Raw genomic sequence first — 56870 nt, forward strand, 5'->3', positions numbered from 1 at the left:
TGGGCGATCTCGATAACCGCAGCAGCCTGCAGTTCATCGATCCGAAAGGACACGTACTCACCCAGGCGCAGAATGATGCGCTGGTGGCGGTCCTGCAGGGCGCACTGAACAAATAAATGCAATAAAGGCCGGAGATTCTCCGGCCTTTTTGTTTTGGTTTTGGCATAATAGCGCCCGGCGAGGTAAACGATTGCGTCAGGCAGTCATCGCGCGGTGAAACACCGCTGAACACGGGTTCTTTCATGTTTGGAGTTAACAAGATGCAAAAGCGAGCTGAGTTGTATCGCGGTAAAGCGAAAACCGTATACAGCACCGACAATCCGGATCTGCTGGTACTTGAATTCCGCAACGATACGTCAGCAGGAGACGGTGCACGAATCGAGCAGTTTGATCGTAAAGGCATGGTGAACAACAAGTTCAACCATTTCATCATGACCAAACTGCAGGAAGCGGGCATTCCGACCCAGATGGAAGCGCTGCTTTCTGATAACGAAGCGCTGGTGAAAAAGCTGGAGATGGTGCCGGTAGAGTGCGTGGTGCGCAACCGGGCGGCCGGATCGCTGGTGAAACGTCTGGGCGTGGAAGAGGGCATGCTGCTCAATCCACCGCTGTTTGATCTCTTCCTGAAAGATGACGCCAAACACGACCCGATGGTCAACGAATCGTACTGCGAAACCTTTGGCTGGGTGAGCAAGGCTAACCTGGCGCGCATGCAGGAGCTGACCTTCAAAGCCAACGAAGTGCTGAGCAAACTGTTTGATGATGCCGGCCTGATTCTGGTGGACTTCAAGCTGGAGTTTGGCCTGTTCAAAGGTGAAGTGACGCTGGGCGACGAATTCTCGCCAGACGGCGCGCGTCTGTGGGACAAAGAGACCATGGACAAGATGGACAAAGACCGTTTCCGTCAGAGCCTCGGCGGCCTGATCGAAGCGTACGAAGAAGTGGCACACCGTCTGGGTGTCAAACTGGACTAAGCTTCTGCCGGTGTGCGTCACGGTATAACAGACGCAAACCTTACAGCGCATGAAGGTCGCCCTTGCTGGCGGCCTTTTTTATCGTCTGTTTACGGCCTTCACGCTGCACCCTGCGCGCAATCTCGCTCCGCTGGCATCGCATTGCTGGTACTAACCTCTGCCGCCAACTAAAATCATGCAAAAGTCATTGATAACAGGAGCAGGCCATGCGCTGGCAAGGGCGTCGTGAAAGCGACAATGTGGAAGATCGTCGCGGCGATTCGCCGGGTTTTAGTTCTGGCGGACGCCAGATTCGTCTGCCGCGCGGCAAGGGCGGCATTATTCTGCTGATTGTGGTCGCGGTCGCTGGCTATTATGGCTACGACCTCACCGCCCTGCTGGAAGGCGGCGCGCCGGTGTCGCAACAGCAGCAGCGTCAGGTCAATTCGGCGCAGGATAACGAGGCGGCCAAATTCACCTCGGTGATCCTCGCCACCACTGAAGATACCTGGGGCAAACTGTTCCAGCAGATGGGCAAACAATACGCGCCGCCAAAGCTGGTGATGTATCGCGGTGCGACGCGCACTAACTGCGGCACCGGCCAGTCGGCAATGGGGCCGTTCTACTGCCCGGCCGATCAGACGGTATATATCGATCTCTCCTTCTATGACGACATGAAAACCAAACTCGGAGCCGGGGGGGATTTTGCCCAGGGTTATGTCATCGCTCACGAAGTAGGGCATCACGTGCAGAAACTGCTGGGTATCGAACCCAAAGTGCGGCAGATGCAGCAGGGCGCTACGCAGGCGCAGGTGAACCAGCTGTCGGTGAAGATGGAGCTGCAGGCGGACTGCTTTGCTGGCGTCTGGGGTCACTATATGCAGCAGGAGAACATTCTTGAGGTGGGCGATTTGCAGGAAGCGCTGAACGCCGCCGAGGCGATTGGCGACGATCGTCTGCAGCAGCAAAGTCAGGGGCGCGTAGTGCCGGACAGCTTCACTCACGGCACCTCACAGCAGCGCTACACCTGGTTCAAACGCGGTTTTGATAGCGGCAATCCGGGCCAGTGCAACACCTTCGCCAGTAACTGATGTTGCACGCTGAACTGACGGCGGCGATGCAGCAAGCCGGTATCCGCCGTCTGTGCGTGATTGCCGGTGAGGCCGGCTGGGCGCGCCAGGAGGCGGCCACATGGCAGGCCGCGCTGCCCGGTGACTGGTTAACGGTCAGCGACAGCGATGACTTCCCGCAGCGCGTCGCGCCTGCGGCGCTGCGTACCCTGCTGGGCCGGGAATTCCGGCATGCCATTTTCGATGCGCGCCACGGCTTTCACGCGGAAGCGTTCGCCGCGCTGGCCGGGACGCTGCGGGCTGGCAGCTGGCTGCTGTTACTGACGCCTGACTGGAACGCCTGGCCGGCGCAGCCCGATCGCGACAGCCTGCGCTGGGCCGATGTCGACCAGCCCATCGCCACGCCGCATTTCATCCACCACCTGCAACAGCATATCCTGCAGGATGCGCAGGTGATGCTGCTGCGTCAGCATCAGACGCCGCGCCTGCCGCCGCCGCAGCCCTTCGCGCCGTGGCAGTGTCGCGCCCCCGAGCAGCAGGCGCAGATTGTCCGTCAGCTGTGCGCCATGCCGCCCGGTGTCGCGGTGATCATCGCCCCGCGCGGTCGCGGCAAATCGGCGCTGGCGGGGATGCTGGCGCGCCAGACGCAAAGCGCGCTGGTGACGGCGCCGGCCAAAGCCGCGACGGAGGTGCTGGCGCAGTTCGCCGCTGAGCAGTTTAGATTTATGGCCCCGGATGCGATTCTCGCTCAGCCGCAGGAGGCTCAGCCGCTGGCAGAATGGCTGATTGTGGATGAGGCCGCGGCCATCCCCGCGCCGCTGTTACAGCAGCTGGTGCAGCGTTTTCCACGCGTTCTGCTGACCACCACGGTGCAGGGCTACGAAGGTACCGGGCGCGGTTTCATGCTGCGCTTTTGCGCCACGCTGCCGCAGGTGCGCTATTTCCAGCTGGATGAGCCGCTGCGCTGGTCGGCGCAGGATCCGCTGGAGCAGTGGCTGAGTGCGGCGCTGCTGTTTGCTGAGGCCGAAGCCTGCGACGCACCCGCGCAGACAGCGATTTTTGCCGCTACGCCCACGCAGCACGCCGACGCCTTACAGGCCGGCTATCGTCTGCTGGCGAGCGCCCACTATCGCACCTCGCCGCTCGATCTGCGACGTATGCTGGATGCGCCCGGCATGCATTTCTGGCTGGCCGGGCAGCCGCAGCAGGTCACCGGCGCGCTGTGGCTGGTGGAAGAGGGCGGACTGGATGCTGCGCTGGCGCAGGCGGTATGGGCCGGCTTACGTCGTCCGCGCGGCAATCTGGTGGCGCAGTCATTAGCGGCACATGCCGGTTTTACTGAAGCGGCGACGTTACGTTCGCTGCGCATCAGCCGCATCGCCGTGCAGGCCGCGCAGCGCCAGCGCGGCATCGGTCGCGCGCTGGTGGCGACGGCGCGGCAGCAGGCACAGGGCGCGGATTATCTGTCGGTGAGCTTTGGCTACACCGCAGCGCTGTGGCAGTTCTGGCACTCCTGCGGCTTTACGCTGGTGCGTATCGGTTCACAGCGCGAAGCCAGCAGCGGTTGCTATGCGGCGATGGCGATTTGTGCGCTGACGCCAGCCGGTGAAGCCCTGCAGCAGCGCGCCGCGCAGCGTCTGGCGCGCGACTGGCCGTGGCTGCAAAAGCTGATCGCGGTGCCGCTGACCCTGTCGCCCACCGACCATCAATCTCTCAGCGCCGACGACTGGCCGCTGCTGGCCGCGTTTGCCTGGGCGCAGCGGCCCTATGAAGCCAGCTATCCGGCGCTGCAGCGGCTGGCTGGTGTCGCATCGCCACCGTTGCTGTGTGCCATACTGCAACAAAAACAAACGCTGAGTGAAGCGGCACGGCTGGCCGGTGTGAGCGGGCGTAAAGCGCTGATGCTCAGGCTGCGCGCGGAGGCGGCTGACGCACTCACCACGCTGGATGCCGCCGCCGCGCAGCACTGGCAGCAGCGCCTCGGCACATTGCAATAAATCCATTATCTCGTTCAAATTTTCCCAATATCACTTTGCCGTCAGCGGCGTATAGTGATTTGAGGAGGACGTTATGGCACTACGATATGTAATTGTTCAGCAACCGGATAACGCCGCGCAGCTGTTTTTGCTGTATCACGGCGTGAACGACAACCCCGATTCGATGGCGCAGATTGGCAGCTGGTTCGCGCAGGCGTTTCCGCAGGCGCAGGTGGTGTCGGTGGGCGCACCTTATCCGGCCAGCGCGCCGCAGGGCCGCCAGTGGTATGCCGAGATACCGGAACACGACCGCTCGCAGCAGCAGGGCGTCGATGCGGTAATGCCGTCGTTTGTTGAGTCGGTGCGTCACTGGCAGCAGCAGAGCGGCGTGCGGCCGGAAGCCACCGCGCTGGTCGGTTTTTCGCAGGGCGGCACCATGGTGCTGGAAGGCGTAAAAGCCCAGCCGGATCTGGCGGGACGCGTGGTGGCCTTTAGCGGGCGCTACGTCACGCTGCCGGAGCAGGCCAGCACGCGCAACACCATCCACCTGATTCACGGCGATTATGACGAGCAGGTGCCGATGCAGCATGCGGAAGCGGCGATGCAGCGCTTAACTGCGCTGGGCGGCGATGTGACGCTGGATATCGTTGACGATCTGCCGCACGCAATTGATGAACGCAGCATGCAGCTGGCGCTGAATCACCTGCGCTATACCGTGCCGCGCCGCTATTTCGATGAGGCGCTGAGCGGGGCGAAGCCGGGCGACGACGATGTGGTGATGATGGTGTGAGACCGCGCGCCATAAAACAAAGGTCGCCGTGCAGGGCGACCTTGTACGCTAAACGATCGGCGGCGACTACTTCTTCTTCGGCCAGTCGTCGTCATCGTCCCACTTATCGTTGAAATCGCGATGCGGTGGCAGATCCGGTTTGTTATCCATATATTTTTTATGATCGATGCGCTTCAGGTCTTTATAGACGTTCATCAGCACGCCCACCATCAGCAGAATCACAATCACCCACCAGTACTCTTTTAACCATTCCATGAGGTTTCTCCTTCAAGGTGCCATCAGGCGATCAGCTGTTCCATAATGCGCTGATACATCCGGCTCAGCAGCTGCAAATCCGAGGCTTTCACGCACTCATTGATCTTATGAATAGTGGCATTCACCGGGCCGAGCTCCACCACCTGTGCGCCCATGCGGGCAATAAAGCGCCCGTCAGAGGTGCCGCCGGTGGTTAACAGCTGCGGCTTGATCTCATTATAGTGCGCCACGGCGTTGACGACCGCATCCACCAGCTTGCCGCGTGAAGTCAGGAATGGCTGACCGGACACATTCCACTCCAGCGTATAGCGCAGCTGGTGGCGATCAAGCAGCGCCGCCACGCGATCTTTGATCATCTGATCGGTCAGTTCGGTGCTGAAGCGGAAGTTAAACTGCACGAAAAACTCGCCGGGAATCACATTGTTACTGCCGGTTCCCGCCTGCACGTTGGCGATCTGCATGCTGGTGGGCGGGAAGAACTCGTTGCCCTGATCCCACTCGGTCGCCACCAGCTCGTTGAGCGCCGGCATCGCGCGATGCACCGGGTTATCAGCCAGATGCGGATACGCCACGTGGCCCTGCACGCCGTGAATGGTCAGATTGGCAGTCATCGAGCCGCGACGGCCATTCTTTACCACGTCGCCAACCACTTCGGTGCTCGACGGTTCGCCGACGAGGCAGTAATCCATGCGTTCATTGCGCGCCATCAGGCGCTCAACCACCTTTACCGTACCGTTGACGGCGCTGGCTTCTTCATCGGAAGTGATGAGAAATGCCAGCCGGCCAGCATGATTGGGATGGGCAGCAACGAAGCGCTCGGCCGCCACCACCATCGCCGCCAGCGAGCCTTTCATGTCTGCAGCGCCACGGCCAAACAGCATGCCGTCGCGAATCGAAGGTTCAAACGGCGGGCTGATCCAGCGATTGGCATCGCCTGGCGGCACCACATCGGTGTGTCCGGCAAAGGCCAGCGTTTCGCCCTGGCCGCGCGTGGCCCAGAAGTTAAGCGTATCGCCAATGTGCATCGGCTCGACGTGGAAACCAATCGCCTCCAGGCGCGCAATTAACATGGCCTGGCAACCGGCGTCATCCGGACTAAGCGAGGGGCGACGAATAAGCTGCTGAGCCAGCTCAATGACCGGACAGAACATGTTATGACTTCTCCTGGATAAAGGCGTGATAAACGGGTTCTTTGAAACCCACCAGCAATGTACCGTCTGGCGCCGCCAGCACCGGACGTTTGATCAGCGCCGGGTGCGCCAGCATCAGCGCTTTGGCGCTGGCCGCATCGCGGATGGCATCGCGTTCCGCTTCCGGCAACTGACGCCAGGTGGTGCCGCGCGTGTTCAGCAGCACGTCATACCCCAGCTGGTCGATAAAGGATTGCAGCAGCGCCGCATCCAGCCCGTCAGCGCGATAATCATGAAAATGAAAGTCGATGCCGGAAGTGCTCAAATAGTTGCGTACTTTTTTAATGGTGTCGCAATTCTTGATGCCATAGAGCTTATACATAGTTTATCGATACTCTTGAATGCGTAAATGCTACCTGGGCTGCCGTATCAGTTCTGAGGTTCAAAGCCGTGATGGCCTATCCCGCAGGAGGCACGATCACTGACCTGGTGTCAGAACATGGGACATTTCATGGGGAAGGATTGTAACAATACCGGGTTGATCGATGATAGCGGGAAATCTGCATCTGATGGCCGTTGCCTACATGTTACGTCCAGTTTGGCAATGCCGCTCTCTAAAGTCGCTGCAGAGCTTATAGATTGTATTGCACTAATCTGTAAAAGCCTTGACCGCTTTAGCAGGCAGAACCCATTCAAGGTAATGAAGTACCTTTCATTGCTTGCCGAGCATATTATTGAATTGCACAATGTTGAAAAGAGTCTAGTTATAAGCCCCAAGAATAAAATGTCTTTAACGCTTGCAACGATTATCACTAGCAGAGCGAATGGATTGAGTACCGCAACATTTAAGTAAGTACCAGTACTTCAAGTAAGAAGGAAATAAGAAGTATTAAGTACAGCTAGATGAGAAAACTTTCAGTATCAGTAGTAAGCAATTCAACAAGGCTATCAGGGGTATAGCGGAATACCAGAAACTACCGGAAGAATAGAAGGTACTTTATACATTCCTACGAGCCTATAGTACTGAGTGCTTGGAGGATTACCATTTTAATACCATCTATAAGGGTAATTATTTTTTCATGGTAAAAAAGGTTAATATGAATCAGATTACGAAGAAGTACTATGCACAGTACCTTTCAGATAATGCTCTAATGGATAGTATTGATGCTAAGCTGGCATTTAAGAAGTTTGTCATTAAATAAAACCTTTAATGGTAGACAGTTATGAAGTATTGAATGGTACCGGAAAAACTCAGTACTTTATTGATGGCCTTGAAGTACCGAATTTTGAAGAGATTGAAGCCACTCACGATGATCGTAAACGGCTTGTGGTACTAAAAGTGATGCTTGAATCAGTGGTGTAGCGGTACCCAAGTACGCTTAGGTACTACTTGCTCAACGCAGGGTAACTAACACAGGTATACCCAGAATTGAAAAGCACCATTGTGTTACCTTTGAGAGGTACAAATGGGAATGAAACATAATCCGAATTACCCATTGAAACATTAAAATGTAGATTTCTATCTTTAAGTTCTAGCTTCGTCGCTTGAGCAGGAAATGTACCTTCGCCCTTGAACGTCACTAAGAATGATATTGGGAAGAAATGTATAGTACTGCAATAGCAGTTGTGCCCATTATTATGGAACAGAATGTGACGTGCAGTTATTTGTGCTCTTTTAGGATAGAACCAATAGTATAGATCATGGGTATCTTCAAAATTTTCTGTTTCGCCTAAAACATACTTGCGAAGTGGGGTAAAGAATAGGGTGTCAACTAAGGGTTCTTTGCACTCTTCAACTGATGATGCAGCAATCAAGTGACCAATCATTGCCCTTGTGAATTCAACAGAGTTGAATGGGACTTTAATATAATTTGAAAGAGTATTTGCATGAGTTACGTATAGTTTTAATTGGTCAGTGAAATTTTTAGTAACCTCAGATATGTAACGATCTCTTGAACCCAGTACTTTATTGTTACATTGCTTGCATATCGTTTTAAATACAGTTCCAGATACTGCATCTATAGGCCTGACATTATCGTTCCCCCACCATTCAATAATAGTTTTTTGAAGCATGGGTGTTAATGTAATGGCACTTTGAGGTGGGACATGATCTTTGCTAAGCTTACCAAATTGGCCGCAAATCAAACAGTATCCTTCTTCAATTCGAACATGCCTGATTCTTTCACTAATTTTTGGCAACATCTTGGCCTCACTTAATTCATTGAAAATAGTTCGTTGAATTTGTTATTTTCAAAATCTTTATAGCAGGAATCTAATTTTTCACTAGCTTCGTGAAAGCGAGATGAAAAGTTTTCAAATATTTCCTTTTGCTGTTCATAATCATCTTCATGTTCGATTTTATCTTTAATACATAACTTAGCACATTTTGCAATAGCACTAAATCTCGCATAATAATCAAGTGATTGTAATGTTTTTTTGATTAATTCTTTTTTAGAAATGATAATATTCCATCTTGCTAATAAATCAAGTTCATGTGACAATACTTGAACTTCCTTATGCTTTTCTAAAAATTCAAAGCTTAAAATGGAGTAGGCATCTTCTTTTTCTCTATTGGCTAAAGCATGACCATCTTCAATGGCATTTAAATACCCATCAATAAAATTTTTTTTGCATGAAATATTTTCTTGCTTGAATGTATTCAGAATCAATTTTAAGAGTTAGTTTTCTGCTTTGTCAAAACCAATACTGTAAGTTCTTTGCTGTGCCCATTTTTGTGCATTTAATGCAGCATATATAGCAGCACTTGTCATAGCTATATTACAAGCAGCACTTATCCAATCCGAAAGATTGCCAATATCTTTTTTATAAGCACCTCCAATCACTAACCACAACGAAAGTACTTAAAGTATCCATATAGCAACCTCTTTTGCTACCTTCCAAACCTTACCAATCATGGTCTTATCCCTCAACCTCAAAATTATTTAAATATCACAAAAACATTTAATTTAATATATTTACGATAAATACCTCATGATACATATGAGGATTTACCATGTTAAGAATCGAATATAACAATAATGAAGGGAAGTACTATTTCCAGTACGTCACAGATGAAGTACGGATCAGTAGTACTGATACTAACTCATTCACGGTTGAGGATAAGGATTATCGAACAGTGCAGATACACCACATCTGGAGCTACCTGAACCCTAGTAAGGATGCGTTGTTTGCACTATCCCTTCTCACGTAACATACAGACTAAGTACTTAATGCATAACAGGTACTGAAAGCTTGTGGAGGAATTAATGAAGATTGATACATTCGAAGTAGGGCGTTTTGAGATTCGAAACACAGTGGAAGGGATTGAGTACTACATTGATGGTAAGCAAGTCCAGTATCCCGAACTTGCTTGTGACTCACCAGAACGCATCATGCTAGATGTACTGAAAGATATCTATTATAGAGAATCCTACGACCGCGATCTAATTTTGCAACTGTACAATTATCATTTTATGGCTTTAGTTTTAGCTTTCAAATAGGAAAAGAAAATAACACACAATAATATTACTAAGCCTAAAGAGGTGAAATACCAAAAGCCATTCCCATCAACTATCTTAATAATGGATATGCAAATTGCCAAGCCCCATAAACATAAAATTAAAGTATAGGCGACCTCATTCAATCTACTTATGGATTGTGGTTTTTTAGACGGGATGTGAAATTTATGAATGTTACCGGAAAACAAAAATTCGAGTCTGTTAATGTGTTCTTCCCAATTTCTCTGCCAGTAGCGCCCACTTTTGGATATGAGAGACATCACTATAGTAAGGAGAAAGCCCAATATACTCACGAAAACAGATACATATAATACATTGACTGATGTTTCAGCGTTTTTTGTATTGAAGTAAGAACTAAATATAATACCCAAGAATGTGACTAAAGCTGCAGTGATTGTCCAAAAGTAGGTTGCACGCTTCCAGAATAGTTCGATCTCAAACTTTCTAATATCATGAGCTTTATCATAGGCCTCCTTAAGTCTCTTTAGGTCTTGCTCAGATAGCGTATATTGTCTTTTGACTTGTGGCCCAAGTAACGCTGATAAGTATTCTCGATTCCTTGAAAGGAAGTTAGCTTCTAAATTAGATTTTTCAGGGGGTATGATAACATCAATCCAGAATCGTAAATTTGTCATCTTTAAATATGGCCTGTTATGAAGTAGTTGAAAATTACATTAATTTTTTCATTTGCATGAAGGGAAGTATAATATATGCCTTCTCGCCATGAACCGTAATTATTCGGTTGTACTGCAAACTCGGGGGTTCATGGCGAGTACATCAAATTTGATTGACAGAATCGAAACCTGACAGTACTGAGTAGGTGATTGAAAAGTTATCAGCTTTGACTACTTTGATACAGGCACCTTTATAGGTCAAGATATCACTACCTTTAGAATCAACGGGGAAATCAGTAGTAAAAGCTTGCCTGGCCATATCGTTAGCGAATTCACGATAGGTGAATTTCAACACATCGCCCGCATTACCATTGTACTCGATTGTTAAAACCAACGAATTTTCCTGTAAAAAAATTGCCTCAGGTAAGCGAGTTATTGATATCTCTTTTGAGGAGTACGTATAACCATACTGCCAATTGGAAGTGAAATCAATAGGTTCTCCGACGTTCAAAGAATATCGGGAGTGTTCGCAGTCCGGACTTTATCATGTATGTCGGTTGTAAATATTACCCCGATCCTAACTAGAAGATGATATAACCAATCTTATCACAACCGCAGGATGAACTTGCTGGATAGCAGTTGCAAAGATTAACCCTTTTGCAAATGTTAGGATATTCGGAATAATGTTTTTTAAGAATTCCCTTTACATCTCTTACTGAATAAATATCTGTATCCAAGAAAAAGCCAACACACCAAAAAGAACGCATTTTTGAATCCGCTTTCTTTATGTAAGATTGTTTGATAGAGCCAAGTTTAGTTGCATCACTTTCCATCTTATAATAGAGATTTAGTGCGGTGTCATAACATTTAAGCTCAACATAAATGTAGTGATCATCTCTAGAGTTTCTTTTTCTTATCAATAAATCAACAAAGATGTTGTACTTCCCTAGAAGGTATCTTTGATCTGATATTGCTCTTACTTCTCTTTTGGCTTCGCAATTGCATAAATTTTCAAAGTGATATTCAAGTTCAAGTTGAAGCCACTTCTCCCAGTCTTTCGTTTTTCTTGATAAGACCAAGTTTAGCTTGTTACGGGTGTTTTCTAACTCTAGAAAGCTTTTTATAGAGCTATTCAATAAATTGAAATCTGATCTAAAGTCCATTTTAACCACCATAAATAATAAAAATGTAATTTTATTATAATGATAAATATTAATCAATTGGCAAGACAATATGACTATGATGAAACCACCATAATGCAAATTTGGATTCCAAAAGGTCTGGATATGACTCTTTCAGAGAAAGTAATTAGGGTGTGGGTCATACAAAACATTCTAAAGCCCTTAAGAGATACCGATCTCAACGAACAGATCCAACGTGAACGCTTACGCCGCATGGTGGCAGAAGCAAGCCAAGCAGAACTTGAACTTGCCAAGGAACTAGAACAGGTAGTTGATGTGGTTATGATGCAAATAAACCTTGGGATAACCTAATTATACTCGACCAAAAGAATACAGACCTACAGAACGAGATGCAACCTGAACTGACGATGAATGAGCAGTTGAATAGTCAGTTAGGTACTTCATATGAGCAGTACTTGAAATGTAAGCAGGCTATTACTGAGAAGTACAATCAGAAGGCATCAGCCATTGAAACCGAGAATGCTCAGTCTCAGATGACCATACTGAGTTATTCCGCTGGATCATTGGGTACTATTCTTGACGGTAATGAAAATCCAGGAAGCACTAGCTTGTGCACTAACTACTCCATTCCCGGCTAACATTGCCAACTATGCTCAAATCCTTTCTTTAGGTGCATCCACTATCACTACTGCAAAAGGTGCTGCATCAGGACAGGCACACAGCGGTAAGGATGACAGTATTTGGATTTTACAGGCGGGTAAACGAGTACTAAGTAAGAACAACAACCGTGATCTTACAAACTACCTTAACAACCAAAACGGGAAGTCTTGTACTTCAGATTCTTAACCTGTGATACATGCACCCCTAACTATTCATGGTGCACCACAAATGAGTGATGCGCAGATGAATGCAATGTTGAAGAAGCCCTCTAAAAGTTTTCTACAGTCGGTACGTTCTGCACAGAAGAGAAGTAGTTAAAAAGTCAACATGAACTTTTGGCTCTATTGGATCTAGAAATAAAGTCATATGCGTTCATTCTTCTTAAAAAACTTTTTAAGGAACTCCATAAGCATATTAAAAACAGGAATGATAAATATTTACCAATGCCTTGTAGTTTAATTAACTTATCAACTGCATCCATTTCCTTTTTCTTTTCAAATGCTTCGCAAATTGAAGTGACAGAAGGTTTTGTAATCCCTGATAAATTAGAGTACTTATCTCTTTTGTAAGAGGGATTAGTACAGTCAGTTTTACTAATCATGAATTTGTTAAAAACAGGTTTAGCACGAGAATGGTTGATAAGAAACCATGGGTCGTTTTCGTTTAATTTTACTATGGCGTTCTGAGTAAACCCTAAAAATCCAAAAGAAAGTGTAAGCAAAAACAGAAAAATAGCTAAAAATGCTAATGCAAAGCTTTCCCAAATTACAGGCTTCACAGGTTTTAGCGTTTCTAAATCAAACCATCCTTTAATTGATGATATTTTTCTCGTGTCGCACTTTTCCACTTTCACCCATTCAATAAAATTTTCAATTTGCTCAGTATTCTTTGCATTGAAATTATATAGTGAATTGAATTTGTCTAAGTCATGGCGATCTTTGTGAAAAGCATCCAGTTTAGGATTAGAGAATCCTTTTGAACCAACAAATAAAGACCAAACCTTGTCAAGAATGATATATAGGGATTGAGACTTAAAATAAAAATAAGCCCATATCAGAACTATCGCGGCGAGGGTTATTAGGATCTTAATCGATATTTCAAATTTATCAATATATTGAATGAAAGCGTCCATGTAATTAATGCACTATATAAAATAACAAGGATGTTAATAATGACATTATTCACAAAGAACATCAAGATTGGTGACTTCACATTGTTATCACAAGAACCACGCGATAGCAGCCGCAGTTGGTCGGGGTCACAAATACAGAGAAGTACTGTAATCCAGTACTATGAAATCCAATTTACACTGAACTGAATCGCCACGGGTAATCTAGACACTTCTGAGCCGTTGATTATACTGGTTTTCATATTCTGTCGGTGACATCTGATCGCCACAACCATGCCTACGCTTACTGTTATAAAACAGATATAATCAAAAATATCGCTGCGGGCTTCTTCCCGCGTTCTGTAGATCTCTTTCTTTATCCGTTCACGCTTCAGCAACTGGAAAAAACTTTTGGCAACTGCATTATCGTGACAGTTACCGCGACGGTTCATGCTGCCCTGCAGGCCATGTGATTTCAGAAACTACTGCCACTCATGGCTTGTGTACTGACTGCCCTGATCAGAGTGAACCAGCACCTGTTTTTGGGGATTACGCCGCCATACAGCCATCAGCAATGCGTTCAGGACAATGTCCATTGTCATCCGGGATTGCATTGACCAGCCGATAATTTTGCGTGAGAGCAGATTAACAACCACGGCAAGATACAGCCAGCCTTCGTAGGTCCTAATGTAGGTGATGTCTGGGTAGTGCGGGATTTGTTTATAGCGATGCTCAGTACTATGACCGAAGGGAGAGTACCAAGTATAAAAAGTTTTCAGAACAGACGGGTTATGTACTTAAAGCGGGATGAGGTATTAATACTTCGATTTACCGGGATCAATGGCATGGTACTAATGTTGTGTGTGAGATAGTTACTATTCAATATCAATAGGTTAAACACAAAGGTGAAAGTGTCGGAAAAATTAGTGTTAAGTTCCAGGTATTTTAATTCCGTACATCACCCACTGCGCTGTCATCGCGTATTCCCGTCCTGTGTTAAATAAAGCGCGAGTTTACCATAGCGCGCCGTGGGCTGTGAGGTCAGACGCGCGGCAGCGCTGTTTTTCATCTCGCCGTGCCGCCAATAAACGACGCTAATCAGGGCCAGTAAACGCTTTCACTTACCTGCGAAATTGTCGCCTGCGGCATCATTAGCGATCTAAGAATTATCTTAGACGGCAAAAACGGGCCTGGCCGATTAAGTCCGCGCTTTTATGAGTCGCATTAACAGGTTGCTGAAATGTGCGTCAGTCCGCAGTTTCGGCAAATTCAAGCTTTCTGCGGTAGTTGCCGATAGTGATGAGAGGTGGAAACGTATTCACCTGTAGAAAAAAACGGCGTAAAATCGCCACTACAAGAAGAGAGGGTATTATGGTTGAACACGAACTGGGGAACTGGAAAGAATTTATCGAAGCGATGTTACGTAAGTAATTCGTGAAGAGAAAAGCAGGGCACTTCCCAACTTGCTGTTATTCTTACCGCACACATCAATAAAGCCGCCATTCATCATGGCGGCTTTTTATTTGCCCGGAGTTAGCCTCAGTCGTGCGGCTTTGCCCGCAGCGGGAAGCGGCGGCGCACCAGCACAAAGAACAGCGGCACAAAGAAGATCGCCAGCACCGTGGCGGAGATCATGCCGCCCATCACGCCAGTACCGACCGCATGCTGGCTGCCGGAACCGGCACCGCTGCTGATCGCCATCGGCAGCACGCCGAAAATAAAGGCCAGCGACGTCATCAGAATCGGCCGCAGGCGCTGCCGCGATGCCTCCAGCGTCGACTCCAGCAGTTCACGCCCTTTGCTGTTGATCTCATTGGCGAACTCGACGATCAGGATCGCATTCTTCGCCGACAGGCCAATCACCGTCAGCAGGCCGACCTGAAAGTAGACGTCATTCTCCAGTCCGCGCAGCCAGGTGGCGACCAGCGCGCCCACCACGCCCAGCGGCACCACCAGCATCACCGAGAACGGAATCGACCAGCTCTCGTACAGCGCCGCGAGGCACAGGAACACTACCAGCAGCGAAATCGCATACAGCGCCGGCGCCTGCGAGCCGGAGAGACGTTCCTGATAGGAGGCACCAGTCCACTGGAAGCCAACGCCGAGCGGCAGCTGCGCCACCAGCTTCTCCATCTCATCCATCGCCGTGCCGCTGCTGACGCCGTTAGCCGCCTCGCCGACAATCTCCAGCGACGAATAGCCGTTATAGCGTTCAAGACGCGGTGAACCGGTCTCCCAGTGGCTGGTGGCGAAGGCGGAGAACGGCACCATGCCGCCGCTGTTGTTGCGCACATACCATTTGTTGATGTCGCCCGGCAGCATGCGGAATTCCGGTGCCGCCTGGACGTAGACTTTCTTCACGCGGCCGCGGTCGAGAAAATCATTCACGTAGGTTGAGCCCCAGGCGGTGGTCAGGGTGTCGTTGATGGTATCCAGCGACACGCCGAGCGCCTGCGCTTTGCGCTGGTCGACATCAATCTGCAGTTGCGGGCTGTCGTCGAGCCCGTTGTGGCGCACGCGCGACAGCGCCGGATTGTTGTCGGCCAGCGCCAGCAGCCGATCGCGCATCGCCATCAGCTCGGTGTGCCCGATGCCGCCGTGATCCTGCAACTCCATATCAAAGCCGGAGGAGCTGCCCATGCCGGTGATCGCCGGTGGACTGCTGGCGATGACGCGTGCCTCTTTGATCTTTTTAAAGGCTGCGGTGGCGCGATCGATGATGGCAAACGAGGTGCGATCGCGACCTGGCCGCTGCTCCCAGTCCTTCAGGCGCACAAACAGGCGCGCCACGTTTTGCCCGTTGCCGCCCGGACCGGCACCGATGGTGGAGAACACCGACAGCACATTGTCCTTTTCGGCAGTCAGGTAATAATCCTCAACCTTTGCCACCACCTGCGAGGTTTGCTGCAGCGTCGAGCCCGGCGGCAGTTGTACCTGAGTAAGAAATACGCCGCGATCTTCCAGCGGCAGGAAGGAGGTAGGCAGACGAATAAACAGGAATGCCATCACGCCGATAATCGCCAGGTAGAGCAGCAGCCAGCGGCCGCTCTTCAGCAGAATGCGCGCCACGCCGCGCTCGTAGCGTTCGGCGCTGGCATTGAAGTGACGGTTAAACCAGCCGAAAAAGCCGCGCCGGCCATGGTGCTGGCCCTGCGCCAGCGGTTTGAGCAGCGTGGAGCACAGCGCGGGCGTCAGAATCATCGCCACCAGCACCGACAGCACCATCGCCGAGACAATGGTGATGGAGAACTGGCGATAGATAGCGCCCACGGTGCCGCCAAAGAACGCCATCGGCACAAACACTGCGGACAGCACCAGCGCGATACCCACCAGCGCACCCTGAATCTGCCCCATCGATTTACGCGTGGCGGCACGCGGCGATAATCCCTCTTCGCTCATGATGCGCTCGACGTTCTCCACCACCACGATGGCATCATCCACCAGCAGCCCGATGGCCAGCACCATGGCGAACATGGTCAGGGTGTTAATACTGAAGCCGCAGGCGTACAGCACCGCAAAGGTACCGAGCAGCACCACCGGCACAGCAATGGTGGGAATGAGCGTGGCGCGGAAGTTTTGCAGGAACAGATACATCACCAGAAACACCAGCAGGATCGCTTCCAGCAGCGTTTTCACCACGTCCTTAATTGAGGCTTTGACGAACGGCGTGGTTTCAAACGCCACTTTGGCTTCCAGTCCGTGCGGGAAGTATTGCGCCAGTTCAGCAACACGGGCGCGCACCAGCTTGTCGGTGTTCATCTCGTTAGCGCCGGAGGCCAGCTTGATGCCGAGACCGGAGGCCGGCTGGCCGTTATAGCGGCTCAGAAAATCATACTTTTCGGCACCCATGGCGATGGTGGCCACGTCGCCGAGCGTTACCACTGAACCGTCGATGTTGGTTTTCAGCGTAATGGCGCGAAACTGCGCGGGCGTCTGTAGCATCGACTGGGCGTTAACCGTGGCGTTCAGCGCCTGTTTGTCCACCGATGGCAACCCGCCGACCTGGCCGACCGCCACCTGAGTGTTCTGCGATTCGATGGCGCTGACCACATCGTCGGTGGTTAGCGCGTAGTTAATCAGCTTGTTGGGATCGAGCCAGATGCGCATGGCGTATTGCGAGCCGTAGGCATCGACCTGGCCGACGCCGTCGATGCGGCTGAGCGGATCCTGAATGTTACTGGCAACGTAATCGGCAATATCCTGTTTATCCATGCTGCCGTCGGTGGAGACAAAGGCGATCATCAGAATGTTGCTGTCGCCGGTTTTGTTTACCGTGACGCCCTGCGACTGCACCGCCGCCGGCAGCTTGCGCAGCGCGCTCTGCAGCTGATTCTGTACCTGTTGCCGCGCTTCATCCGGGTTAGTGCCGGCGGTAAAGGTGAGGGTGATCTGCGCCTGGCCGGTATTGCTGCTGTTCGAGGACATGTACATCAGGTTATCGATCCCCGTCATATTCTGCTCGATAACTTGGGTGACGGTATTTTCCAGCGTCTGCGCCGATGCGCCGGGATAGTTGGCGGTGATGCGCACGTTAGGCGGCGCGAGATCCGGATACTGTTCCACCGGCAGCGAGATAATGGCCAGCGTGCCACACAGGCACAGCAAAATAGCCAGCACCCAGGCAAAAATGGGGCGGTCGATAAAAAAGTTCGACATGAAACCGACACTCCTCAGCTGCGTACTTTGTACTTGTTATTAGTAAAAGCGTGCCGCAGGCTGCGCTTCACGCTGGCGGAGTGCAAGGGCGATCCTGAAAACTCCGGCTGCTGCTTACTGTACGCGGGGCAAATTAGGGAATCGTGGATAAATTATGGAGAAAGTGTAAAAGTCGCAGCAGCTTTATGTGCGCAATCACACATTGCGACTCTCCAGCCACAGCACCGTTGCCGCAACGCGGGAACGGACGTCGAGCTTACGCAGCAGGTTGCGGATGTGCACCTTTACCGTTTCTTCGGAAATGTGCAGCGTGGCGGCAATCTCTTTGTTGGATAAGCCGCGCGCCACTTCCTGCAACACATCCAGTTCGCGCTCGGTCAGCTGTCTGAACGGATTGGCGCTGGGCTGGCGGGTCGCCAGATATTCTGCCACCACCTCGCTGAACACGTTCTCGCCCTGTGCGCCGCGCATTACCTGCGCCAGCAGCAGTTCCGGTTCGCTGTCTTTGAGCAGATAGCCATCGGCGCCGGCATCCACCATGGCGTAAATATCGCTGCGCGCGTCGGACACCGTCAGCACCAGAATGCGTGCCGCGACGCCCTCGTGGCGCAGCGCTTTCAGCGTATCCAGCCCGGACATGCCCTTCATATTCAGATCGAGCAGAATCACATCCGGTGCCAGACGGCGCGCTTCGGCCAGCGCTTCGGTACCGTTATTCGCCTCAGCCACCACTTCCAGACGCGGTTCCAGCGCCAGCAACTGGCGGATACCGCGACGCATCAGCGGATGATCGTCCACGATCATAATAGACAGGGAAGGGTGAGCCATAGGTTCTCCAGAGTTTCAATCCAATTGCTAAGTGTAACGCGTTAAGCCAGCCGGTGCGCGGGGCGGGCGGGAAAACGCAGCGTGACGCAGGTGCCCTGCGCCTGCGGGGTAATCAGTAAGCTGCCGGCGAGACGCGCCGCGCGCTCGGCCATGATGGTCAGCCCGTAGTGGCCCGGCGGCTCTTCCACGCTGTTGATACCGCAGCCGTCATCTTCGATGGTCAGCAGGTGCTCATCATCAGCGACACGCTGATAGCGAATCTGAATCTGTTGCGCCTGCGCGTGACGAATTGCATTGAGCAGCGCCTCGCGCGCAATCTGCAGCACGTGCACCTGCTGCTGGGCATCCAGCGTTTGCAGGCCAGGCTGATAGTCAAAGGTAATCGCCGCCTGCGACTGCTCCTGCAGCGGGGCGATCATCGCCTGCATCGCCTGCACTAAATCGGCCTGTTCAATGCTCAGGCGGAAGGTGGTGAGCAGTTCGCGCAGCTGCTGATAGGCCTCGGCCAGCGCGCGATCGAAATCGGCGATGATCGCCTGTGCCTGCGGCTGGCTGCTATCAACTGTGCGCCGCAGCAGCGTCAGCTGGATACGCAGAAAAGAGAGCGACTGCGCCAGCGAATCGTGCAGCTCGCGCGCAATGGTGGCGCGCTCTTCAATCAGCAGCATTTGCTGATACTGCTTCTGCGTCTGCCAGATCCACAGTGCACGCGCCAGCATGTTGGCCAGGCTGTGCATCAGCTCATCGGCCGGCGGCGCGCGGCGGGTTTGCCAGCACAGTTCGCCGAGGCGCTGCTCCTCCTGCTGCAGCGGCAGCCGCTGCCAGCTGAGATCGTCGGCGGGCACGCCGGCCTGGAAGGCGATATCCTCGCTGGCGATTTGCAGCACCTCCAGCGCTTCCCGCCGCTGCACCAGCCGCAGCAGGCCCTGGAACAGCTCGGGATTGAGCGGGCTGCCGGTGAGAATCTGCGAGCTTTCATACAGCAGCGACAGCGTGCGGTTGGCCTGGGTTAAATCTTCAGTTTTATTGCGCACCGCGCACTCCAGCAGGCGATAGTGCGAATGCAGCCGCTCCGCCATGGTGGTAAACGCCTGCGCCAGCACGCCCAGCTCGTTGGGCTGATGCACGGAAAGCGGCGGAAAACTGAAGTTGGCCTGCTCGACGTATTGACTGGCGGTGACCAGAGAATCGAGCGGACGCACCACGTTGCGGCGAATAAAGCCAATGCTCCACAGCGCCAGCGCGACAATCGCCAGAAAGCCGAACAGGCTGCTGGCGGCCACCAGATGCATTTTCAGCTCGGCATAGTGCTGCACCGCCAGCACGAAGCGGTCAATCTCACTGACGTAGCTCGCCACGCGCTGCTGGTACACCTGCGCCCGCGCCGGCTGCAGCGTCTCCTGCAGTACCGGCCAGCTGTCGCGCAGATAGCGGTAGCGGCTGCTGACTTCAATCGGCACCCACGGACGCTCCAGATGTTGCAGCGCCGGTGACTCCAGCGTCTGCTGATATTGCTGCATATGGTGCGCCAGCTGCTGCGGATCGCGCGTGCTGTCCCACGCCAGCCGGTAGATTTGCATGCGCAGCGAGCCGGCGACATTCACCGCTTCGGCATCGCGCAAACTGCTGGAGAGCGTCATCAGCGCCAGGCCGGTGGTTAACAGCGACAGCAGCACAATCGCGCTGAGTGCGCGGGCAATGGTGCGGGTAACGGGACGTTTCACTATCACAATAATAACCCTTACAAGAGCGGGGGATTATAAGTCAGCCGCAGCGCGGGTGCGAGCGCGAAATTGACACATCTGGTTACTTTTACCAGAGAAACTCACCACGTTTTACGTTTCCCTGGATTAACCGCGTTTGGCTGGCGAAATATTGAACGCTTTTACCGCTCGCGCAGCCTGGTTTGCACTGGCTCGCCGATACTTTGACGCGTAAACCTTTTCCCGCACGACAACAGGAGCACCTCATGAAGACACGTTATGCCGTAATGACTGCTGCACTGCTTGCCAGCGCATCGTTTACTACCTTTGCCGCCTCGCCGTTGAGCGAGGCACAAACCCAGGACCTGCAAAGCAGCGGCACCGTATCGGTGAGCGGCGTGCGCGGTTCGCTGGATGACGCCACCCGTCAGCTGTCGCAGAAAGCGGAAGAGATGGGCGCCAGCCACTATCGCGTCATTGGCATGCAGAATCCAGGCGATTCCAGCATGTGGAGCGGCAGCGCCGAGATTTACCGTTAATGCCCTTCATTATTCCCCTCTGGTAGTTTTTTCCTGTAGCCACCGATTACCGGCCACCCCACTGGCCGGTTTTTTTGTGCGTCGCGACGGATTATTACAAATCAACCCGTGCAGTCAGCCAGTATATTTTGCTTCGTTCATGCAGAACGGGTAGGATTCATCGCCGTAATTTCCCGGCTCGCCGCGCGGCATCGTTCCGCCGCTCAGGGGCCGGTTTTACCCCATTTCGCACTGCCCGGCGCAATCGATTGGTTACGCGGTGATTGATGGACAGGAAAAACAGGAAAGCTATGAAATCTACTAAAAAAACGCCAGCCGAACAGCGTGCTGCGAGAAGGCGCTGGCTTAACTCTCACGATACGGGTTACCACAAAGCGATGGGTAACCGTCAGGTACAAATGATCGCCATTGGCGGCGCTATCGGTACCGGTCTGTTCCTCGGTGCCGGCGCGCGTCTGCAGATGGCCGGTCCGGCACTGGCACTGGTGTATCTGGTGTGCGGTATCTTCTCCTTCTTTATTCTCCGTGCGTTGGGCGAGCTGGTGTTGCATCGCCCTTCCAGCGGCAGCTTTGTTTCGTACGCGCGTGAATTCCTCGGGGAAAAAGCGTCCTACGTCGCGGGCTGGATGTATTTCGTTAACTGGGCGATGACCGGTATCGTCGATATCACCGCGGTGGCGCTTTACATGCATTACTGGGGCGCGTTTGGTGATGTGCCGCAGTGGGTATTTGCGCTGGGCGCGCTGGCGATTGTCGGCACCATGAACATGATCGGCGTGAAGTGGTTCGCCGAGATGGAGTTCTGGTTCGCGCTGGTGAAAGTGCTGGCCATCGTGGTGTTCCTGATTGTCGGCGTGGTGTTCCTCGGCAGCGGTAAACCGCTGGACGGCAACACCACCGGCTTCCACCTGATCACCGACAACGGCGGGCTGTTCCCGCACGGTCTGCTGCCGGCGCTGGTGCTGGTACAGGGCGTGGTGTTTGCCTTCGCCTCGATTGAGCTGGTGGGCACGGCGGCGGGCGAGTGTAAAGACCCGAAAACCATGCTGCCGAAAGCCATTAACAGCGTGATCTGGCGTATCGGCCTGTTCTATGTGGGTTCCGTGGTGCTGCTGGTACTGCTGCTGCCGTGGAACGCCTATCAGGCCGGACAAAGCCCGTTCGTCACCTTCTTCTCCAAACTGGGCGTGCCCTACATTGGCAGCGTGATGAACATCGTGGTGCTGAGCGCGGCGCTGTCGAGCCTGAACTCGGGCCTGTACTCTACCGGACGTATTCTGCGTTCAATGTCGATGGGCGGCTCGGCGCCGCAGTTCATGTCGAAGATGAGTAAGCAGCAGGTGCCGTACGCCGGTATCCTGGTGACCATCGGCGTGTACGTGATCGGCGTGGTGCTCAACTACTACGTTCCGTCGCAGGTGTTTGAGATCGTCCTGAACGTGGCGTCGCTGGGGATTATCTCCTCGTGGGCGTTCATCGTGGTGTGCCAGATGCGTCTGCGCAAAGCCATCAAAGAGGGCAAAGCGGAAGATGTCAGCTTCAAGCTGCCGTGGGCGCCGGTTACCTCGTGGCTGACGCTGCTGTTCCTGGTGAGCGTGCTGGTGCTGATGGCGTTTGACTACCCGAACGGCACTTACACCATTGCTTCAATTCCGCTGATTGCCGTGCTGCTGGTGCTCGGCTGGTTTGGCGTGCGTAAGCGCGTGCAGGCGGAGGCGATGAAAGAGCACGAGCATCATCATGACGATCAGGATGATGCGGCGCCTAAACTGGCGGAAGACAACGCGCATTAATCGCAGTAATTCTCACCTGCGGGGGCCAGTCGGCCCCCGTTTTTATTTCAATTCTCCTTCTCTTGATCCCGCATCGGGAATTACACCTTTCGGGTGATATAGCCCTTCATAACCTCAGGTTATTTTACGCACCATCTCTACATCCCCGCATTGAGGTGAGCCGATGGCGCTGTCGCGACGTGAACTCTTTACCGGGCAGCGCGTCATGCCTGCCGGCGGTATTGCGTTGCCGTGGTGGCGGGGAGAGAGCGGCTGTGACGGCTGTGGACGCTGCGTACAAGCCTGCGAGAGCGGCATTATCCGCATCGCCGCTGGCGAAGCGCCGCAGCTCGACTTTCTGCAGGGCGAATGCACCTTTTGCGCCGCCTGTGCCGACGTCTGCCCGCAGCCGCTGTTTCAGCCGCGCGACACTGAACCTTTTAGTCGGCGCATCCGCATCGACAGCCGCTGTATCGCTTTTCTTGGCGTTAACTGTCGCAGCTGCCAGGAGAGTTGTGAGCAGCAGGCGATCCGTTTTCGCCTGATGCCCAACGGCATCGGCCAGCCGGAAATCCTTCCGCAACACTGCACTGGCTGTGGCGCCTGTATCGCGCCGTGTCCGGTCTCAGCCACAGGACTGCATCATGACGAATAACGACAGCTGGCACGTATGTGGCCTGGTGATTCAGGCACGTCCGACCGCGATCGCGGCGGTGCGGCAGGCGCTACTGAACTTTGCCGATAGCGACATTGCGGCGGAAGATGCCGCACGCGGCACGCTGGCGCTAACGCTGGGCGCGGCCGACAGCGCCACGCTGCTGAGCAACATTGAAGCCACCCGCAACATCCCGGATGTGCTGGCGGTATCGCTGGTTTATCACCAGCAAGACGAAATTGAAGAACCCTGTAAGGAAGCATCATGAACCTGAGTCGTCGTGATTTTATGAAGGCCAATGCGGCGGCTGCTGCTGCAACGGCTGCCGGTCTCACCATTCCGACCGTGACCAAAGCGGCCACCAGCCTGGCTGAGCCGATTCGCTGGGAAAAAGCGCCGTGCCGGTTTTGCGGCACCGGCTGTGGCGTGCTGGTCGGCACGCAGAATGGCCGCGTGGTCGCCTCGCAGGGCGATCCGCAGGCGGAGGTTAATCGCGGTCTGAACTGCATCAAAGGCTACTTCCTGCCGAAGATCATGTACGGCAAAGATCGTCTGACCCAGCCGCTGCTGCGCATGACCGACGGCAAATTTGATAAGAACGGCGAGTTTACCCCGGTAAGCTGGGATCAGGCGTTCGACATCATGGAAGCGAAGTTTAAGGCGGCGCTGAAAGCCAACGGCCCGGAATCGGTCGGCATGTTTGGCTCCGGCCAGTGGACCGTATGGGAAGGTTACGCTGCATCAAAGCTGATGAAAGCCGGCTTCCGCACCAACAACCTCGATCCGAACGCGCGCCACTGCATGGCGTCTGCGGTGGTGGGCTTTATGCGCACCTTCGGCATGGACGAACCAATGGGCTGCTACGATGATATCGAGCAGGCCGATGCGTTTGTGCTGTGGGGATCGAACATGGCCGAGATGCACCCGATTCTCTGGTCACGCCTGACCGCGCGTCGTCTCAGCAATGACAACGTCAAAGTGGCGGTGCTGTCGACCTATCGCCACCGCAGCTTCGAGCTGGCCGATAACGCCATCGTCTTCACGCCGCAGAGCGATCTGGCGATCCTCAACTTCATCGCTAACTACATCATTCAGAACAACAAAGTCGATAAAACCTTCCTGCAGAATCACGTCACGCTGCGTAAAGGCGTGACGGATATCGGCTACGGTTTGCGCCCGACCAATCCGCTGCAGGCGGCGGCGAAAAATCCGGACAATGGCGAGTCGACGCCGATCAGCTTCGATGAATATGCGAAATTTGTCGCGGAATACACGGTGGAAAAAGCCAGCGCCATGAGCGGCGTAGAGCAGGATCAGCTGATCGCGCTGGCGGAGCTGTACGCCGATCCGAACGTGAAGGTGGTCTCTTACTGGACCATGGGCTTCAACCAGCATACGCGCGGCGTGTGGGCGAACAACCTGTGCTACAACATCCACCTGCTGACCGGCAAAATTTCCCGTCCGGGCACCGGACCGTTCTCGCTAACCGGCCAGCCATCGGCCTGTGGCACCGCGCGTGAAGTGGGCACGTTTGCGCACCGTCTGCCAGCCGACATGGTGGTGAACAATGACAAACACCGCGCTTTAGCTGAAAAACTGTGGAAGCTGCCACAGGGCACGGTGCCAGCCAAAGTCGGTCTGCACGCCGTGGCGCAGGATCGCGCGCTGAAAGACGGCAAGCTGAATGCCTACTGGGTGATGTGTAACAACAACATGCAGGCCGGGCCGAACCTGACGCAGGAGCGCATGCCGGGCTGGCGCGATGCGCGCAACTTTGTGGTGGTATCCGACCCGTATCCGACCGTCAGCGCCCTGTCTGCCGACCTGATTCTGCCGACGGCGATGTGGGTAGAGAAAGAGGGCGCCTACGGCAACGCCGAGCGCCGTACCCAGTTCTGGCATCAGCAGGTGAAAGCGCCGGGCGAGGCGAAATCGGATCTGTGGCAGCTGGTGACCTTTGCCAAACGCTTCCGCGTTGAGGACGTGTGGCCAGAGGCGCTGATTGCTCAACAGCCTGAGCTGAAAGGCAAAACCCTGTACGACGTGCTGTATGCCAACGGCCAGGTGAATCAGTTCCCGCTGAGCGAAGTGGCCGACGATCGCCTCAACGATGAAGCGCGCGAGTTCGGCTTCTATATCCAGAAAGGCCTGTTCGAGGAGTATGCCAGCTTTGGGCGCGGCCACGGTCACGATCTCGCACCGTTCGATACCTATCACGAGGCGCGCGGTCTGCGCTGGCCGGTAGTGGACGGCAAAGAGACGCGCTGGCGCTATCGTGAAGGTTTCGACAGCTACGTGAAAGCCGGTGAGGGGGTACGTTTTTACGGTAAGCCGGACGGCAAAGCCACCATTTTTGCCCTGCCGTACGAGCCGCCAGCGGAAGCGCCGGATGCCGAATATGACCTGTGGTTCTGCACCGGTCGCGTGCTGGAGCACTGGCACACCGGCACCATGACGCGCCGCGTGCCGGAACTGCACCGCGCGGTGCCGCAGGCGCTGCTGTATATCCATCCGCTGGACGCCAAAGATCGCGGTTTCCGTCGCGGTGAGAAGGTGCGCGTGGTATCGCGTCGTGGCGAAACCCTCGCCACCGTGGAAACGCGCGGGCGTAATCAGCCGCCGCAGGGGCTGGTATTTATGCCGTTCTTCGATGCCGGCGTGCTGGCCAACAACATCACGCTGGACGCCACCGATCCGCTGTCGAAGCAGACCGATTACAAAAAATGCGCCGTTAAGCTGGTGAAAATCTGAGGCAGGATGCAATGAAACCTTTTATCACTCTTGTAACCGCCGCCGCCCTGATGCTGGGCGGCGTGGTGTACGCTAATAACGGCGTCGATCTCAATCAGTCACCGGAAGTGACGGCAACGCAGCAGGGCACCATTCATCAGCCCAAAGAGCAGAGCCGCAAGCCGCTGAACTATGTTAATCAGCCGCCGGTGATCCCGCACAGCGTGGAGGGCTACCAGGTGACGAAGAACGTGAACCGCTGCCTGCAGTGTCACGGCACCCAGAGCTATCTGACCACCGGCGCGCCGCGCGTCAGTCCGACGCACTTTACCGACCGCGACGGCGTGGTGAGCAGCACGGTATCGCCGCGTCGCTACTTCTGCCTGCAGTGTCACGTGCCGCAGACCGATGCCAAACCGGTGGTGGAAAACACCTTTAAGCCGGCTGACGGCTTTGGGCAGTGAGGTGACGATGAAACAGAAACTTTTACGTATCTGGCGCTGGTGGCGACGCCCCAGCCGTCTGGCGCTCGGCACGCTGCTGATTCTTGGCTTTGCTGGCGGCATCATCTTCTGGGGCGGTTTTAACACCGCGATGGAGATGACCAACCGCGAGCAGTTCTGTATTGGCTGTCACGAAATGCGCAACAACGTCTATCAGGAATATATGCAGACGGTGCACTACAACAACCGCAGCGGCGTGCGCGCCACCTGCCCGGATTGTCATGTGCCGCACGAGTGGGGGCCGAAGATGATTCGTAAGATCCAGGCGAGTAAAGAGGTGTACGCCAAGATCTTTGGCCTGATTGATACGCCGCAGAAGTTTGAAGAGACGCGTATCGAGCTGGCGCAGAACGAATGGCGCCGGATGAAGAACAACAATTCGCAGGAGTGTCGTAACTGTCACAACTTCGATTATATGGACTTCACCGCGCAGAAAACGGTCGCCGCCAAAATGCACAGCAAAGCGGTGCAGGACGGACAGACCTGTATCGACTGCCACAAAGGCATTGCCCACCATCTGCCGGATATGAAAGACCAGCCAAACGGTTTTTGATCGCGACCCTGGCCGCGCCTGCCGGTGCGGTATCAGGGTTTTCGTGCCGACCGGTTGAGGCAGCCGCAAACCACACAACATCGTAGCGGCGCGATTCATCGCGCTAAGTTAATCACTGCACAGCTGCCCGGATGCGCAATGAATGGCGCCGCTACGATTCGTGCGGCATTTTATTTCTGCACCCTCATCCTGCACACATTGTAGCGGCATTTTATTTCCGCACCATCATCTTGCACACATCGTAGCGGCGCGATTTATCGCGCTAAGTTAATCACTGCGCAGCCGCCCGGATGCGCAATAAATTGCGCCGCTACAATTCGTGCGGCATTTTATTTCTTCACCCTCATCCTGCACACATCGTAGCAGCGCGATTCATCGCGATAAGTTAATCACTGCACAGCTGCCCGAATGCGCAATAAATTGCGCCGCTACGATTCGTGCGGCATTTTATTTCTGCACCCTCATCCTGCACACATTGTAGCGGCGCGATTTCTCGCGCGAAGTTAATCACTGCACAGCTGTCCGGATGCGCAATAAATTGCGCCGCTACGATTCGTGCGGCATTTTATTTCTTCACCATCATCCTGCACACATCGTAGCGGCTTTTTATTTCTGCACCATCATCCTGCACACACTGTAGCGGCGCGATTTATCGCGCTAAGTTAATCACTGCACAGCTGCCCGGATGCGCAATAAATTGCGCCGCTACGACACGTGCTATGAAGGTTGAAAAGGCGTAATGCTCAACTGACAGCCTTACGCCATCGCAGGCAACCTGCTCCACAATTCAGATAGTTTTCCCTGCGGCTTCGGCCTATTATCTCAGGCTCCCTAAGCTACGCAGTGGAGCGGCTATGTCGTTAAAGATCAACATCATCAAAGATAAGTTGCTGTCTGATAATTATTTCATTCTGCGCAACTACACCTACGAACTCACCCGCAGCAACGGCGACGTGGTACGTCACAAACGTGAAGTCTACGATCGCGGCAACGGCGCCACCATCCTGCTCTACAACCGTGAAAAAAACAGCGTGGTGCTGATTCGCCAGTTCCGCATCGCGACCTATGTTAATGACAATACCAGCGGTGAGCTGATTGAAACCTGCGCCGGGCTGCTGGATAACGACACGCCGGAAGATTGCATCCGTAAAGAAGCGGTGGAAGAGACCGGCTATCAGGTTGGTAAGGTCGAAAAGCTGTTTGAGGCCTACATGTCGCCGGGCGGCGTGACCGAATTGCTGCACTTTTTCGCCGCTGAATACAGCGATGCGCAGCGCGCTAACGACGGCGGCGGCGTGGAAGATGAAGAGATCACCGTACTCGAGCTGCCGTTTCCTCAGGCGCTGGCGATGGTGAAAGAGGGGCGCATTCGCGACGGCAAAACCATTATGTTACTGCACTATGCGCAGCTGATGGGCTGGTTGCAGGCATAACCGCGGCGGTAATTGGCAGGGTCGGCACGAATGCCGACTCTGCCGATGCCGGGGCGCAATGCATTGCGCCACTACGCTATGTGCGTTATTTCCGGGGCATTTAACGGCGTCACTTCACACTCCGGATGAGCCTGGATGCGCGCCAGCGCTTCGGCGTAGGAGGGCATGGAATTGGCCGCGCCGGAACGCTCGACGCACAGCGAGGCAAACGCCGCCGCAAACAGCGCCGCCTGCGGTAACGCATCGCCGGACGCCAGGCGCGCCGCCAGTGCGCCGTTGAAGGCATCGCCGGCACCGGTGGTGTCGAGCGGCTGGGCAGGAAACAGCGGAATACGCAGCTGCTGCTCCGCGCTGGAAAGCAGGGCGCCCGCGGTGCCAAGCGTAATAATCACCTGACGCGCGCCCTTGCGGTGCAGCACTTCGGCGGCGCGCTGCGCGCTGGCGAAATCGATCACTTTTACTCCGCTCAGCTGCATCGCTTCGGTGCTGTTGGGCGTTAACAGATCCACCTTCGCCAGCAGCGCATCGCTGACTTTCTGCCACGGTGCCGGATTCAGAATGACAAACGTGCCGCCGGCACGCGCGTTGTCGATCATGCGCTGAATGGCGCTGAGGTTGTTCTCCAGCTGCACCAGCAGAATATCGGCGGCAGCCACGGTGGGCTGACAGCGCGCCACTTCGGCCGCGGTCACGGTGGTATTTGCGCCGGGATAGACCGATATCATGTTCTCGGCATCATCGCCCGCCACGTAAATCAGCGCGTTGCCGGTGGGTTTCTCTTTACAGGTGAACAGCGTAATGGCATCGAAACCTGTCTTCTCCAGATGGCGGCGGGCAAACGTGCCAAAATCGTCATTACCCACCTTACCGATATAGTGCACGCGCGCCCCGGCGCGCAGCGCGGCGGTGGCCTGGTTGGCCCCTTTGCCTCCGGGCCCCATCATGCTGTTGTGCGCCGTGAGCGATTCGCCCGGCAGGGGGAAACGGTTCATCACCGCGACCACGTCGAGGTTGAACGAGCCAAACACACACACTTTTCCTTTCATTGCGCGCTCCTGAACAGCCGTTCTGCGGCGAGGCAGGCGCCGCGACAGCCGGTGTGATCGGTGGATTGACTGAAGATGATTTTCAAACCATCCCGCGTGGCCGGCGGCCGTAAATGCTGCTGAATCTGGCTGCGCAGCTGCGCCAGCGGGAAATCTGCCATCGCCAGCACGCCGCCGCCCAGAATCAGGTACTCCGGATCGAGAATGTTCATCTCGGTGGCGATCAGCTGCGCCAGACGCTGCACAAACGCCTGCAGCGCCGGGTCAGAACCGTGATGGGTAAACAGCGCCGACATCGGCGTTTGCGCCGCATTGGCCTGCGCCCAGTGGCTTAACCAGTGGCCGGAGGTCACGGTTTCCGCGCAGCCGAGGTTGCCGCACGGGCAGGGCAGCGCGTTACCGGCCACCGGCACGTGGCCGAGTTCACCGGCTCCGCCATGTTGACCATGGTAGAAGCGGCCGTTGATCCACAGGCTGTTGCCCATGCCGGTGCCAGGATACAGACCTACCGCATTTTCCGGCAGCTGCTCCAGCTGCATTAAATCCCACAGCATCAGATGGTTAACGTCTTTATCCATCGCCACCGGCACGCCCAGTCGTTCACTCAGCAGCGCCGCTACCGGCTGGTGATCGAGCGCCTGAATGAACGGCAGTGAAATTACCTGCTGGCGATCGCGGCTGAGAATGCCCGGCAGGCCGAGCATCACACCGCTGACCGGCTGCTGCTCCAGCGTTTCCGCAATCAGCTGCCCCAGTGCGGCCAGCGCATCGGGCTGCTGCGCCCAGCTGGCGGTGGGCACTTTACGAAAGCTGCTCCAGACGCGGCCCGCCTCCATCAACTGCAGACGGGTGCCGGTGCCGCCAATGTCGATACCGAGCCAGCGTGTTGTCATGCCGACACCTGCGCCAGGCCCTGCGCTTCATCAATGCTCTCACGCATCATGTTCCACGCGGTGGCAAGGTCTTCGTGAATGTTAAACAGGCCGGAAGTACCGACAATCAGCACTTCGGCACCGGCACCGACCAGCGTGTTGTAGGTGCGCGTATTACAGGAACCGTCAATCTCAATCAGGTAGCGGTGGCCGTGCGCCTGTTTCAGCGCCTTCAGCTCCTGCACCTTCTGCACCATCTCCGGAATAAACGGCTGACCGGCATAGCCCGGGTCCACCGTCATCACGGTGATTTTATCCAGCAGATGAATGTAATGATGGATAAAGGAGACCGGCGTGGCCGGGTTGAGCACCACGCCCACTTTTTTGCCGTAGCTGCGAATCAGGTTAATCACGCGGAACGCATCACGATTGATAGTTTCAGCGTGCGGACAAATGTAATCTGCGCCGGCGTTGGCTACCGCTTCAATAAAGTCGGTCGGCTCTTCCACCATCAGATGCACATCGATCGCCACTTTGGTATGCGGGCGGATCTGCTCAATAAAGAACGGCGACAGGGTGATGTTTTTAACGTAGTGACCGTCCATGATGTCGATGTGCAGGAAGTCAGCGCGGGAGTCCAGCACGGCCAGCTGGTGCTTGATCTCCATCAGATTCATACACATCAACGACGGGGAGACTTGAATACGCATCATACTTCCTTTTTTTCGGTCAGAGGATTAAGCGCCGCGGCCAGCTTGCTGAGCCTGACGGCACGGTGATCGTTAAAACGCGCTTTGAGTTGTTTGAAGGCCAGCACCACTACCAGCACGGCACCCCACATCGCCAGGCTGACGTGCTGGCTGATGTTCATCAGGTTGAAGCCGGTGGAGAGCACCTGCAGCGCAATCAGCGCCAGCACCACACCGGTCACGCGGCCAAAACCGCCGTTGGGATCGGTGCCGCCGAGAATGATGGCCAGCACGGTCAGCAGCAGGTAGGCATCGCCGTAACCCATGCGCGCCGAGTTAAAGCGCGCCATCATGATCAGGCCGGCCAGCACGCAGAGCAGGCTGGAGATGACGTACACCAGCATCACCATGCGGTGGGTATTGATGCCGCTGAACCAGGTGGCGTTGATGTTGCTGCCGCCCATGTAGATGCATTTGCCGGCGCGGGTTTTGCCGAGGAATAGCGCCAGCAGCGCGGCGGCAACCAGGAATACCCACAGCGGCAGCGGCATGCCCAGCAGCGTGTCTGAGCCGAGCGACTGCACCACCGGCGGCATACCGCTCACCGCCGCACCTTTGGTCAGCCAGATGCCGATGCCGTTGAGCGTCATCATGGTGGCCAGCGTCACCAGAATCGGGTGTGCGCCGATGCGCGTTACCATCACGCCGGTGATTACGCCAATCACGGCGGCAATCACCATCGCGCCGACGATAGCGATAAACAGCCACAGCAGCTGCTGACCGGTACCGGCATCCGCGGGCAGTGCGCTCATCAGGGTCCAGGCGATGAACAGCGCCGTCAGGTTGGCGGTGGCGATGATGGCGAGATTCAGGCCGCCGCTGAGGATGGCGATAAACATCGCCAGCGTTAACAGGCCGAGCTCCGGCAGCTGAAACGCCATGCTCATAAAGGTCGAATCAGTGAGAAAGCGGCCCGGCAGCATGACGCTGAAGGTGGCCAGCGCCAGCGCAATCAACAGCATCAGGCCGATGTTGGTGCCGTCCGGCCGCAGCGCAGAGAGAGATTTCATGGTGATGGCTCCTCCCGTCAGACGAAACTGACGTCGGTTTCTTTACGTTTTTTGTAGTGGGTGACGGCAATCGCCACCATAATCGTGCCGCCGACCACAATGTTCATGAAGTAGTTGGAGACGCCGATCAGATTGAGGCCGTTTTTCAGGATGGCGATCAGGAATACGCCCATCAGCGTGCCGCTGACCGTGCCTTTGCCGCCCATCAGGCTGGCACCGCCCAGCACCGTCGCAGCCAGCACATCCAGCTCACCGCCGACCAGCGCGTTCGGCACTACTTCACCCATGCGGTACACCTGCACCAGCCCGCCAATCGCTGCCATCGCCCCGAGCCAGCCGTAGGCAAACACGTGAATCAATCCCACGCGGATGCCAATACGCCGCGCCGATTCCGCATCGCCGCCCACCGCATACAGCTGACGGCCCAGATTGGTTTTGTTGAGCAGCAGCGCGGTGAGGGCGGCAATCACCAGCATGATCGCCAGCGGTAAGCCAATCTGAAAACTGTTGCCCTGTACGCTAAACGGCAGCACGCTGCGCAGGGTGATCCACCAGTCCGGCAGCGAGTAGAGGCTTTTGCCGCCGGTAACCCACATCAGCAGACCAAACAGCAGCGACTGCATGCTGATGGTGATGATGATCGACACCACGCGCAGCGAGGTGATCAGCAGGGCGTTGATCACGCCAAACAGCGTGCCACAGACGATAGCCAGCAGAATGCTGAGCAGCGCGTTATCAAACTGGAACTGCACAAACAGCGAGGCGATCAGGTATTGCACCACCGACGCCACGGCGGCGAAGGAGATATCGATACCGCCGGTTACCAGCACCACAAACAGGCCGAGGGCGAAAATGCCGGTAACGGCGTAGCTTTCCGCCAGATCCAGCAGGTTCTGCACCGTCAGGAACTGATCGCTGGTCAGCGAGAAGAACACCATGAAAGCCAGCAGCACCCAGGCGAGCCAGCCCTGGCTGGAGTGCGGACGTAAACGAGAGAAATCAGGCATTAATCACCTCCGCCAGCTGTTCCTGCGCCACGGTATCGGGTTGGTATTCGGCATGGATGGTGCCGTCGCGGAAGTGCAGGATGCGGTCGCAGTTGTACCAGACCTCCGGCACTTCGTCGGAAATCAGGATGATCGACAGTCCCTCTTTCGCCAGCTCGTGGATCAGCTGATAGATGCTGGCCTTGGCGCCGACATCCACGCCGACGGTCGGCGAGTCGAGGATCAGAATGCGCGGCTGGGTCAGCACCCATTTCGCCAGCACGATTTTTTGCTGGTTGCCGCCGGACAGGGTAGAGATCGCCAGGTTAGGATCGGCCACGCGCACGCCGAGCTGCTGAATCCACTGCAGGATCAGCTTGTTCTTGCGGTATTCGTCGATCAGGTGAAAACGGTTTTGCAGCTTATCAAGGATCGGCAGCACCATGTTGTCGGCCACCGACTGCTGCTGCACCAGGCCGAGCGTCAGACGATCTTCCGAAACGTAGCCGATGCCGGCTTTGATGGCGTCTTCGTGCCCGCGAAAACGCACCGGTTTGCTGTCGAGCCAGATTTTGCCGCTATCCGGTTTGGTCATGCCAAACAGCGACAGCGCCAGTTCGGTGCGGCCGGAGCCGAGCAGGCCGCACAGGCCCAGCACTTCACCGGCGTAGAGTTTGAAATTGACGTCATGATACTGACCGGCGCGCGTCAGCTTCTCCACTTCGAGAATCGCCCGATCGGCGTTGCGCGTTGGCGCTTTTAACTGGTAGTCGAGCTTCAGGCCGGTCATCAGTTCGGTCAGGTGATGCGGCGTCATCTCTCTGGCTGGCCAGCAGCCCATCTTGCGACCGTCGCGGATTACCGTCACGCGATCCGAAATCTCCAGCACTTCATCCAGCCGGTGACTGACAAACACCACACAGATGTTTTTGTCTTTCAGATAGCGCACGGTGCGCAGCAGCTGATTGACCTCGGTACGCGTCAGCGACGCGGTGGGTTCGTCCATGATCACCAGTCGTGCATCGGCCACCAGCGCGCGGCAAATCGCCACCTGCTGGCGCTGGGCAATCGACAGCGCGGCGACTTTCTCATTCAGATCGAGATCGAATTTCAGCTCATCAATAATGCCGCGCGCGGTGTCGCGCAGCCGGGCCTGACGGTGCCAGCCGAGCAACCCGTTGAGGTTATGCTCAAAGGCGATGTTCTCCGCCACGCTCAAATTGGGAAACAGCGACAGATCCTGGTAAATCACCTGGATACCGAAGTCGCGCGCCTGACGGGTGGTCAGACGCGGGAAACTCTGCCCGTCGCCGAGGGTGATGCGGCTGCCACTGTCCGGGGCGTGCACCCCGGAAATGACTTTAATTAAGGTGCTCTTGCCACAGCCGTTGGTGCCAGCGAGACAGTGCACTTCGCCGGCCAGCAGGGTCAGCGAGATATCGCTCAGTGCGCGGTTGCCACCAAATGTTTTCGACAGGTTGTCGAGCGCAATCAGCGTCTGTGGAGTGACCTCTTGCATGTTACAGCCCCATTTTCACCAGTTTTGGCAGGTTCTCTTTATCGAGACTTTCGGTGTTGTTACCGAGAATGGTGTGCGTCGCCTCATCCACCTTCACTTTGCCCAGCCCTTCAATGGTCATGCCGTCGGTGATCGGCTCTTTTTTCTCCATCATGTCGGCGATACGCACAAATACTTCACCGGCGGTCTGCGGATTCCAGATATAGCCGCCCTTGATAGCACCGCGCTGTACCAGCGACGCGCCCTGGCCCGGGCTGAAGGCACCGATGACGCACACCTGATCGATCTTGTTGCGGTTCATGACCGCGCGGCCGGCGCCAATCGGTCCCTGAGAACCAAAGGCCATAATGCCTTTCAGATCCGGGTATTTAGACATCAGCTCGTTGGTGGTGCGGATGGAGTCATCCAGCGATTCGCCGACGCCGAACTTGTCGGTCACCAGCTGCATCTTCGGATAGTGCTGTTTCTGGTAGTTGAGCGCGGCGTCGGTCCACTCCTGATGCAGTGGCACCGTCAGGCTGCCGACATACATGGCGTATTTGCCTTCTTCATGCATGCATTTCGCCAGCGCTTTCATATGGTTGATGCCGTGGGTTGGCGCATCGACCAGCTCGAAATCCCAGTTGGCATCTTTCTGGCCGGGCGATTCGTGAGTAATCACCATGATCCCGGCTTCACGCGCGCGCTTCAGCACTGGCTCAAGCACTTTCGGGTCGTTTGGCACCACGCCGATGATATCGACCTTCTGCGCAATCAAATCTTCAATCGCGCGCACCTGCAGCGCCGGGTCAGCGGCGGTTGGCCCGACCATCCACGCATCGATGCCGCGTTTTGCTGCTTCACTTTTGATGCCCGCTTCCATGGCGTTGAACCACGGAATACCGCCAATTTTTACCACGATGCCCATGCGGATTTTGTCAGCGGCCTGCGCGCCAGCGGCGGCAAACAGGGCAAGCAGAGAACAGGCGATAAGATGTTTTTTCATAAAGACTCCGGATTAATTTTTTATTAGCTGCATCGAATGGCTGCGTTGCGAGCAATCAATAATATTGACGCCGTTCCACGCCAGTTCTTGTTCCAGCTCTTTGTCTTTTAATTGGTCAGTGATGAGAAAATCCACATCGCGGTAGTGACAAATACGCGCGAATGAGGGGCGCAGAAATTTACTGCCGTCCAGCAGCAGATGTTTTCTTTCTGCCGCTAACAACATTTGCTGTTTTAAATGTGCGTTGTTTTCGTTACCTTCGCGTAAATAACCGTCATTGCCCAAACTGCTGCAGGAAAAAAAGATCTTATTGATCTGAAATTCCCGTAGCGGCTGCTCTGCGACGACGCCGTGGAAATCTTCATAACGGTCAGAATATTCTCCACCCAGGCAGATGGTGCGGATACTGCCGCGCGCTGCAAGGGTCTGGATGATTCTGATAGAATTGGTTAACACCGTTAATTCAATATCCGGTAGCTGTCGTGCCAGATACCAGCAGGTGGTACTACTGTCGAGTAATAAACAATCACCGGGGCTGATAAAATCGAGTGCCCGTTTGGCTATTGCCATCTTGGCCTCGACGTTTTCATTCATGCGCTGGCGAAAAGATAATTCATACTCGTTAATACCGCGTGTATTTCCCTGAATGTTGGCGGCCTGTCGTTTGGCTGGTACTGCACCACCGTGACTGCGCTGTAATACGCCACGTTTCTCCAGCTGCGTTAAATCACGACGAATGGTTTCCTGCGAAACCTGACACAGCGTGACTAATTCAGCGACAATGACCCGACCATTTAAATTAAGCTCGTCAATAATTCGCTGCTGTCTTTCAATCGGCAACATGACTTCCCTCCGATGGCTATAAATTACTGGATGCCGGAATGTGAAAATGTGGGCTGGGCACGAGTCCGCAGCGACCAACTGGCCCGGCGACATTAAGGTGATTTTCATTGAATTTTTTATGTAAATGAGATCTCTTTATTTCAAATTTGAGTGATCGCATTCACATAAATGCGCGTTATTACGCGAGGGAATGAGAGAGGCCGTGCACAGCGTTAACGCTCTGCCAGCACCATAGCATGACCGCTTATGACCGTTTGTGTGTATTTGACCGTTTTGTGAAGGGGGTAAAAATTGTCCGACGAATCCGATTGAGCAGAAATCAGCCGCACCGGATGATGGAGCTGTTGCGCTATTCCACCCAGCTCGCCCATAAGGCGACGGCTTTTTCAGCAGTTAACTTCGCTTTTCAGGCCACTTCACAGTTTCGGCCTGATGACCGCGCATGCATTGCGCTATCATTTTCTTTCCAGGAATCGGGGATCGTTTTTTTTCATGTCGTATTGGATGAAGTCGCTGCTTTTATTGCCCTTTCTGCTGATCGCCAGCGTACAGGCCGAGCCGCTGCAAAAGTCGTTTTCCGACTGGCAGATCACCTGCAACAACGCGGCGTTCTGCGTGGCACGCAGTTTTCCTGGCGATAATGGCCTGGTGATGACGATTTCGCGTCACGCCGGGGTCAACGATCGGCCGCTGCTGCGCATTGATTACGGCAGCGCCTACAGCGGTGCATTGCCGGGCGCGGCGCTTAAAGACAACCTGCTGCTCGACCAGCGCCGCCTCAATCCGGACCTCAAACACTGGACGGTGGAGCCGCATCATCTGGCCACCAGCAACGCCATCGCCATCGACGAATTTCTCGCCCAGACGCTGGATGCCAGCAATTTACAGCTCACCTATAAAGCCAGCGCCAGTATTCCGCTGCGCGGTATGAAAGCGGCGCTACTGCTGATGGATGACGTGCAGGGGCGGGTTAACGGTGCCAGCGCCTGGGTAAAGCGCGGTGATCGCGTCCAGTGGGATGTGCCACCGCCGCCCTCAATTCCACAGCTGCCGGCACCAATGCCCGCACCCGCGCCGCTGACGCAGCAGGAAACCACCGGCCTGATCGATTACGGAACCTGGCGCGTCAATACCGATAACTGCTCGCTCGATCCGCTGCGGCGGGAAGTCAGCGTTGCGCCACTCACCGACAGCAAAGCGCTGCTGCTGATAAGCTGCGAAACCGGTGCCTACAACGTGATCGATCTGGCATTTGAAGTCACGCGCAGCCAGCCGTATGTATCACGCGGCATCACGCTCAACCTGCCGTTTACCCCGCCGTCGCGCACTGATAATCAGCTGGAGCTGGTGAACGCCGAGTTCGATGCCAGTAACGGCCAGCTGTATACCTTCAGTAAAGGGCGCGGTCTGGGCGACTGCGGTGTGGCCACACGCTGGCAGTTTGATGGTAATGCTTTCGTGCTGGCGGAGTATGCGGAGGAGAAGACCTGTGATGCCTGGCATAGTAGTGATGACTGGCCCACCCTCTGGGTGACTCAGTAATCCCCGTCATCCTTCGCACTGCAGGGGCGTTGGCTGCGGCTGCTCACCCCGGTCACTTACCTGAGTAAGCTCCCGGGGATGCCCATCCTTGCCGCCTTCCTGCAGCACGAATGATTTAGGGGAGGGTTCGCAGCAAGAAATCACTAGCTGTTGGTCAAAGGCTTAGCGAATATTGCCGATCATCATCGGTGATCCCGTCTGGTTGCCCACCAGCTCAGCCAGCATGTTGTTGACGCCATCGCTCATCGGGGTGAAGCGGGTCAGCGGCGAGCGCGTCACGACCACAAATACGCCGACGTTGTGCTGTGGCACCATCGCCATGTAGGTGATGAAGCCGCCGCCGCCGCCGGTTTTCTGAATGATGCCCGGATGGCCCGCCTTCGGTGCCATGTAAACCCAGCCCATACCCAGCGCGTCGGCGCGTCCCGGTACATCCATGCCTTCCACTTTGGTCAGCTGGTCGCGGCGGTAAATCAGCGTTTGCAGCCGATCAATCTGCGGCGTGCGGTGAGAGACTGCCGAGTTGAGGAACTGCTGCATCCAGCGTCCCATATCGTCCGGCGTGGAATACACGCCGCCGCTGCCGATGGCTGCCAGCGTGTTATTGCACGGGCTGGCCCCTTTTTCGGCAATCATAAGGCGCTGACACTGGTCCGGTGATGGCGTGAAGGTGGTGTCCTTCATGCCGAGCGGACGCGTCACCAGCTGCTGCAGTAGTGCCGGATAAGGCATACCGGCGGCTTTAGCCAGCGCGTCGCCCAGCAGATCGAAGGCGAGGTTGGAGTAAGCCGCCTGCGTGCCTGGCGCGGCTTTTAGCTGCGCGCCACGCAGCCACTGCCAGCGATCCGCTTTGGTTGGCCAGACAAACACCGGACGATGCGGTTTGCCGCCCGGCTGCTCGCGCGGCAGGCTGCTGGTGTGGGTGGCGAGATTGATCAGCCGAATCGGCTGGCCGTTGTAAGTCGGTACCCGGGCGCCCGGCGGCGCGTATTTGCTCAGCGGATCGTCAAGGCGAATCTGGCCGCGCTCGGCCATCTTCACCATCACTTCGCTGGTCATCAGTTTGCTCAGCGAGGCGATACGGATCAGTGAGTCCTGCTGTGGACGCACATTATTGCCGGGACGGGTTTCGCCAAAGCTGGCGAACACGCGCTGGTTACCGTCAATTGCCACCAGCGCCATGCCGGTCGCACCGCTGCCGTAAAAGATGTGTTCGGCATAGCGATCAACAATCTGCGAGGCCAGCAGCGGATCGGGCGATACCTGCGCCGCGCTGGTAAAGGGCAGCACGGCAACCATTAAGGCCAGTAAAAAAGGAGTACGTTTTTTCAACGGGAAAGCGTCCGCTATAGGAATCGGAGGAAAACCTATAGTAATCAGTTTGCGCAAAGCGGGAAGGGGGCGGGGCGGATTTTTTTCTGTATCAGGCTGTGAAATAAAACGGCCCTCTCCTGGCAGCGGGAAAGGGCCAGACACTCAGGCAGGTTTAAGCAGCGATTCGGCGTGGCTCACCACGTTCTCGACGGTAAAGCCAAAGGCCGGGAACAGCTTGCCGGCTGGCGCCGATTCACCGAAGGTGGTCATGCCGACAATTTTGCCGTCGATGCCGACGTATTTGTACCAGTAGTCGGCAATACCGGCTTCAACCGCCACGCGCGCGCGCACGGTGGAAGGCAGCACCGATTCACGATAGGCCACGTCCTGTTTATCAAACACGTCAGTGCTCGGCAGCGACACCACGCGCACCTTGTGGCCGTCGGCGCTGAGTTTCGCTTCGGCGCCCAGCGTGATCTCCACTTCGGAACCGGTGGCAATCAGGATGACGTCCGGCGTGCCGTCACAATCCTTGAGGATGTAGCCACCGCGCGCGATGTTCTCTACCTGTTGCGCGCTGCGCTCCGGCTGCAGCAGGTTCTGACGCGACAGAATTAGCGCGGTCGGACCGTGATGGCGCTCAATCGCCGCTTTCCACGCTACGGCGGTCTCGACCTGATCGCACGGTCGCCAGGTACTGAAGTTTGGCGTCACGCGCAGGCTGGCCAGCTGTTCAACCGGCTGGTGCGTCGGGCCATCTTCGCCCAGACCAATTGAGTCGTGGGTGTAGACCATAATCTGGCGCGCTTTCATCAGGGCGGCCATGCGCGCTGCGTTACGCGCGTATTCCACGAACATCAGGAAGGTGGCGGTATAAGGCACAAAGCCACCGTGATGCGCGATACCGTTGGCAATGGCCGTCATGCCAAATTCGCGTACGCCGTAATGAATGTAGTTACCGGCGTGATCCTCTTTGATCGGCTTCGAACCGGACCAGATGGTGAGGTTGCTGGGCGCGAGGTCGGCGGAACCGCCGAGGAACTCCGGCAGCAGTTTACCGAAAGCTTCCAGCGTGTTCTGTGAGGCTTTGCGGCTGGCGATCTTCTGCGGGTTAGCCTGCAGATCGCGGATAAACTGGCTGGTTTTGCTTTCCCAGTCAGCCGGCATTTCGCCCTTCAGGCGGCGGCTGAATTCGTCCGCCAGCTGCGGATGCGCCTGCTGATAAGCCGTGAACTTCTCTTCCCAGGATTTCTCCTGCGCGGCCCCGGCTTCTCTGGCATCCCACTGCTGATAAATATCCTGCGGGATTTCGAACGGACCGTAGTTCCAGCCGAGCTGTTTACGCGTCAGCGCCACTTCCTCTTCGCCCAGTGCGGCCCCGTGCGACTCCTCTTTGCCGGCTTTGTTTGGCGAGCCAAAGCCGATCACCGTGCGGCAGATGATCAACGAAGGCTTGTCGGTGACGCTTTGCGCTTCTTTGATGGCCGCCGCGATGGCGTCCGGATCGTGGCCGTCGATGCCTTCGGCGCTGCCCACCACGTGCCAGTTATAAGCTTCAAAACGCTTGTGAGTGTCGTCGGTAAACCAGCCTTCGGTTTCGCCGTCGATGGAGATACCGTTGTGATCGTAGAAGCCAATCAGTTTGCCGAGGCCCAGCGTGCCGGCCAGCGAACAGACTTCGTGCGAGATGCCTTCCATCAGACAGCCGTCGCCCATAAACACATAGGTAAAGTGATCGACGATATCATGGCCCGGCTGGTTAAACTGGGCCGCCAGCGTGCGCTCGGCAATCGCCAGACCGACAGCGTTGGCCAGCCCCTGGCCGAGCGGGCCGGTGGTGGTTTCAACGCCCGGCGTGTAGCCAATTTCCGGGTGGCCCGGCGTTTTTGAGTGCAGCTGGCGGAAGTTTTTCAGCTCTTCCAGCGGCAGATCATAGCCGGTGAGATGCAGCAGGCTATACAGCAGCATCGAGCCATGCCCGTTAGACAGAATGAAGCGATCGCGATCCGCCCAGGCCGGGTTGGTCGGGTTGTGCTTCAGGAAGTCGCGCCACAGCACTTCGGCGATATCAGCCATGCCCATCGGCATACCTGGGTGGCCGGAATTTGCTTTCTGTACCGCATCCATGCTCAGGGCGCGGATCGCGTTAGCCAACTCTCTGCGTGAAGACATAGGGTTCTCCCTTGTAATTGGGCAAAAGCCGACGGGCCGCAACCCGTCCGGCAGAAGGTGAGTTCAGGGTTACAGGCGGGCGGCCAGCACGTCTTCCAGCTTCTGCTGGTCGACGGCAAACTGGCGGATACCGTCGGACAGTTTCTCCACCGCCATCGCATCCTGGTTATGCTCCCAGCGGAACTCCGCTTCGGAGAGCGGTGCCGGCTGGTGGAAGCCCTCGGTTGATGGCTCCAGTTTGCGCTCCACCGGTGCTTCGCTATTGGCCAGCTCTTCCAGCAGGTTCGGGGAGATGGTCAGGCGATCGCAGCCGGCCAGCGCCACAATCTGCTCCACTTTACGGAAGCTGGCACCCATGATGACGGTGTTGTAACGGTGCTTTTTGTAGTAGTCGTAAATACGACGCACCGATTTAACGCCCGGGTCTTCGTCGACCACATACGGGTCGAGCGGTTTGCGCGTGTTGTACCAGTCGTAGATTCGGCCGACAAACGGCGAAATCAGGAATACGCCGGCTTCGGCACAGGCGCGCGCCTGGGCGAAGGAGAACAGCAGCGTCAGGTTACAGTTGATGCCGTTCTTCTCCAGCTCTTCCGCCGCTTTGATGCCTTCCCAGGTGGACGCCAGTTTGATCAGAATACGTGAGCGGTCGATGCCGTTCTCTTCATACAGGCGGACCAGCTTCTCCGCTTTGGTCACACACATGCCACGATCGAAAGAGAGGCGCGCATCCACTTCGGTCGAAACACGGCCCGGTACGCTTTTCAGAATTTCCATACCGAGGTTGATCGCCACTTTATCGCTGGCGTTGATGATTTGCGTCTCTTTGCTGCCGCCCTGTTTTTTCGCGTACTCAATGGCGTCATCAATCAGGTGTTTGTAAGCGTCGAGGCCGGCAGCTTTGAGGATCAGGGATGGGTTAGTGGTGGCATCTTCCGGATGGTAATGGCGAATGGATTCGATATCGCCGCTGTCCGCCACCACGGTGGTGAACTGTTTTAATGCATCTAGCTGGTTCATCGCTTAACTCCTTGATTAGCAATAATGTGGGCAAAACAGGCACCCGGGCAGTCATCGTCTTAGGTGCGCCCTTATCGGGGAAGGGAGGTTCCACACAGTGCAACAGACGCCAGATGAAGAAAATGCGTTTTCTCTGATTGTGACGTCGGGGCGCTTTTCTGTCAGTCAGGCCTGCCTGATCGGTTCAGCTCCGCGTTTTGCCACCCTTAAGCATAGCAGGCTGTCCCAAAGCCGCAGGCGAAGCCGTGGCAATCCGTGCCGTGGCGACTGTGCGTTCTTTGAGCGCCTTCACCCTCTTTTGCGCTGCGCGTTCTTATACTGAGGGCTTTTCAGCCGTGCAAAAGGATGTCTGATGGACGATCAACTGAAGCAAAGCGCGCTCGATTTTCACCAATATCCCACCCCCGGAAAAATTCAGGTGTCACCCACCAAGCCGCTGGCGACGCAGCGCGATCTGGCGCTGGCCTATTCGCCCGGCGTGGCGGCGCCCTGCCTGGAAATTGCGGCCGATCCGCTGGCAGCGCACAAATACACCGCGCGCGGCAACCTGGTGGCGGTGATCTCCAACGGCACGGCGGTGCTGGGGCTCGGCAATATCGGTGCGCTGGCCGGTAAGCCGGTGATGGAAGGCAAGGGCGTGCTGTTCAAAAAGTTTGCCGGCATTGATGTGTTCGACATCGAAATCGACGAGCACGACCCGGATAAGCTGATTGAGGTGATCGCCGCGCTGGAACCGACGTTCGGCGGCATCAACCTTGAGGACATTAAAGCGCCGGAGTGTTTTTACATTGAGCAGCAGCTGCGGCAGCGCATGCAGATTCCGGTGTTTCATGACGATCAGCACGGCACCGCCATCATCTGTACCGCGGCAGTGCTTAACGGCCTGAGCATCGTGAATAAGGCGATTGCCGACGTGCGGCTGGTGGTGTCGGGTGCTGGCGCGTCAGCCATTGCCTGCCTCAATCTGCTGGTGGCGCTTGGCATGCAGCAGAAAAATATCGTGGTGTGTGATTCGAAAGGCGTGATTTACCGCGATCGCGAAGCGGATATGACGCCGACCAAAGCCGCCTATGCCGTGGAAGATAGCGGGGCACGCACGCTGGATGAGGTGATTGGCGGCGCGGATATTTTTCTCGGCTGCTCCGGTCCGAAAGCGCTGACGCCAGAGATGGTGCAGAAGATGGCACCAAATCCGCTGATTCTGGCGCTGGCCAATCCGGAGCCGGAGATCATGCCGCCGCTGGCGAAGCAGGTGCGGCCGGATGCGATTATCTGTACCGGGCGCTCGGATTTCCCTAATCAGGTGAATAACGTGCTGTGCTTCCCGTTCATCTTCCGCGGCGCGCTGGACGTCGGTGCCACCGCCATCAACGAAGAGATGAAGCTGGCGGCGGTGCATGCGATTGCCGCCCTGGCGCAGGCGGAACAGAGCGACGTGGTGGCGTCCGCTTACGACGATCAGGATCTGAGCTTTGGCCCGGAATACCTGATTCCCAAACCGTTCGATCCGCGTTTGATTGTGCAGATAGCCCCGGCCGTCGCCAGAGCGGCGATGGATTCCGGCGTGGCGACGCGACCAATTGCTGACTTTGACGCCTACCGCGAGCAGCTCACCGAGTTCGTGTATAAAACCAATCTGTTCATGAAGCCGATCTTCTCGCAGGCGCGCAAAGCGCCGCAGCGCGTGGTGCTGGCGGAAGGCGAAGAGGTGCGGGTGCTGCACGCCACTCAGGAGCTGGTGTCGCTCGGGCTGGCGAAGCCGATCCTGATTGGCCGTCCCAACGTGATTGCCATGCGTTTGCAGAAGCAGGGGCTGAAAATCGAGGCCGGGCGTGATTTTGAGATCGTGAACAACGAGTCCGATCCGCGCTTTAAGGAGTACTGGAATGAATATTATCAGCTGATGAAGCGGCGCGGCGTTACGCCGGAAACCGCCCAGCGCGCGGTGATTGGCAATCCCACGCTGATCGGCGCCATCATGGTGCATCGCGGCGAAGCGGACGCGATGATTTGCGGTACCATCGGCGACTACCGCGAACATTATGACGTGGTGGAGAAGGTGTTTGGCTTCCGCGATGACGTCAAGGTCGCCGGGGCGATGAACGCGCTGCTGCTGCCGAGCGGCAACACATTTATTGCCGATACCTATGTGAATGAGGATCCCAGCGCTGAGCAGCTGGCGGATATCACGCTGCTGGCGGCAGAAACCGTGCGGCGTTTCGGCATCGAGCCGCGCGTGGCGCTGCTGTCGCACTCCAGTTTTGGCACTTCGAACGCACCCGGCGCGCGGAAGATGCGCGAGGCGCTGGCGCTGATTCAGCAGCGAGCGCCGGAACTGGAAATTGATGGCGAGATGCACGGCGATGCAGCGCTGGTGGAGAGTATTCGTCGCGAGCTGATGCCGGACAGCCCGCTGAAAGGTACCGCTAATCTGCTGATCATGCCGAACGTTGAGGCCGCACGCATCAGCTACAACCTGCTGCGCGTGTCCTGTTCGGAAGGGGTGACGGTGGGGCCGGTGCTGATGGGCATCCGCAAGCCGGTGCATGTGCTGACGCGCATCGCCTCGGTGCGGCGCATTGTTAACATGGTGGCGCTGGCGGTGGTGGAGGCGCAGACCGAGCCGTTGTGACCGGCAAGCTGGCCTGATACCCGGTCGCCCTGAAGGGCGACCCCACGGGGGCGCGTTTTATCGGGTTATTCCGCAGGGTGCGCATGAATGCGCACCTGGCTTATTTTTCCAGCCCCAGCCAATCCTGCACCGGCAGAAAATCGCGGGTCAGCGCGGCTTCCGGGGAGTCGTCAGCGGGTTGATAATCATATTCCCAGCGCACCAGCGGCGGCATCGACATCAGAATCGATTCGGTGCGACCGCCGGTCTGCAGACCGAACAGCGTGCCGCGATCCCACACCAGATTGAACTCAACGTAGCGGCCACGGCGGTAAAGCTGGAACTGACGCTCGCGTTCGCCCCACGCCAGTTCTTTGCGCTTTGCCACAATCGGCTGGTAGGCCTGCATGAAACCGTTGCCGACCGCCTGCATGAAATCAAAGCAGTGGTCAAAATCCGGCGTATTCAAATCATCAAAAAACAGGCCGCCAATGCCGCGCTGCTCGTTGCGGTGTTTCAGGTAGAAATAGTCGTCACACCACTTTTTGTAGCGCGCATAGACGTCGTCGCCAAACGGCTGGCAAAGATCGAACGCGGTCTGATGCCAGTGCCGGGCATCTTCTGTGAAACCGTAATAAGGGGTGAGATCGAAACCGCCACCAAACCACCAGACCGGATCGGCGCCCGGCTTTTCGGCAATGAAAAAGCGCACGTTGGCGTGGCTGGTTGGCACATACGGATTTTCCGGGTGTACCACCAGCGACACGCCCATCGCTTCGAAGCTGCGGCCCGCCAGCTCCGGGCGGTGCGCGGTGGCTGAGGCGGGCATCTGCTCGCCATACACATGGGAGAAATTAACCCCAGCCTGCTCGAACACCTTGCCATTACGCAGCACGCGGCTGCGTCCGCCGCCGCCGCCGGGGCGTTGCCAGGTGTCTTCGGCAAAGCTGGCGCTGCCGTCTTCCGCCGCCAGACCGGCGCAAATATCATCCTGCAGCGCCAGCAGATAGGCTTTGACGCGCGAAATATCGGGATTGCTCATGGCTCACTCATTGCAAAAATTTGCCGCGATTCTAGCACAAAACGCTATCAGGCCTGGCGACGATCGTACTCATCAAAGTAATTGACGATACCGTCAGCAATCGCCCGGGCAATTTTCTGGCGAAACGCCGTGGTGCCCAACAGCTGTTCTTCACGCGGGTTGGTGATAAACGAGGTTTCCACCAGCACCGACGGAATGGACGGGGATTTTAACACTGCGAACGCCGCCTGCTCGGTGTGCTGGCTGTGCAGGTGATGCACCGGACGAATCTGGTCCAGCACGTGTTTACCCAGCGTCAGGCTGTTGCGAATGGTATCGGTCTGCACCAGGTCGAACAGGATCTGGTTAAGGTAATTATCTTTTTCCTGTACCGCCGCGCCGCCCACTTTATCGGCATCGTTTTCGCGCTGCGACATATAGCGCGCCATGGCGCTGCTGGCACCGCGATTGGAGAGGGCAAACACTGATGCCCCGTTGGCTTCCGGGCTGGTGTAGCCGTCGGCGTGAATCGACATAAACAGGTTGGCGCCGTGCTGATGCGCAATCTCCACGCGCTGGTAGAGCGGAATGAAGTGGTCGCTGTCGCGCGTCAGCCGCACTTCCACCTTCGGATGGTTCTGCAGCAGTGTGCGCACGGTGTTGGCGATCTCCAGTACGATGTGCTTCTCTTCTGAGCCTTCCTGACCCACCGCGCCAGAATCAATGCCGCCGTGACCGGGATCGATCATCACAATGCGCTTGCCGCTGGTGGCCGGTTTCGGCGGTGTATGGCGTGCGCTGACGGGCACTGCCGCGCGCGTTTCCTGCGCCTGAACGGCGCGCGGCGACAGCACCGCCAGCGCCAGGCCGGAGAGGATCAGCTGGCGGCGATTAGTCAGGCGCCGCAGCAGTGAAATCTTGTTCATTAACATGTCCCTGAGAGTAAACCTGCCCCGTGTTATAGCCTAAGCGCCGTCCGGCGGCGACTGCCGAACCATTTCAGGACATTACTTTGTATTTCAGGCCGCGAATCGCTATTTAGCCGTTTTTTTCAGCCGTTGCGCCCTGCGAGGGTTGCGCCTGGCAAAGAATGCGTGATAATCAGCGAATTGTGCCTCATTGCAGGGTAACGCCGATGGAAATCCGCTCCTTCCGCCAGGAAGATTTTGAAGAAGTCATTACGCTCTGGGAGCGTTGCGATCTGTTACGGCCGTGGAACGATCCGGAACTCGACATCGAACGCAAAATGAACCATGACCCGGAGCTGTTTCTGGTGGCTGAAGTAGGCGGCGAGGTCGTGGGCACGCTGATGGGCGGCTACGATGGTCATCGCGGCTCTGCCTATTATCTGGCGGTGCATCCTGATTATCAGGGCCGGGGATTTGCCAATGCGCTGATGAACAGGCTGGAGAAAAAGCTGATTGCGCGCGGTTGCCCGAAAATCCATCTGATGGTGCGCGAAGAGAACGATCAGGTGGTGGCTTTCTATGAGAAGCTGGATTACGAGCCGGTCGACTCGCTGCTGCTGGGCAAACGCCTGATTGAAGACCGCGAATACTGATTCCACGCGGCGCGCGGCCGGGTTTCTGCCCGCCATGCAGCACCGCGAATAAACTTTTTGCCGGTTTGCGACTCCAACAGGCACGCCAGTCGGCACAAAAGAAAGGAGTTTGCATGAAAGTTGTTCGTCCCGCCCTGCTGGTCAGCGCCCTGGTGCTGGCCGGTTGCGCCAGTTCCGGTTCATCTTCCCCTGCCAGCACCAGCGAAAGTCACTGGTACAATCCGCTCAGCTATCACTGGTCGGCGCTCAATCCGTTCAGCTGGTTTGGCAGTTCGCTCACCGTCACCGAGCAGGGCGTCGCCGGGCTGAACAGCAACACGGCAATGTCGGAGTCCGCCATTAGCGCCGCGCTGAACAATGATTATCAGCTGCGTCAGGGCATGCGCACGCAGAACGGGCAGGTGGTGGATTTCTGGCAGGCGCTGGATGACGGTAAGGTTAAGCTGGTGATCAATGGCCAGCGCAGCGTCGAGCGCATTGAAGTGCTCGATAGCGACGCACGCAGCGCCGACGGCAGTAAAATCGGTGATGCGTTCAGCGATAAATTCAGCAAAGCGTTTGATAACTGCAAAATGGTTGCCGGGCTGGATGTGCGCGATGTTGAGTGCCGCGCGCCGGGTAGTCAGCATATCGCCTATATCTACAGCGGCGAGTGGCACGGTCCGACCGGGCTGATGCCGTCGGACGATACGTTAAAAAGCTGGAAAATCAGTAAGATCGTCTGGCAGCATTAACTGGCGAAAAAATTGCGTTAACGCATCTTCTGCGCAGGGCTTTCCGGTATGATACCGGCGAAAAAACGCCGTTAACTTTTATGCCGGAGAGCATTGTCATGTCTCAGTTTCAGAGCGGGATCCTGCTGGAGCACCGCCGTTTCGCCATTTGGCTGGAAGCCCGCGCCACCGGCGACCTCGCTGCGCTGCGTCAGGGTTGCCACGCCTTTCTGCAACAGCTGGCTGCGCTGCAGCAGCAATTCCCGGACGCCGGTCTTGGTGCGGTCATCGCCTTTGGTGATGCGCTGTGGCGCGATCTGCAGGGCACCGACTCAGCTCCCGAACTCAAAGCTTTCACGCCGCTCGGCAAAGGTGCGGCACCGGCGACCCAGCGCGATCTGTTGATCCATATTCAGTCGCTGCGTCACGACGTGAACTTTTCGCTGGCGCAGGCGGCGCTGACGGCGTTTGCCGGCGCGGTCGCCATTGAAGAAGAGACGCACGGTTTCCGCTGGGTCGAGGATCGCGATCTTTCCGGTTTTGTTGATGGCACCGAAAACCCGCAGGGCGAGGCGCGCCAGCAGGTGGCGATCATTGCTGACGGCCCGGATGCCGGCGGCAGCTACGTGTTTACCCAGCGCTGGGAGCACAATCTGCCGCAGTTCAACCGGCTGGCGATTGATAAGCAGGAAGCGATTATTGGCCGCACCAAACAGGATAATGAAGAGCTGCCGGGCGATCAGCGGCCAGCGACGTCGCACCTGAGCCGCGTGGATTTGAAAGAAGCGGGCAAAGGCCTGAAGATTCTGCGCCAGAGCCTGCCGTACGGCACCGCCAGCGGACGCCACGGTCTCTATTTTATTTCGTACTGCCATCGCCTGTATAACATTGAGCAGCAGCTGCTGAGCATGTTTGGCGAGCGCGACGGCAAGATGGATGCCATGTTACGGTTCACCAAACCGGTGAGCGGCAGCTACTTCTTTGCCCCTTCGCTGACGGCGCTGCAGGCGCTGTCACGTTAATCCATCGCGTTTTACCGGTGCGCCGCCGTGCGCACCACATCCCCGCTTGACGCGGCTCAGTTAATCCCGCCCTGCGCATAAACTCTGCCGCTGGCTTATGCCTTTTTAGACTTTGAAATCCCTAAACGATATATAAAACCGTTACAGCTTTCGCCAGAGTTATAAATACACTGACAGCATCTAATGGCATAGGCTCGAACTCCATTTCTCAGGGTGCAGCATGACACGTTCGGTTTCGAAAAAATGGCTTGGCGGTATAGCGCTGTCGCTGAGTTTAGCGGGCGCGGCACAGGCAACAGAGCTGCTTAACAGCTCTTACGATGTGTCACGTGAACTGTTTGTTGCCCTGAATGCGCCGTTTGAACAGCAGTGGGACGCGGCGCACCCTGACGACAAGCTGACCATTAAACAGTCACATGCGGGCTCCTCAAAACAGGCGCTGGCCATTCTGCAGGGGCTGCGTGCTGATGTCGTGACCTATAATCAGGTGACCGATGTGCAGGTGCTGCACGACAAAGGCAACCTGATCCCGGCCGACTGGCAGAGCCGTCTGCCTAACAGCAGCTCACCGTTTTATTCCACCATGGCGTTCCTGGTGCGCAAGGGGAATCCAAAGCAGATTCACGACTGGGCCGATCTGGCGCGCGATAATGTGAAACTGATTTTCCCGAATCCGAAAACCTCCGGTAACGGCCGTTACACCTATCTGGCCGCGTGGGGCGCTGCCGACCAGGCGGATGGCAAAGATCAGGCCAAAACTGAAGCGTTTATGACGAAGTTCCTGAAAAACGTCGAAGTGTTTGATACCGGCGGCCGTGGTGCCACCACCACCTTTGCCGAGCGCGGGCTGGGTGATGTGCTGATCAGCTTTGAGTCGGAAGTGAACAATATCCGTAACCAGTACGGTAAAGACCAATACGAAGTGATTGTGCCGAAAACCAACATTCTTGCTGAATTCCCGGTCGCGTGGGTCGATAAAAACGTCGAACACAATGGCACGGCGGAAGCGGCGAAAGCCTATCTTAACTACCTCTACACGCCGCAGGCACAGAAAATCATCACCGGATTTTACTATCGCGTGAACAACCCGCAGCTGATGGCGGAGCAGAAAGATCGCTTCCCGCAGACTGCGCTGTTCAATGTTAATGACGCGTTTGGCGGCTGGCCGCAGGTGATGAAAACCCATTTCGCCAGCGGCGGTGAGCTGGATAAATTACTGGCAGCGGGGCGCGGCTGATGTTGGCTTCTGCACAGAAACGCGTTCTGCCCGGTTTTGGTCTCAGCCTTGGCACCAGCCTGCTGTTTACCTGCCTGATTCTGCTGCTGCCGATCAGCGCGCTGATCATGCAGCTGTCGCAGATGACGCTGGCGCAGTACTGGCAGGTGATCAGCAATCCGCAGCTGGTGGCAGCGTATAAAGTTACGCTGCTGTCAGCGGGCGTGGCCTCTCTGTTTAACGCGGTGTTTGGCATGCTGATGGCGTGGATTCTGACCCGCTATCGCTTTCCCGGCCGTACGCTGCTGGATGGCCTGATGGACCTGCCGTTTGCGCTGCCGACGGCGGTGGCCGGTCTGACGCTGGCCGGGCTGTTTTCGGTTAACGGCTGGTACGGTCAGTGGCTGGCACATTTTGATATCAAAGTGTCTTACACCTGGCTCGGTATCGCGGTGGCGATGGCTTTCACCAGCATTCCGTTTGTGGTGCGTACCGTGCAGCCGGTGCTGGAAGAGTTAGGCCCGGAGTATGAGGAAGCGGCGGAAACCCTCGGTGCCACGCCGTGGCAGAGTTTCCGGCGCGTGGTGCTGCCGGAAGTCGCGCCGGCGCTGCTGGCCGGGACCGCGCTGTCGTTTACCCGCAGCCTCGGTGAATTTGGCGCGGTGATCTTTATCGCTGGCAACATCGCCTGGAAAACTGAAGTGACCTCGCTGATGATTTTTGTTCGCCTGCAGGAGTTTGATTATCCGGCCGCCAGCGCCATCGCTTCGGTGATCCTCGCGGCATCGTTGCTGCTGCTGTTTGCGATTAACACTCTGCAGAGCCGCTTTGGCCGCCGTCTGGGAGGTCACTGATGGCTGAGATTTCACAGATCAATCATGCCGAGCGTCAGCCGGTGAACTGGGGCAAATGGCTGCTGATCGGCATTGGCGTGCTGGTATCGATTGGCCTGCTGGTGGTGCCGATGATCTCCATCTTCTGGGAGGCGCTGGGACAGGGCATCGGCAAGGCTTTTAGCAACCTGCAGGATGGTGACATGCTGCATGCTATCTGGCTGACGGTGCTGGTGGCGCTGATTACCGTGCCGGTTAACCTGGTGTTCGGCACGCTGCTGGCCTGGCTGGTGACGCGCTTCACTTTCCCCGGTCGCCAGCTGCTGCTGACCCTGTTTGATATTCCGTTTGCCGTGTCGCCGGTGGTGGCCGGTCTGATGTATCTGTTGTTCTGGGGCGTGAACGGCCCGGCTGGCGGCTGGCTTGATGCGCACAACATTCAGGTGATGTTTGCCTGGCCGGGTATGGTGCTGGCAACGATTTTCGTCACCTGTCCGTTTGTGGTGCGCGAGCTGGTGCCGGTGATGCTGAGCCAGGGCAGCCACGAAGATGAAGCCGCCGTGCTGCTGGGCGCGTCTGGCTGGCAGATGTTCCGCCGCGTAACGCTGCCAAACATTCGCTGGGCGCTGCTGTACGGCGTGGTGCTGACCAACGCGCGCGCCATCGGCGAATTTGGTGCGGTATCGGTAGTGTCCGGCTCGATTCGCGGCGAAACCTATACCTTACCTTTACAGGTTGAATTACTGCATCAGGATTACAACACCGTGGGCGCTTTTACCGCCGCCGCGCTGCTGACCCTGATGGCAATTGTGACGCTGTTTCTGAAAAGCGTGGTGCAGTGGCGATTAGAGCATCAGCAGAAGCGCCAACAGGAGGAAAATCATGAGCATTGAGATTAAACACATTAATAAAGCATTTGGCCGCACGCCGGTGCTGAACGATATCTCTCTGGATATTCCTTCCGGCAAGATGGTGGCGCTGCTCGGACCGTCCGGTTCAGGTAAAACCACGCTGCTGCGCATTATCGCCGGGCTGGAGCACCAGAACAGCGGGCAGATCCATTTTCATGGCAAAGACGTCAGCCGCACGCACGCGCGGGATCGTCAGGTCGGCTTTGTGTTTCAGCACTATGCGCTGTTCCGCCATATGACGGTGTTCGACAACATCGCCTTTGGTCTGACGGTGTTGCCGCGCCGCGAGCGTCCGAACAGCGCCGAAATTAAGCAGCGCGTTACCCGTCTGCTGGAGATGGTACAGCTGGCACATCTGGCCAACCGTTACCCGGCACAGCTCTCCGGTGGACAGAAACAGCGCGTGGCGCTGGCGCGTGCGCTGGCGGTTGAGCCGCAGATTCTGCTGCTGGACGAACCCTTTGGCGCGCTGGATGCCCAGGTGCGTAAAGAGCTACGCCGCTGGCTGCGTCAGCTGCATGAAGAGCTGAAATTTACCAGCGTGTTTGTGACCCACGACCAGGAAGAAGCGATGGAAGTGGCGGATAGCGTGGTGGTAATGAGTCAGGGCAATATTGAGCAGGTGGGCGCACCGGATGACGTATGGCGTGAACCCGCGACCCGCTTCGTGCTGGAGTTCCTCGGCGAAGTGAACCGCTTTGACGGCGAAGTGCACGGCTCGCAGTTCCATGTGGGCGCGCATCGCTGGCCGCTGGGCTATACGCCAGCGCATCAGGGCGACGTGGAGCTGTTCCTGCGTCCGTGGGAAGTGGACGTGTCACGCCAGAGTAGCCTGGAGACGCCGTTGCCGGTGCAGGTGCTGGAGATCAGTCCGCGTGGCCACTTCTGGCAGCTGGTGGTTCAGCCCGTCGGCTGGCAGAGCGAGCCAATCTCGGTGGTATTCGCCGGTGAACAGACGGCGCCGATCCGCGGCGAACGGCTGTTTGTTGGTCTGCAACAGGCGCGTATCTACCAGGGCACCACGCCGCTGCGCCCGGTTGCCTTTGCCGAAAGCGCCTGATATTTTTGTCACTCCTTCGGGCGGGATTTTCCCGCCCGATTTATTTGTACTCCTTTCGGCTGGAATGACACCGTGACCACTCTGGAAAATACCATCGGCAATACGCCGCTGATTAAGTTGCAGCGCCTGACGCCGGATAACGGCAGCGAAATCTGGCTTAAGCTGGAAGGCAACAATCCGGCAGGTTCGGTGAAAGATCGCGCGGCCTGGTCGATGATCCACCACGCTGAGTTGCGGGGTGAAATCCAGCCCGGCGACACGCTGATTGAGGCCACCAGCGGCAATACCGGCATTGCGCTGGCGATGATTGCCGCGCTGAAAGGCTACCGGTTACGCCTGCTGATGCCGGAGAACATGAGCCAGGAGCGTCAGGATGCGATGCGCGCCTACGGGGCTGAGCTGGTTTTGGTGACCCGCGAGCAGGGCATGGAGGGCGCGCGCGATCTGGCGCAGGCCATGGCACAGCGCGGCGAAGGTAAGGTGCTGGATCAGTTTAATAATCCCGACAACCCACTCGGTCATTATCTCACCACCGGTCCGGAGATCTGGCAGCAAAGCCACGGTCGTATGACGCATTTTGTCTCCAGCATGGGCACCACCGGCACCATCAGCGGCGTCGGACGCTATCTGAAAGAGTTTGCCCCGGCGGTAAAAGTGGTGGGTCTGCAGCCGCAGGAAGGCAGTAGCATTCCCGGCATCCGGCGCTGGCCGGCGGCCTATCTGCCCGGCATTTATCGTCCGGAGCTGGTGGATGAGGTGATGGATATGGCGCAGCAGGAAGCGGAAGAGACCATGCGCGCGCTGGCGCAGCGTGAAGGCATTTTCTGCGGCGTCAGTTCGGGCGGTGCGGTAGCGGGCGCATTACGCATCGCCAAAGCGCAACCGGGCAGTGTGGTTGTCGCCATTGTCTGCGATCGCGGCGATCGCTATCTCTCCACCGGCGTTTTTCACCGCTAGTTCCCCCCGCCTGTTTCTGGCTTCGTGCGCCCTGTGACGCGGCGTACGGGCCATTTTTGTCTATAGTCTCCCTAAGCATGTTCTGACGCGGTCACTGTAAGGATCGCGTAAAACCGGCTGCTTTCCCGCGGCACTCAGGACAAAATAGCGGCAATTTTGTACGAGAGAAAAAGATGAAAATCCTGCTTGTTGATGACGATGTTGAACTTGGCACCATGCTGAGCCAGTACCTGATTGCCGAAGGTTTTGAAACCCAGCTGGTGCTGACCGGCAGCGCCGGGATTGAAGGGGCGTTATCCGGACACTACACCGCGATGATTCTCGACATCATGCTGCCGGATATGAGCGGTATTGATGTGCTGCGTCAGGTGCGGCAGAACAGCCGCCTGCCGGTGATTATGCTGACGGCGAAGGGCGACAATATTGATCGCGTTATCGGTCTGGAGATGGGCGCGGATGACTACGTCCCCAAACCCTGCTATCCGCGCGAGCTGGTGGCGCGTCTGCGCGCGGTGCTGCGTCGCTTTGAAGATCAGGCACCGGTGCCGGATAAGAAAGAGGTCCTGCGCTGGGGCGATCTCAGCCTGAACCCGGCCACGCGTATTACGGAGTGGCAGGGCAAAACTTTTGATCTCACCGCGTCTGAGTTCAATCTGCTGGATCTGCTGCTGCGCGCACCGGACCGCGTGGTGTCCAAAGATGAGCTGTCGGAAAAGGGGCTGGGCCGTCCGCGTGAAGCTTACGATCGCAGCGTGGATGTGCACATCAGCAACATCCGCCAGAAGCTGGCTGCGCTGACCGCAGACAGCGTGAATATTGAAACCGTGCGCAGCATTGGTTATCGCATTCGATGAAACACAGCTACCGTGGCCGCATGTTCTGGAAGATCCTGCTGGGCTTCTGGATTGTGTTTGTGATTATCAGCCAGCTGCTGTGGCTGGGCTTTACCTTGTCAGGAAACCGTCACGAGCCGCCGGAGATTGTGGCGGTGCGTCGGATCGTTAATCTGCAAATGGCTTCGGCGGTGTCGGTACTGGAGCGCGGCGGTCCCAGCTCGCTCGACGATATGATGGCCGACTGGGAGCCGAACGATCGCCAGTTTTTCTCGGTGATTCAGCACGCCAGACCGGCCACTACGCCGGACAATGCGCCGCCGGAGACCTTTAATCAGCCGTTTCACGGCCCGTTTCCGCAGGTGATTGTGCGCTGGGTGAAGGGGGCTGACGGTAAAGAGTACGAACTGCGCTATGACGTCAAAGGGCTGCGTGAAGACAGTTCAATGGGCGGCGGAGGCCCGCGTCGTATTCTGAATATCCCCGAGCCGATGTTTACCTTTGCCGGCGCGCTGGGGCTGCTGTTTAGTCTGCTGCTGGCGTGGAACCTGACGCGGCCAATGCGTCAGCTGCGCGAGGGGTTTGCCCGCGTGTCGCGCGGTGATTTGTCGGTGCGGCTCTATCCGGTGATGCGCCGCCGCCATGATGAGCTGTCGATTGTGGCCCAGGATTTTGATGCGATGGTGGAGCGGCTGGATACGCTGGTGAAAGCGCGTGAAGAGCTGCTGCATGATATCTCCCACGAGCTGCGCTCCCCGCTGGCGCGCCTGCAGTTAGCCACCGGTCTGGCGCGCCAGACGCCGGAGTCGGTAGCATCCTCACTCAATCGCATCGACGAGGAGGCGCGCCGCCTGGATAAGATGATCGGCGAACTGCTGACGCTGTCGCGCGCTGAGCATGAGAGCATGCCTGGCGAGCAGTATTTTGACCTGACCGGCCTGCTGCATGCGGTGGTAACCGATGTGCGCTACGAAGCGCAGATCCCCGGTGTGCACGTAGATTTTCTGGTGGATGAGAACGCGGATTACACCGTGCGCGGTAATGCTGAGCTAATCCGCCGCGGCGTGGAGAACGTGCTGCGCAACGCGCTGCGTTTCTCGCATCAGGGGCAGCATATTAGCGTGCAGTTGCAGGCGGAGAATCAGTGGCTGGCGATTCGCGTGCGCGATCAGGGGCCGGGCGTGGATGATGAGAAGCTGTCGAGTATCTTCGATCCGTTCGTTCGGGTGAATTCGCCGCTGATGGGCAAAGGTTACGGGCTGGGGCTGTCGATCGTGCGCAAAGTGGTTCTGGCCCATCACGGCGAAGTTCAGGCAGTGAATCGTCCGGAAGGCGGGCTGGAAGTGACACTGCGGCTGCCGCGCTGGAAGCAGGCGTAATCTAACCGCGTACACCGAAGCATCAGGCGGTCGGCGTGGCGGGGCAGAGGAGTAAAGCGTCCCGCGCCATGGACGGCGCGGGCCGAGGCCCAGGGATGGTTTATGCC

At 56.3% G+C, this 56870-nt stretch carries 55 protein-coding genes and 1 pseudogene (1 of these 56 cut by a window edge); 30 read left to right on the forward strand and 26 right to left on the reverse strand.

The features are described from left to right. From bamC to ypfH, 5 genes are all read left to right on the forward strand, one after another. Positions 1-116: the 3' portion of an outer membrane protein assembly factor BamC gene (gene bamC / locus C1Y42_RS18520; protein WP_021506605.1), read on the forward strand. Its footprint begins 916 nt before the window's first position; 116 of the gene's 1032 nt are visible here — the last part of the coding sequence; its start codon lies beyond the left edge, outside the window; the stop codon is at positions 114-116. 144 nt (positions 117-260) lie between these two features. Next, positions 261-974 carry a phosphoribosylaminoimidazolesuccinocarboxamide synthase gene (gene purC / locus C1Y42_RS18525; protein WP_031279423.1) on the forward strand — a complete coding sequence of 238 codons (714 nt, stop codon included), beginning with the start codon at positions 261-263 and terminating at the stop codon, positions 972-974. A 206-nt stretch (positions 975-1180) separates the two neighbouring features. Then, positions 1181-2044, forward strand: a complete 864-nt coding sequence (locus C1Y42_RS18530) for a neutral zinc metallopeptidase (RefSeq protein WP_021506607.1) — start codon at positions 1181-1183, stop codon at positions 2042-2044. Beyond that, entirely contained in the window at positions 2044-4020 is a 1977-nt protein-coding gene (locus tag C1Y42_RS18535; RefSeq protein ID WP_104094100.1) for a tRNA(Met) cytidine acetyltransferase TmcA, read from the forward strand. Before C1Y42_RS18530 ends, C1Y42_RS18535 begins: the two co-directional genes overlap by 1 nt. Before the next feature lie 73 nt (positions 4021-4093). Next, entirely contained in the window at positions 4094-4789 is a 696-nt protein-coding gene (gene ypfH, locus C1Y42_RS18540; protein WP_021508041.1) for an esterase, read from the forward strand. A gap of 66 nt (positions 4790-4855) precedes the next feature. Here ypfH and C1Y42_RS18545 read toward each other — a convergent pair whose 3' ends face one another. From C1Y42_RS18545 to C1Y42_RS23610, 6 genes are all read right to left on the reverse strand, one after another. Continuing rightward, on the reverse strand, positions 4856-5044 hold the full coding sequence (locus C1Y42_RS18545) for a YpfN family protein (protein ID WP_021508042.1): 189 nt from the start codon (positions 5042-5044) through the stop codon (positions 4856-4858). A gap of 23 nt (positions 5045-5067) precedes the next feature. Further along, on the reverse strand, positions 5068-6195 hold the full coding sequence (dapE, locus tag C1Y42_RS18550) for a succinyl-diaminopimelate desuccinylase (protein WP_010617581.1): 1128 nt from the start codon (positions 6193-6195) through the stop codon (positions 5068-5070). A gap of 1 nt (position 6196) precedes the next feature. After that, positions 6197-6556 (reverse strand): ArsC family reductase, encoded by a 360-nt coding sequence (locus tag C1Y42_RS18555; protein ID WP_104094101.1) that lies wholly within the window; start codon positions 6554-6556, stop codon positions 6197-6199. 1004 nt (positions 6557-7560) lie between these two features. Then, the gene (locus tag C1Y42_RS18565) at positions 7561-8376 is read right to left on the reverse strand and encodes a chaperonin (RefSeq protein WP_104094103.1); all 816 of its coding nucleotides are present in this window, start codon (positions 8374-8376) and stop codon (positions 7561-7563) included. Between the two features lie 11 nt (positions 8377-8387). Then, on the reverse strand, positions 8388-8843 hold the full coding sequence (locus tag C1Y42_RS18570) for a hypothetical protein (RefSeq protein WP_104094104.1): 456 nt from the start codon (positions 8841-8843) through the stop codon (positions 8388-8390). Between the two features lie 9 nt (positions 8844-8852). Next, a complete protein-coding gene (locus C1Y42_RS23610; protein ID WP_158251409.1) occupies positions 8853-9026 on the reverse strand; it encodes a hypothetical protein in 174 nt (57 codons plus the stop codon). A gap of 414 nt (positions 9027-9440) precedes the next feature. Between C1Y42_RS23610 and C1Y42_RS18580 the strand changes: the two genes are divergently transcribed. Next, complete coding sequence (locus C1Y42_RS18580; protein WP_104094106.1) at positions 9441-9674, forward strand: hypothetical protein; 234 nt, start codon at positions 9441-9443, stop codon at positions 9672-9674. Between the two features lie 795 nt (positions 9675-10469). On the opposite strand, the gene C1Y42_RS18585 is transcribed toward C1Y42_RS18580, so the two are convergent. Together C1Y42_RS18585 and C1Y42_RS23480 are read right to left on the reverse strand one after the other, a co-directional pair. Further along, positions 10470-10700 (reverse strand): hypothetical protein, encoded by a 231-nt coding sequence (locus C1Y42_RS18585; RefSeq protein WP_104094107.1) that lies wholly within the window; start codon positions 10698-10700, stop codon positions 10470-10472. A gap of 187 nt (positions 10701-10887) precedes the next feature. After that, entirely contained in the window at positions 10888-11469 is a 582-nt protein-coding gene (locus C1Y42_RS23480; protein ID WP_146068808.1) for a hypothetical protein, read from the reverse strand. A 39-nt stretch (positions 11470-11508) separates the two neighbouring features. On the opposite strand from C1Y42_RS23480, the gene C1Y42_RS18590 reads away from it, so the two are divergent. Then, a complete protein-coding gene (locus tag C1Y42_RS18590; protein WP_104094108.1) occupies positions 11509-11799 on the forward strand; it encodes a hypothetical protein in 291 nt (96 codons plus the stop codon). A 38-nt stretch (positions 11800-11837) separates the two neighbouring features. Further along, positions 11838-12086 (forward strand): hypothetical protein, encoded by a 249-nt coding sequence (locus tag C1Y42_RS18595; protein ID WP_146068809.1) that lies wholly within the window; start codon positions 11838-11840, stop codon positions 12084-12086. 344 nt (positions 12087-12430) lie between these two features. Here the strand turns inward: C1Y42_RS18595 and C1Y42_RS18600 are convergent, their stop codons facing one another. Further along, positions 12431-13240 (reverse strand): DUF6216 family protein, encoded by an 810-nt coding sequence (locus C1Y42_RS18600; RefSeq protein ID WP_104094110.1) that lies wholly within the window; start codon positions 13238-13240, stop codon positions 12431-12433. A gap of 201 nt (positions 13241-13441) precedes the next feature. Further along, positions 13442-13917: pseudogene (locus tag C1Y42_RS18605) on the reverse strand (IS3 family transposase); the annotation flags it as partial. A gap of 670 nt (positions 13918-14587) precedes the next feature. On the opposite strand from C1Y42_RS18605, the gene ypfM reads away from it, so the two are divergent. After that, positions 14588-14647 (forward strand): protein YpfM, encoded by a 60-nt coding sequence (gene ypfM / locus C1Y42_RS24095; protein ID WP_104085366.1) that lies wholly within the window; start codon positions 14588-14590, stop codon positions 14645-14647. A 108-nt stretch (positions 14648-14755) separates the two neighbouring features. Here ypfM and acrD read toward each other — a convergent pair whose 3' ends face one another. The 3 genes from acrD to narQ all read right to left on the reverse strand — a co-directional run bounded on the left by acrD (position 14756) and on the right by narQ (position 20430). Continuing rightward, the gene (acrD, locus tag C1Y42_RS18620; RefSeq protein ID WP_104094111.1) at positions 14756-17872 is read right to left on the reverse strand and encodes a multidrug efflux RND transporter permease AcrD; all 3117 of its coding nucleotides are present in this window, start codon (positions 17870-17872) and stop codon (positions 14756-14758) included. A 195-nt stretch (positions 17873-18067) separates the two neighbouring features. Beyond that, positions 18068-18700: a response regulator gene (locus C1Y42_RS18625; protein ID WP_058758331.1), complete on the reverse strand. Its 633-nt coding sequence runs from the start codon at positions 18698-18700 to the stop codon at positions 18068-18070. A gap of 41 nt (positions 18701-18741) precedes the next feature. After that, positions 18742-20430 carry a nitrate/nitrite two-component system sensor histidine kinase NarQ gene (gene narQ, locus C1Y42_RS18630; RefSeq protein ID WP_104094112.1) on the reverse strand — a complete coding sequence of 563 codons (1689 nt, stop codon included), beginning with the start codon at positions 20428-20430 and terminating at the stop codon, positions 18742-18744. Positions 20431-20669: 239 nt separating this feature from the next. On the opposite strand from narQ, the gene C1Y42_RS18635 reads away from it, so the two are divergent. The 8 genes from C1Y42_RS18635 to nudK all read left to right on the forward strand — a co-directional run bounded on the left by C1Y42_RS18635 (position 20670) and on the right by nudK (position 28588). Next, positions 20670-20942 carry a DUF1471 domain-containing protein gene (locus C1Y42_RS18635; protein ID WP_058770823.1) on the forward strand — a complete coding sequence of 91 codons (273 nt, stop codon included), beginning with the start codon at positions 20670-20672 and terminating at the stop codon, positions 20940-20942. A gap of 290 nt (positions 20943-21232) precedes the next feature. Continuing rightward, positions 21233-22735 (forward strand): L-asparagine permease, encoded by a 1503-nt coding sequence (gene ansP, locus C1Y42_RS18640; protein WP_104094113.1) that lies wholly within the window; start codon positions 21233-21235, stop codon positions 22733-22735. 163 nt (positions 22736-22898) lie between these two features. Next, positions 22899-23369: a ferredoxin-type protein NapF gene (gene napF / locus C1Y42_RS18645; protein ID WP_104094114.1), complete on the forward strand. Its 471-nt coding sequence runs from the start codon at positions 22899-22901 to the stop codon at positions 23367-23369. Beyond that, complete coding sequence (locus tag C1Y42_RS18650; RefSeq protein ID WP_021508051.1) at positions 23359-23637, forward strand: chaperone NapD; 279 nt, start codon at positions 23359-23361, stop codon at positions 23635-23637. Before napF ends, C1Y42_RS18650 begins: the two co-directional genes overlap by 11 nt. Continuing rightward, entirely contained in the window at positions 23634-26120 is a 2487-nt protein-coding gene (napA, locus tag C1Y42_RS18655; RefSeq protein WP_104094115.1) for a nitrate reductase catalytic subunit NapA, read from the forward strand. Before C1Y42_RS18650 ends, napA begins: the two co-directional genes overlap by 4 nt. A gap of 11 nt (positions 26121-26131) precedes the next feature. Beyond that, complete coding sequence (gene napB / locus C1Y42_RS18660; protein ID WP_021508053.1) at positions 26132-26563, forward strand: nitrate reductase cytochrome c-type subunit; 432 nt, start codon at positions 26132-26134, stop codon at positions 26561-26563. Positions 26564-26570: 7 nt separating this feature from the next. Further along, positions 26571-27155 (forward strand): cytochrome c-type protein NapC, encoded by a 585-nt coding sequence (gene napC / locus C1Y42_RS18665; protein WP_058758337.1) that lies wholly within the window; start codon positions 26571-26573, stop codon positions 27153-27155. A gap of 854 nt (positions 27156-28009) precedes the next feature. Then, positions 28010-28588, forward strand: a complete 579-nt coding sequence (gene nudK, locus C1Y42_RS18670; RefSeq protein WP_058781763.1) for a GDP-mannose pyrophosphatase NudK — start codon at positions 28010-28012, stop codon at positions 28586-28588. A gap of 71 nt (positions 28589-28659) precedes the next feature. Here nudK and C1Y42_RS18675 read toward each other — a convergent pair whose 3' ends face one another. From C1Y42_RS18675 to C1Y42_RS18710, 8 genes are read right to left on the reverse strand one after another with little or no spacing between them, the layout of a single operon-like run. Further along, a complete protein-coding gene (locus C1Y42_RS18675) occupies positions 28660-29634 on the reverse strand; it encodes a ribokinase (RefSeq protein WP_104094116.1) in 975 nt (324 codons plus the stop codon). Further along, entirely contained in the window at positions 29631-30527 is an 897-nt protein-coding gene (alsK, locus tag C1Y42_RS18680) for an allose kinase (RefSeq protein WP_104094117.1), read from the reverse strand. The genes C1Y42_RS18675 and alsK overlap by 4 nt, the downstream gene beginning before the upstream one ends. Then, positions 30524-31216 (reverse strand): D-allulose 6-phosphate 3-epimerase, encoded by a 693-nt coding sequence (gene alsE / locus C1Y42_RS18685; protein ID WP_058758340.1) that lies wholly within the window; start codon positions 31214-31216, stop codon positions 30524-30526. The genes alsK and alsE overlap by 4 nt, the downstream gene beginning before the upstream one ends. After that, complete coding sequence (locus C1Y42_RS18690) at positions 31216-32265, reverse strand: ABC transporter permease (RefSeq protein WP_021508059.1); 1050 nt, start codon at positions 32263-32265, stop codon at positions 31216-31218. Before C1Y42_RS18690 ends, alsE begins: the two co-directional genes overlap by 1 nt. Positions 32266-32282: 17 nt before the next feature. Next, complete coding sequence (locus C1Y42_RS18695; RefSeq protein WP_104094118.1) at positions 32283-33272, reverse strand: ABC transporter permease; 990 nt, start codon at positions 33270-33272, stop codon at positions 32283-32285. Next, on the reverse strand, positions 33265-34770 hold the full coding sequence (locus tag C1Y42_RS18700) for a sugar ABC transporter ATP-binding protein (protein WP_021508061.1): 1506 nt from the start codon (positions 34768-34770) through the stop codon (positions 33265-33267). Before C1Y42_RS18700 ends, C1Y42_RS18695 begins: the two co-directional genes overlap by 8 nt. A 1-nt stretch (position 34771) precedes the next feature. Next, a complete protein-coding gene (locus tag C1Y42_RS18705; protein ID WP_058758342.1) occupies positions 34772-35755 on the reverse strand; it encodes a substrate-binding domain-containing protein in 984 nt (327 codons plus the stop codon). 12 nt (positions 35756-35767) lie between these two features. Then, entirely contained in the window at positions 35768-36598 is an 831-nt protein-coding gene (locus C1Y42_RS18710; protein WP_104094119.1) for a DeoR/GlpR family DNA-binding transcription regulator, read from the reverse strand. A gap of 236 nt (positions 36599-36834) precedes the next feature. On the opposite strand from C1Y42_RS18710, the gene C1Y42_RS23925 reads away from it, so the two are divergent. Further along, positions 36835-37239, forward strand: a complete 405-nt coding sequence (locus tag C1Y42_RS23925; protein WP_233210737.1) for a hypothetical protein — start codon at positions 36835-36837, stop codon at positions 37237-37239. After that, positions 37160-38140: a DUF1176 domain-containing protein gene (locus tag C1Y42_RS18715; RefSeq protein WP_233210740.1), complete on the forward strand. Its 981-nt coding sequence runs from the start codon at positions 37160-37162 to the stop codon at positions 38138-38140. Before C1Y42_RS23925 ends, C1Y42_RS18715 begins: the two co-directional genes overlap by 80 nt. A 162-nt stretch (positions 38141-38302) precedes the next feature. On the opposite strand, the gene ampH is transcribed toward C1Y42_RS18715, so the two are convergent. From ampH to tal, 3 genes are all read right to left on the reverse strand, one after another. Further along, on the reverse strand, positions 38303-39472 hold the full coding sequence (gene ampH, locus C1Y42_RS18720) for a D-alanyl-D-alanine-carboxypeptidase/endopeptidase AmpH (protein ID WP_104094120.1): 1170 nt from the start codon (positions 39470-39472) through the stop codon (positions 38303-38305). A 144-nt stretch (positions 39473-39616) separates the two neighbouring features. Then, on the reverse strand, positions 39617-41626 hold the full coding sequence (gene tkt / locus C1Y42_RS18725) for a transketolase (protein ID WP_104094121.1): 2010 nt from the start codon (positions 41624-41626) through the stop codon (positions 39617-39619). 69 nt (positions 41627-41695) lie between these two features. Next, positions 41696-42646, reverse strand: a complete 951-nt coding sequence (tal, locus tag C1Y42_RS18730; protein WP_021508067.1) for a transaldolase — start codon at positions 42644-42646, stop codon at positions 41696-41698. Positions 42647-42998: 352 nt separating this feature from the next. On the opposite strand from tal, the gene maeB reads away from it, so the two are divergent. After that, complete coding sequence (maeB, locus tag C1Y42_RS18735) at positions 42999-45278, forward strand: NADP-dependent oxaloacetate-decarboxylating malate dehydrogenase (RefSeq protein WP_058775684.1); 2280 nt, start codon at positions 42999-43001, stop codon at positions 45276-45278. A 100-nt stretch (positions 45279-45378) separates the two neighbouring features. Here the strand turns inward: maeB and hemF are convergent, their stop codons facing one another. Then, positions 45379-46299: an oxygen-dependent coproporphyrinogen oxidase gene (gene hemF, locus C1Y42_RS18740; protein WP_021508069.1), complete on the reverse strand. Its 921-nt coding sequence runs from the start codon at positions 46297-46299 to the stop codon at positions 45379-45381. A 47-nt stretch (positions 46300-46346) separates the two neighbouring features. Next, positions 46347-47204 (reverse strand): N-acetylmuramoyl-L-alanine amidase AmiA, encoded by an 858-nt coding sequence (amiA, locus tag C1Y42_RS18745; protein ID WP_021508070.1) that lies wholly within the window; start codon positions 47202-47204, stop codon positions 46347-46349. Positions 47205-47413: 209 nt separating this feature from the next. Here amiA and C1Y42_RS18750 point away from each other — a divergent pair, with 209 nt between their 5' ends. The 10 genes from C1Y42_RS18750 to C1Y42_RS18795 all read left to right on the forward strand — a co-directional run bounded on the left by C1Y42_RS18750 (position 47414) and on the right by C1Y42_RS18795 (position 56763). Then, positions 47414-47839, forward strand: a complete 426-nt coding sequence (locus C1Y42_RS18750) for a GNAT family acetyltransferase (RefSeq protein WP_021508071.1) — start codon at positions 47414-47416, stop codon at positions 47837-47839. Between the two features lie 113 nt (positions 47840-47952). Further along, positions 47953-48573, forward strand: a complete 621-nt coding sequence (locus C1Y42_RS18755) for an RpoE-regulated lipoprotein (protein ID WP_104094122.1) — start codon at positions 47953-47955, stop codon at positions 48571-48573. Positions 48574-48671: 98 nt separating this feature from the next. Next, complete coding sequence (locus C1Y42_RS18760; protein WP_021508073.1) at positions 48672-49574, forward strand: Dyp-type peroxidase; 903 nt, start codon at positions 48672-48674, stop codon at positions 49572-49574. A gap of 220 nt (positions 49575-49794) precedes the next feature. Continuing rightward, positions 49795-50811, forward strand: a complete 1017-nt coding sequence (locus C1Y42_RS18765; protein WP_058775688.1) for a sulfate ABC transporter substrate-binding protein — start codon at positions 49795-49797, stop codon at positions 50809-50811. Further along, a complete protein-coding gene (gene cysT, locus C1Y42_RS18770; RefSeq protein WP_021508075.1) occupies positions 50811-51644 on the forward strand; it encodes a sulfate/thiosulfate ABC transporter permease CysT in 834 nt (277 codons plus the stop codon). Before C1Y42_RS18765 ends, cysT begins: the two co-directional genes overlap by 1 nt. Further along, complete coding sequence (gene cysW, locus C1Y42_RS18775; RefSeq protein WP_104094123.1) at positions 51644-52516, forward strand: sulfate/thiosulfate ABC transporter permease CysW; 873 nt, start codon at positions 51644-51646, stop codon at positions 52514-52516. Before cysT ends, cysW begins: the two co-directional genes overlap by 1 nt. Further along, on the forward strand, positions 52506-53594 hold the full coding sequence (gene cysA / locus C1Y42_RS18780; protein WP_058770811.1) for a sulfate/thiosulfate ABC transporter ATP-binding protein CysA: 1089 nt from the start codon (positions 52506-52508) through the stop codon (positions 53592-53594). Before cysW ends, cysA begins: the two co-directional genes overlap by 11 nt. 72 nt (positions 53595-53666) lie before the next feature. Next, positions 53667-54551: a cysteine synthase CysM gene (gene cysM / locus C1Y42_RS18785; RefSeq protein ID WP_104094124.1), complete on the forward strand. Its 885-nt coding sequence runs from the start codon at positions 53667-53669 to the stop codon at positions 54549-54551. Positions 54552-54724: 173 nt separating this feature from the next. Further along, positions 54725-55405, forward strand: a complete 681-nt coding sequence (locus tag C1Y42_RS18790; RefSeq protein ID WP_104094125.1) for a response regulator transcription factor — start codon at positions 54725-54727, stop codon at positions 55403-55405. Beyond that, positions 55402-56763, forward strand: a complete 1362-nt coding sequence (locus tag C1Y42_RS18795; protein ID WP_021508080.1) for an ATP-binding protein — start codon at positions 55402-55404, stop codon at positions 56761-56763. The genes C1Y42_RS18790 and C1Y42_RS18795 overlap by 4 nt, the downstream gene beginning before the upstream one ends. Positions 56764-56870: the final 107 nt, after the last annotated feature.

This window comes from Pantoea sp. ICBG 985 (assembly GCF_002928365.1).
GTDB classification, from domain to species: domain Bacteria; phylum Pseudomonadota; class Gammaproteobacteria; order Enterobacterales; family Enterobacteriaceae; genus Pantoea; species Pantoea dispersa.

Excerpts from the sequence above, each read along its gene's own strand:
- C1Y42_RS18765 (WP_058775688.1), top strand. The coding sequence starts at position 49,795 with ATGACACGTTCGGTTTCGAAAAAATGGCTTGGCGGTATAGCGCTGTCG.
- C1Y42_RS18565 (WP_104094103.1), bottom strand. The coding sequence starts at position 8,376 with ATGTTGCCAAAAATTAGTGAAAGAATCAGGCATGTTCGAATTGAAGAA.
- C1Y42_RS18595 (WP_146068809.1), top strand. The coding sequence starts at position 11,838 with ATGCAACCTGAACTGACGATGAATGAGCAGTTGAATAGTCAGTTAGGT.
- ansP (WP_104094113.1), top strand. The coding sequence starts at position 21,233 with ATGAAATCTACTAAAAAAACGCCAGCCGAACAGCGTGCTGCGAGAAGG.
- maeB (WP_058775684.1), top strand. The coding sequence starts at position 42,999 with ATGGACGATCAACTGAAGCAAAGCGCGCTCGATTTTCACCAATATCCC.
- C1Y42_RS18710 (WP_104094119.1), bottom strand. The coding sequence starts at position 36,598 with ATGTTGCCGATTGAAAGACAGCAGCGAATTATTGACGAGCTTAATTTA.
- napC (WP_058758337.1), top strand. The coding sequence starts at position 26,571 with ATGAAACAGAAACTTTTACGTATCTGGCGCTGGTGGCGACGCCCCAGC.
- napB (WP_021508053.1), top strand. The coding sequence starts at position 26,132 with ATGAAACCTTTTATCACTCTTGTAACCGCCGCCGCCCTGATGCTGGGC.
- C1Y42_RS18675 (WP_104094116.1), bottom strand. The coding sequence starts at position 29,634 with ATGAAAGGAAAAGTGTGTGTGTTTGGCTCGTTCAACCTCGACGTGGTC.
- napF (WP_104094114.1), top strand. The coding sequence starts at position 22,899 with ATGGCGCTGTCGCGACGTGAACTCTTTACCGGGCAGCGCGTCATGCCT.
- C1Y42_RS18600 (WP_104094110.1), bottom strand. The coding sequence starts at position 13,240 with ATGGACGCTTTCATTCAATATATTGATAAATTTGAAATATCGATTAAG.
- C1Y42_RS18695 (WP_104094118.1), bottom strand. The coding sequence starts at position 33,272 with ATGCCTGATTTCTCTCGTTTACGTCCGCACTCCAGCCAGGGCTGGCTC.
- amiA (WP_021508070.1), bottom strand. The coding sequence starts at position 47,204 with ATGAACAAGATTTCACTGCTGCGGCGCCTGACTAATCGCCGCCAGCTG.
- C1Y42_RS18690 (WP_021508059.1), bottom strand. The coding sequence starts at position 32,265 with ATGAAATCTCTCTCTGCGCTGCGGCCGGACGGCACCAACATCGGCCTG.
- C1Y42_RS18790 (WP_104094125.1), top strand. The coding sequence starts at position 54,725 with ATGAAAATCCTGCTTGTTGATGACGATGTTGAACTTGGCACCATGCTG.
- cysW (WP_104094123.1), top strand. The coding sequence starts at position 51,644 with ATGGCTGAGATTTCACAGATCAATCATGCCGAGCGTCAGCCGGTGAAC.
- C1Y42_RS23925 (WP_233210737.1), top strand. The coding sequence starts at position 36,835 with ATGACCGCTTATGACCGTTTGTGTGTATTTGACCGTTTTGTGAAGGGG.
- tal (WP_021508067.1), bottom strand. The coding sequence starts at position 42,646 with ATGAACCAGCTAGATGCATTAAAACAGTTCACCACCGTGGTGGCGGAC.
- nudK (WP_058781763.1), top strand. The coding sequence starts at position 28,010 with ATGTCGTTAAAGATCAACATCATCAAAGATAAGTTGCTGTCTGATAAT.
- C1Y42_RS18535 (WP_104094100.1), top strand. The coding sequence starts at position 2,044 with ATGTTGCACGCTGAACTGACGGCGGCGATGCAGCAAGCCGGTATCCGC.
- C1Y42_RS18530 (WP_021506607.1), top strand. The coding sequence starts at position 1,181 with ATGCGCTGGCAAGGGCGTCGTGAAAGCGACAATGTGGAAGATCGTCGC.
- C1Y42_RS18650 (WP_021508051.1), top strand. The coding sequence starts at position 23,359 with ATGACGAATAACGACAGCTGGCACGTATGTGGCCTGGTGATTCAGGCA.
- ypfH (WP_021508041.1), top strand. The coding sequence starts at position 4,094 with ATGGCACTACGATATGTAATTGTTCAGCAACCGGATAACGCCGCGCAG.
- hemF (WP_021508069.1), bottom strand. The coding sequence starts at position 46,299 with ATGAGCAATCCCGATATTTCGCGCGTCAAAGCCTATCTGCTGGCGCTG.
- napA (WP_104094115.1), top strand. The coding sequence starts at position 23,634 with ATGAACCTGAGTCGTCGTGATTTTATGAAGGCCAATGCGGCGGCTGCT.
- dapE (WP_010617581.1), bottom strand. The coding sequence starts at position 6,195 with ATGTTCTGTCCGGTCATTGAGCTGGCTCAGCAGCTTATTCGTCGCCCC.
- alsK (WP_104094117.1), bottom strand. The coding sequence starts at position 30,527 with ATGACAACACGCTGGCTCGGTATCGACATTGGCGGCACCGGCACCCGT.
- C1Y42_RS18700 (WP_021508061.1), bottom strand. The coding sequence starts at position 34,770 with ATGCAAGAGGTCACTCCACAGACGCTGATTGCGCTCGACAACCTGTCG.
- C1Y42_RS18760 (WP_021508073.1), top strand. The coding sequence starts at position 48,672 with ATGTCTCAGTTTCAGAGCGGGATCCTGCTGGAGCACCGCCGTTTCGCC.
- C1Y42_RS18795 (WP_021508080.1), top strand. The coding sequence starts at position 55,402 with ATGAAACACAGCTACCGTGGCCGCATGTTCTGGAAGATCCTGCTGGGC.
- C1Y42_RS18635 (WP_058770823.1), top strand. The coding sequence starts at position 20,670 with ATGAAGACACGTTATGCCGTAATGACTGCTGCACTGCTTGCCAGCGCA.
- alsE (WP_058758340.1), bottom strand. The coding sequence starts at position 31,216 with ATGCGTATTCAAGTCTCCCCGTCGTTGATGTGTATGAATCTGATGGAG.
- C1Y42_RS18590 (WP_104094108.1), top strand. The coding sequence starts at position 11,509 with ATGATAAATATTAATCAATTGGCAAGACAATATGACTATGATGAAACC.
- acrD (WP_104094111.1), bottom strand. The coding sequence starts at position 17,872 with ATGTCGAACTTTTTTATCGACCGCCCCATTTTTGCCTGGGTGCTGGCT.
- C1Y42_RS23480 (WP_146068808.1), bottom strand. The coding sequence starts at position 11,469 with ATGGACTTTAGATCAGATTTCAATTTATTGAATAGCTCTATAAAAAGC.
- C1Y42_RS18705 (WP_058758342.1), bottom strand. The coding sequence starts at position 35,755 with ATGAAAAAACATCTTATCGCCTGTTCTCTGCTTGCCCTGTTTGCCGCC.
- cysT (WP_021508075.1), top strand. The coding sequence starts at position 50,811 with ATGTTGGCTTCTGCACAGAAACGCGTTCTGCCCGGTTTTGGTCTCAGC.
- C1Y42_RS18755 (WP_104094122.1), top strand. The coding sequence starts at position 47,953 with ATGAAAGTTGTTCGTCCCGCCCTGCTGGTCAGCGCCCTGGTGCTGGCC.
- purC (WP_031279423.1), top strand. The coding sequence starts at position 261 with ATGCAAAAGCGAGCTGAGTTGTATCGCGGTAAAGCGAAAACCGTATAC.
- tkt (WP_104094121.1), bottom strand. The coding sequence starts at position 41,626 with ATGTCTTCACGCAGAGAGTTGGCTAACGCGATCCGCGCCCTGAGCATG.
- C1Y42_RS18545 (WP_021508042.1), bottom strand. The coding sequence starts at position 5,044 with ATGGAATGGTTAAAAGAGTACTGGTGGGTGATTGTGATTCTGCTGATG.
- C1Y42_RS18580 (WP_104094106.1), top strand. The coding sequence starts at position 9,441 with ATGAAGATTGATACATTCGAAGTAGGGCGTTTTGAGATTCGAAACACA.
- C1Y42_RS18750 (WP_021508071.1), top strand. The coding sequence starts at position 47,414 with ATGGAAATCCGCTCCTTCCGCCAGGAAGATTTTGAAGAAGTCATTACG.
- cysA (WP_058770811.1), top strand. The coding sequence starts at position 52,506 with ATGAGCATTGAGATTAAACACATTAATAAAGCATTTGGCCGCACGCCG.
- C1Y42_RS18555 (WP_104094101.1), bottom strand. The coding sequence starts at position 6,556 with ATGTATAAGCTCTATGGCATCAAGAATTGCGACACCATTAAAAAAGTA.
- C1Y42_RS18625 (WP_058758331.1), bottom strand. The coding sequence starts at position 18,700 with ATGGCTCACCCTTCCCTGTCTATTATGATCGTGGACGATCATCCGCTG.